This is a genomic window from Pseudomonas sp. RW407 (genome assembly GCF_003176655.1).
Classification (GTDB): domain Bacteria; phylum Pseudomonadota; class Gammaproteobacteria; order Pseudomonadales; family Pseudomonadaceae; genus Pseudomonas; species Pseudomonas delhiensis.
Map to the genome: position 1 here is coordinate 1 of NZ_QGSL01000002.1, position 48,561 is coordinate 48,561.

Consider the following 48,561-nt stretch of genomic DNA (forward strand, 5'->3'; position numbering starts at 1 on the left):
CGGATTGCAAATCCGTGAACGCCGGTTCGATTCCGACCTCAGCCTCCAACATGAAAGCCCCGTAGATCAAGGTCTACGGGGCTTTTTATTTGCGCTCCAGATAGCCACGCGAAACGGTATGTTCTGGTACGCGTTCCAGAATCTTTCCTATTTCGCCGGCTTCGCAACAGCACCCACTCGGCGATAAACCCGCTCTGTAATTCCCTCCTTCGAGTGCCCCAGCAGTACGCTCGCGTCGGCCACATCCCGGATTTCGCTCGCCGCCTTTGGTCGGATGTCGCGGAACTGGAATTGCCGGATACGCACTGCAAGATCGGGCTCACCATTCGCCTCCGCTTCACTGGCCGCTTTTGACCTGGCCTCATCCCACCGATTCCTGAGCATTGGCCAGGACACCCGCTTGCCGTTCCGGCTCAGCACCAGGAACGGCGACAGCAGTCCATCATTCCCTTGTTCTATACGCTTCAGCAGCTTCCCGAGCGAGTTCTGCTCGCCATCGACTTCGACCTGGATGCGCAGGCGCTTGCCGGTCTTTCCCTGAGTGACCAGCAGATAGCCGTCGACAATGTCATCCTTGCGCATCCCGAGCACGTCGGCAGGGCGCTGGCCAGTCAGGTAGGCCAGGTCCATGGCGTCTCGCAACTCATGGCAGGCCTGCGCATAGACCGCCTTCCAGACCGTGTCGTTGGCGTAGTAGTCCCTGGGTTTCTCCTTGTTCTTTCGCACTCCAAGGCAAGGATTGGCCTGCTGGCACAGCCCCCATTCCCTGGCGGTGTTGAAGACGTGGCTGAGCAGGGCGATTTCCCGGTTTGCCCGAGTCTTGGCCTCCCTGGCGTCTCGATACTGCGCGATCATCGACGGAGTGATGTCCTCGATGGCCATCTCATCGAATGCTCGGCGCAGGCGCTTCATCTCCGACTTGTTGTCCGCCTGGGTGCGCGCGGCCTTCTTGGGGATGATATCCCGCTCATACCGGTCGAAGATTGATCGCATCAGCGTTGCCTCTCCCGGGATAGCTGTGGATTCAAGCTCCGCCCATTTCCGCCGGGCTTCGTTCAGGTCGGCGCCAAGCGGGATGTCCTTGCCGTCAGGCGTGCGGTAGTAGTACCTGGTCCAGACCTTACCGTTCTTGCGCTTGCGGTTGCGCTGGTAGACGTTGATGGGGAGGTGTCGGTTCTCTGGTTTGCGGGGTCTCATTCGTTGATCCGTGAGAAGTCAGGGCCGCGCTTGGGCTTGGGCGGCGGAGCAGAATCTACCTGCGGCGGGACTATCCCGAGCTTCATCCGGGCATAGAGGCGCCCAACCAGCGGACGCTTTCCGCGGCTCTCGACATAAACCCAGTGGTGACTATCAAGCCAGCGTCGCTGCCAGGCTCTGACCTTGTAGCCGGTGATCTCGGCCAGTTCCTCATCGGAAAGGATTTCGCTTTCCATGGGCAATACCTCATCGCGCCGGCTGACTGATGCTGGCCGGCGATGTTGGAGTGGGGTGGTGCTGAATGGGGGGGTTAGCGCTGGAGCGGTGCTGACGGCTGCCACTCGACCAGCGGCTGGTCCCGCTTGATGTAGAGCGGGTGCTTCGGGCTGCCGTCCTGATTGGCGCCGAGGCACCACAGGCGCGCACCGGCGGCCTGCAGGAGGTTCACCACTGCGGCGACTCGCTCCGGCCTCGCGTGCGAGCCCCAGGCGCAGACGATGTCGCCGTACTCGGCGGCCAGCGCAGCCAGGTGCCGGTCGTTCTCCGGCCCGACCGGATCGGCGCACCTCCATAGTTCCCGGGGATCCGTTGCCCGGTACGCGTAGAGGTTGGCCACGGCCAGGCCGGCACAGTCCCAGGCGGTGGCGAAGCCGATGCAGCGGCGTATCGTCGGATCGTCCAGGGTGGCGTCGGCGGTGCTCGGGTTGAGCATGACGAACAGCGCACCGGGCTTCTCGGCCAGCAGCAGACCGGTCTCGCGGGTGAGCAGGTAGCGGTACAGGCCGCAGTCACTGATGATCGCGTCCATCCCGGCCTCCCTTCTTCCGGAGGTCACGCTTCAGGGCGGTGACCTCGTTCTGCAGTTCGTTCCAGTCTGGATCGTTTCGGGAGTAGCTGGGGCTGCGCTTCATCAGCCGCTCCAGCCATTCGGTGATGCGCAGCAGGATGCGGTAGATCACGCTTCACCTTCTGCCGGCTGAGGCGCGGCGGCTCGGTCCAGGCGCTCTATCTCAGCCAACGCCAGCGCGCAGGCCTTGATCAGATCGCGGCGCGCGGTGGTCGGCTTCCACCACTGCTGGTCCCACGGCCAGGCCAGCGAAACCAGCAGAGCTGCGGTTTTATCATCCGCCGCGCTGGAGCCGGCCAGGGCGTAGCAGGCGGCGGCGCGGGCCATCTGGCCGTGGTCGTGCTCGTTGTCGTGCTCCGGCGTCCAGCCCTCGGCCGCCACCTGGCGGCGCCGCTCGGCCTGCACGTCGAGCCAGGCCTGGGGCACCTGCCCAGCCTGGGCGACCGGGGCGGCGTAGAGCTTCACCACGTCACCGCCGTGATCGCTGATCTGTGAAAGGGCATCGCCTTCGGTGTTGTACAGGCGGGAGTAGTCCGGATCGTCGCAGTCGGCGAAGTAGTAGAACGGCTTCTGCTTCTCCAACTCGGCGAGCCTGGCTTGGGCGGTGTCGCGCTCTGCCTCCAGCTTGCTGATCGCCGTGGTGACGTTCATGTAGCCCTTGCCGGTGACCAACTCCCACACTTCGTCGTACAGCTCGGCCTTGTAGCGCAGGGAGCCGACGATGCGGTCATGCTGGACGCTCAGTTCATCCAGGCCATTGCGGACGATGAGCGCGGATTCGGCAATGTCCTCCATGTGCCCGAGAGCACTTCCGCCGGCTTCGTATACGCTGGCCGCCTCTTCTACTCGCTGCCGAATCTTCTCGGCATGGCGGCGATATGGATTGAAGTCCACGACTCCCGGCTGCTCCAGTTCCGGCGCCAGGGCAGCGCGGGCCTCCATCAGTTCGTGGTTCTGGCTGAGCAGGGTTGCTGCTAGGTTGCGGCGCTGCCCTTCGATAGCGTCCTTGTGCTCGCGCTCTTGCTCTGCCAGGTACTGCCAGTGCTCAGCAGGTGTCCATGGCGACGGAATCACCACGGCGCCGACGGAGATGCCTTCAGGCATTGGCAGGGCATTCAGCTCGGCGGCGTGCTTCTCGGCGTCTTCGCGGTTGAACGCTGCATACAGGTCGTCAGGCCCTTGTGCATGGATCGCCCACAACTCCCCCTGCGCGCCCTCTGCCTGCTTCCGCACAGATGCCGCAATTTCCTCGCATGCATCGGCCCAGGCATCCCCCTCCAGGTTCTGCAGCCAGTCGCAGGCGTCGCTCTTCTCTTGTTCCTTGCTCATACTTTCGTCCTCGTGTGCTTGGCGATGAACTCAGCAGCCTCTGTGCTCAGCTGCTGGCCGCCGATTCCGTTGGTGAGGTGGGATTTCATGCGCCGGATCAGGTCCAGGGCCTGCTGGTGGAACAGAGCTTCAGCAAGCTGCGCCTGGTAATGCGCGTGCGGGTTCGCGATCAGCTCGGTGATACCGCGCTGAACGGCTGATTCGTCGAGGGGCATGGAAGTTACCTCGCGCCGTAGTGGCGCAATGGCATGGAGTGGGGTAGGTTCGGATGGCCCGGCATAGGGCCGGATCAAGGAGAAATGGGTGGCAGTGAAGGAACCGACTGATCCAGAGCTTCAGACAAGCCTCTTCATCGCATATGGATTGCTCGTCATAGCATTCATCAGCCCTATGCTGGCGCTTATGTTGCCGATGCCGCCATTCAAAGGGCTTGAGCTTGGCGGTTGGTTTAGTCGGAGCGGGGCGGTCACGACTGTGTTTGCCCTCCTGGCTGAGTCTGTGCTTATTAGGGCGAAGCTCTCCATCACACCAGTTGGGTGGGGGTGGGGCGGCCTCCAAGAGCAACGAGATCGGTTTATTCCGAAATTCAATGCGCCGGAGCTAACGGTGTTCTGCCTGACGATCGTGGGGACCTTGATATGGGCCTACGGGGACCTGCCGTTCACCTGGCTAAGCCAGGACTAGTCGCCGCACATGCAGTCGATCAGGTCTTCCGTTTCGGAAAAGTCTAGGTCGAGCGGTATCTGCCGCCTTAGTTGGTCTGCCATCCAAGCCAAGGCGCGGTAGTTGGGTCGGTCCTGGCGGAAGACTTGGCCCGAGCGATCCTCGGCCTCGATCCACCACTTGGCGCATTGCGGGTTTTCCACGATAGCGCGGATGATCTTCTCGGGCTTTTTCAGGAAGCAGAGGTCGCAATTGCCAAGGTCGGAATCGATACCGAGGTCGAACAACTGGCGCGCCCAAAAGCTGTTCACGTCCGCCTTGAGCACCCCTGCGTGGTACATGGGGGTGACGTTTTCCCAGCGGTTGGAGCCTTTCTCGTTGGCCGCCATCATCCGGTGGTACCGCTTCGGCTCGTCAGCTCGGATGCCGATGATCGCGTCCCAGGAACTGTGGCCGAGGACGTCACGCATCCACCAGGTGGCCGCCTTGATCTTCATCCGATCTGTGCACATTCGATTGGCGGGGTTGGGAAGAATTGGCGGCTCTTCTTTCTCTTCGCGGCGGTAGTCGGCGTAGTAACGGAGCATGAGATCGAATGGCTCGCCATTCCGTGACGCGGACTCGTAGGTGACTTCCTTCCAGCTCAGGCCTTGACCATAAACGCCGTCGAACTCCAGCCAGGTGATCGGCACTCCCCAGTGAAGCTGGCACTCGCGGATGAAGTCGAGCGTTTCCGGCCGTTCCTTTCCAGTATTCTGGAATGTCACGTGCACGTCACTGGGTAACTGTCCGCCGTGCCCTTCCAGGATGTGGTAGAGCATGAAGCCTGACGATCTCCCGCCGCTGAAACCGATCTGTGCCGGTCCAGTAATGTGATATGGGTTCATGGCTTTCTCCAGACAAAGCTCCGCCGCGGTGCAGCGGAGGGCGTGTGGATGGTTATCGGGGAAGGCGAGGCGCGGAAAGGCCGTTGATCTCAACCTGCCGCACCCGCTTGCGCAGCCAGTCGGCATTCACGCCTAGGCCGCTTGCGATGTGCTGCCAGTCGTATCCGGAGCAGTGGAGTTCGTAGGCCAGGGCCAGCTCGGAGTTACCGAGCCGGCCGTAGGGCTCACTGCTCATGACGGGCTCGCTGGATCTGATATTCATCGATGATCCGTAGGACCGTGGTGGTGGAGGTCTCGGCCCGCGTGGCGATTTGGGCGATAGTCAGGCTTTCTGCACAGAGCTTCCGGATAACCGGTGCGAGCTTGGATCGCCTAAGCTTCCCGGCGTCCACGCATGCATTACGGGCCTTCTCGCCGATCACACGCTGCTGAGCAGTGGAGTGCCGAATCTCGATACCGTGCTCAGCCGCGATACGCTTGATGCGGCTGGAGTCCATGCGTAGGTCCATCTTCATGGCAGTGATGCCGGCTCCATTCTCAGCCAGCTCGCGAATCCTACGTACCGCCGCAGCCACTCGGTTCTCTTCCGGGCTGGAGAGACTGCTACCGGAAAGGATCAGGTCATTGCGGTTCCACTGGTACGGCTGGTCTAGACGCTGTTCGATTCCCGGGATGACGTGAATTTCGCCACCCGCCGCCAGGTACTGCTCAACCTGGCCGGCCAGTTGCTCCCGCCGATCTTCCAGAGGATGACGTGTGCGGTAGTCGATGGGGATCATGCTCATGCCGCGTCGTCCTGGGCCGCTTGCGGCTCCTGATAGGCTTCCGCATTGCCAGGCTCAACCCACTGGTATTCCACGCCTTCCAGGCGCTGCCAGAGGGCATTGCGGGCCGTGCTGACGGCTGCGAAGTCGAAGGTCTTGATGCGCTCCCAGCTACGGGTGTTGAAGGCGAACTCCAGCATGTCGCCCTTGGCCTTCTTGGCATCGTTACTGGTGCCGCCGTGGTGCTTGTTCAGCAGCTCCACAATCTCGTCCAGGGCGATTTCCTTCATGCGCCTCTCTTTCTGCCAGCGTGGTTCGCCGTCTTCTTCGAACAGTTCAGCGTTGTCCCGAGTGGTGTCGACGCCCATGTGCTGGCCGCCGAGGTTCAGGTACTCAATGTGCGGCAGGAAGTCCTTGAAGGAGGGGTTGGCGAACTGCTTGCCGTCGATCTTGGTGCTGCGGTCCTTCAGAACCGTGGCGGTGCGCCAGACCTGCGGAGGGCTGGTGGTGATGTCCATCTGCTTCTCCATCAGGATCAGGATTGACGGCTCGTAACCGGTCTCGCCCTCGGCCTTCATCTTCACGCCGGTCTTTTCGAGGTTCTTCTTGCCGTCTTCACCTTCGAAGAAATCGTACTCGTAGCCGGCACGGCCGCACAGGATGATGTGGCAGTTGCTGTTCACGTAGCGGTCGGTGAAGCGGCGCCATTCCTGTTTCAGCCACGCCCAGTCACTGAATTCCAGGCCACGCTTGCGACCGCGGCGCTTGGCATACTCATCGCAGAGGCCGGTCCAGAAATGGCTGATGGAGTCGATCAGCAAGAAGGCGCCCTCAGCCTCGGCCTCGTCGATGGCGGTCAGCAGGTCCACGAATGCGCGAGTCTTGGCTACGAACAGCGGAATGCCAGCAGCGTCGAAGCGCGGCTTTACCCAGTCAGAGCCGGTTTCGGTGTCGAGGAACATCACTGGCTTGTCGCCACCCGGCAGGCTCTTGGCTCGCATGTGCTCGACCATGCCGATGGCGATCTCGGTCGCGGTGAAGGTCTTGCCGTCACCGGCGAAACCCATGATGCCGGCCTTCAGGTAGGCCTGGGTGTTCTCAGCTTTCTTGAAGAGTTTCATGCGTACAGGTCCTTTGCCGCGCGGCGCGCAGCTGGTAGAGGGATGGTTACTGGCCGGTGGCTTTGGCGATGGCGGCTCTGGCATAGAGGATTTCCGATTCAAAGGCGATCGAATCATCCTCTCCGAGATCCAAAAGATGCTCGGCAATGCAGAGCTTCTTCTCAGCATCGATCAGCGCCTCCAGCAGATCAGGCGCAGCAGCGATCAGGCGCGCATTGGCTTCCTGCTGCTCTTGTCTTTCGGTAGGCCCGCAAGCTGCGACTTCTTGTAGAAGGCCGCCGCCAATGCGAGCCTCAACGTACTTGGTGTAGCGTTCATGCCCATTGACGAACCACGGGCCAGGCGTATGGCTCATGCTGTTCTCCAGGTAGAAGGGAGGGGAAGGCGCTTACGGCGCCACTCGGCCAAGTCGTCCGGGCGTAGAAAAGGGCGCTCCGGGCCTTGGCTGCCTGGGTTTTTCACACCTGGCACTATCCGGCTGATCCAGTCGCAGATATCCGGTTTACCGGCCCGCTGCGCTCGGGTGCGTGATTGGGTACTGAGGCGACTCGATGCTGTACCGCCCCGTGATGGAGTCAGCGAACTCGATGGCCTTGAAGAACAGGAGCATGGCGACGATGGCGAGGATCAGGCCGTTGCGGAGGGCTTTTCTGAGCATGGCTATTCCTCCTTCCGATAGAAGCCAAGGCGATTCAGGGCTGCCTCAAGGTCGTAGCCGGTGGCGTCTTTGTCGACCTCGCCAAGCAGCATCACGACGAACTTCTTGCCGCGTTCTGGCTTGAAACCGAAGGTGAATTTCTGCCCGGTTTCTTCGCCCCAGCCGATCTTCGTGAAGCTGTTGACGAAAGTAGCGTCGCCGTCGAAAAGCTGAACTCCGTTCATGGCGTCACCATCCCCACAAAAGCCCAGGCGAAGGCCAGAACGCTGCCCACGAAAAAGGCCGCGAAGATGATGGTCTTGGCGGCCTTGGTCAGGTCGATGGTGATTGTCATGCCGCCTCCTGCGCTGCTACGTACAGCCGGTAGATCTCGTCTTCCTTCGCGCTCACCAGGTCTCCAGCGATATCGCGCACCTTGTCGTTGCCGATGAAGCAGCGCATGAGCCGCTTGGCTTCGCTCAGGTTGTTGGCTTCGAGCGCGACGATGAGCTGGCCGAGGTTGCATTCGTGGTCACTCGGAATCGCGTCCTCGGCGGCCTTCTGGAGCTTGATGGCGAGCACGTCGGCCTCCAGCACCTTCTTGCCGGCCACCCTGACGAATCCCTTGTTGATCAGGTCATCGACGCAGACGAAGTGGAGGTTTTCCCATTCGCTGCTCTCAGACCAGGAAGGTGAATCGTCAGGAAGCATCGCGTCATACGCCGCCTGGGCGCGTTGGAGTTTGGCGTTCATGGCTTCCTCCTGGGAGAGAAGGTTTTCGTCAGCGCAGCATCGACTGAGAAGCCTCTGCGGAGCAGGGCTCGGGCGACTACGGCGCGGTATTTGTGGGAATGGCTGGCCTGGCGGAACAGGCCGAGGTAACTGTTGGCGAGCGTGCGTATGTCTTCATCGGGCGCCGCAGCGATTCTCCTGTGAGCCTCGGCAACCGTTCGCGAGCGAGTGGTGCGGCACCAGGGTTTGATGACGTGACCGACGAAGTCCACACCCCGATCTACCGGCTGAAGAATCGTTTTCGAAGGATTGAGCCGGGCGCCCAGGGTTGGCAGGAAGGCCTCGATCTCTGCCTTCCAGGCGTTCAGTTGTTGCGGTGATTCGTGCAGCAGCACCATATCGTCGACATACCGGATGTAGTGCTTGGCGCGAATCTGGTGCTTCACGAACTTGTCGAGATCGTTGAGGTAGATGTTCGCGAAGAACTGGCTGCTGAGGTTGCCGATGGGCAGCCCGAGATGCGCCGGCTGCGCGGTCAAGCGCTTGTGCTGCGGCACTTCGCGGAACAGGTGCTTAGGGCTCCGCGTCTCGTAGTCGGTGCGCGGGTCGTGCCAGAGGATCTGCAAGGCCAGCGACTGCCACCATGGATCGTCAATCAGACGGGCGATCTGGTCGTTCAGTACGCGCTTGTCGATCGAGACGAAAAAATTAGCCAAATCCAGCTTCATTCCGAAGCATGGACGGCTCCAGTTCTGCGTCACGCTCCGTATCTTGCTTTCGAGCCGCTCGGCGGCGTACAGGGTGCCGCGGCCGGGAATGCAGGCGCAGCTGTCGACGATGAAGGTAGCTTCGATTCGCGCACCGACGTGGTTGTACAGCAGGTGATGCACGATGCGATCGCGAAAGTCGGCAGCCCATACCTCTCTTGCCTTGGGCCGCGTCACCACGAAGCAAATCGACTTGCCAGGGGTGTAGGTTCCGGCCTGAAGGTCTTCGTACAGGCCGACCAGGTTCTCTTCCAGGCTTTCCGCGAACTTCAGCGCGCTGGTCGTATTGCTCTTGCGCCGACGGCAGTCGTAGTAGGCCTGAACCAGATCTTCGAAAGGAAACATCATCGCAACTCCTGATTCTGCGGACGGGGCGGACGCGGAAGCTGTTGTTCTTGTTGTTGATGTTCGTGTTGCCGTCGTTGAAGTTCACGTTGAAGGCGTTGTTGGAGGAGTACTGCGACCTATCTCGCTATCTACGTCGCCCAGCCGATTGCTCAGCCGAGAAACTGCGCCGGACCGTTCCAGTCGTTCCTGATGGTTTCCGTGGTGCGCATGGCGGTGCCCGAAGGCAGCGGCGAGACCAGATTCAGCGCGCAGGCGCGGAGGCCTTGACCTTCACGCAACGGGCGCGGTTGCGAACTTTCCTTTCCAGGCATTTGCCTGTTTGCCGATGGAGGCAGTGAGTTGCATAGCTGCAGCATGTTGCTTGAGGCTGATGAAGCGCTTGTTGGCGAGAGCGCGGAGCAGGTAGTTCACCATCCATACGCTTTCTAGCAATTGGTTTAGGTGAGCGACCTTGTCCTTCGCCATGTTTGCTCTGCCGATCAGCACCATGATCTGCAGTACCTCATCGCGGAGCTTGGAACCAACAACCTGCTTCAGATCACGCGGGATGTTGCGGACCAGATCAAGGGTGAGCCCAAGTAGCTCTTCGGCTGCCTTGTGAATCGCCAGTTCGGTGTGAATCGCCATCCTGGCACCCCCATGGATTGAATGACTGAATTACCGAAGAATTCTGCGGACGGGGCGGACGCGGAAGCTGTCGTCCTTGCCGTCGATGGTCGTGGTGCCGACGTTGAAGTCCACGTTGAAGGCGTAGTAGGAGGAGTACTGCGTACTGCTCCAGTGCCAGCCTTCGCTGAAGACCTCCGGGGCATTCGCCCAGGCCAGCATCAGCTCTGCCTGGGCTGGAAGGTAGAAGTCGCTGTGCCCGTCGATGGTGATGCCTGCGGCATACTCCGCAGCCGGATGATCACCTTCCTCGATCAGCACTCTGGTGTTCGCCAGGCCATCCCATTTGCTGGTCGCCTTCGAATCCTCTCCGTGGGCGCCCCACTTGAGCTTCGTATCGCTCTCGGCCTTCGCCACGATGAGATCGTAATCGGGATGACCATCGCGACCGCGCATGACGCCAAGGTAGATACCTCCTTGCTCGGGCCATTCGGTGCCGATGGCGGGCCGGGTTCCTACTGCAGAGGAAGCAGCCTCCAGGGCTTCTTCTCTCAGCATCTGGAGCATCAGCGCAGCGAACTCCACTTTATCGGTGGCGATATCTGTGTTTCCGGACTTGATGATGACAGTGGTCATGTCGACTCCTGAAGAAAAGAGCAGGCGGCCGGCGCTACTCGGCAAGCATCTGGTCTGACCGTCGAGGGGCTACGGTCCCGCGAATCGCCTGCAAGAAGGGATTGAAGGAATGGATCACTGAATGATGAGGCTGCGGACGGGGCGGACGCGGAAGCTGTAGTCCTTGTTGATGATGTCCGTGCCGCCGGCGCCGAAGTCCACGCTGAAGGCGTCGTAGGAGGAGTACTGCGAACTCGACCAGTACCAGCGATCCTGGAATCTGCCGATCTCGCCAGCATGCTTCGCCGCGAACAGAAGGTTCAGTTCCAGGGCGGAAGGGATGAATACGCCATCGCCGATCTCCACAGCCAGCTTGGCGATGGGGCTGCCGGCCTCGACCATCGCGCTAGTGTTTGCAGCACCGTCGCGGAAGCTTTTGGCGCCTTCGACGTTGACGCCGTACTCGCCCCATTTACCGGTGAATTCCCGTTCAGCTCCGATGTCGATCAGGGCTCTCTCGAAGCCGTTCAGCCAGTAGCGGGCACTGAAAATTCCGTCGGCCAGCGGTTGACCGATTTCCGGAAGTTCATCCGCAAGAATAGTGGTAATGACCTTGGTCATGGTGTGCTCCAGAAGGACTGAATGATTGAATCAGTGGAGGATGAGAATCTTGCGGACGGGGCGGACGCGGAAGCTGCCGTCCTTGAGGCCGATGTACGTGCTGCCGCCGAGGAAGTGCACGGGGAAGGCGAGGTCGGAGGAGTACTGCGAGCTGGTCCAATACCACTCGCTCTCGTCCAGGTCGCTCAGATACCCCTGCTGCTTGGCGAACATCATTTGGTGCGATTCGAGCGCCGAGGGGATGACGGCGCCGAGGGCCAGAACCTTGGCCGCCAGCTCGCTTCCCGCTTCAGCCATGGCGCGAGTGTTAGCCTCGCCGTCGCCATGGTTGGTATCGACACTCTTCCCGCGCTTACCCCATTCGCCTTTGATCTCAGCGTCGGCGCCGAGAGCAACCAGGGCGTATTCGGAATTGCCGTACCACTGGCGGGCGAAGAGGGTGCCATCAGCAAAGGGCTGGCCAAAGGCGGGGAGTTCGGATGCTTTGATCGATGCAGGGATCATGTCGGGTTTCCTTTGTGGTTTGGGCGGTGCGCGCTTTCGGCTGCCGGCGATGCGTCGGCATGCGAAAGAGGGCGGAAAGAGAAAGCCCGTGCGGTGTCACGGGCTTTCGGCGCGGTTGAGGCTTGTTGGCGGGACGCTATGCACCGGATTGCAGTGGCGCCCGGTGGTACATCGACCGAACCAATGCCGGCGCACCGGCTTTCCGGTGGATCGGGTAGGCAATTCAGGTTGCGCCGATTCCGGCGGCGCAAACGAAAGCAACACCCCGATCAGGATGATCAGAAGCATGGTGGTTCCTCGGGGAAAAGAAGCCCGGCGAACCGGGCTAAGAGGTGGCGTCCTTGCCGGGGAAGTCAGTCGACACGTTCGGAGTAAGTGCCCCATGCGGCTTCTTGCTCGAACCATTCGCCCTCGGCCATCTTCTTCGGCCAGCCGGGTGATCCCTGGTTCTGCAGCCAGTAGCGCTCGAACTGCTCCAGCTCTTCTTTGCGCTTCGCCACGTACTCGGAAACGGTGATGCTCATGCTGTTCTCCTGTCTTAGGTATGGAGCCATGGGGGAGCGGTCTGCGTGGGCGTCCCCAGCTTTCGCGATGGCTGCTTGCGTTCCACCTGGCATCGGCCTGATTACAAGTCAGGTGCCTGGCTACTCACTTGCAGACCGCTCCCCTCACGACTCCAAGGTTTGATGCGCCCTGGCTGGGCCAGGGGATCGGGTTCAGTCCAGTCCGGTTTCCGGCGGCGCCTCGCGGAAGACGGCGGCGATGCGCTCGAAGGCCTGGGCCATTTCCTCGCGCCGCTCCTGCGATTTCGGCAGCCAGAAGGTGACGGCGCTGCGGTCGTCATCCGCCGGCGGGTGGTGCAGGCGCTCGCTGCTGTGCAGGATCAGCTGGGCGGCGTGGTAGACGATGCCGGTGTTCGATTCCTTCGCCACGGTGATGACCTCGCTGGTCAGCTCCTGGCTGTAGACGTTGATGCGCATGGCGTTCCTCCTGTTGTCATCCCGCTGCACCCGGTCGCCCAGGTGCAGAAGTGATGCTCTCGGGAGCCCCTGCCGTCGGCAGGGCGGCGGATTAGGCCTGGAGCTGCGCAAGAAGGCGCGGCACCTTGCCGACCTGGCCGGCGTGCTCACGGGCGCTGACCATGGAGGCAACGCGCATGCCGAGCGCTGCGCTGGCGTGCTGTGGGTAGCCGGTCTTCAGCATGCGGATGCGAACGTGGTTCGCATCGCGCGCAGTGGCCACGCACAGCTTGACCTGCAAATCGCGGCGATCGAGTTCGCTCAGGATTGCCGCCTGGGCCTTCTTCGCGCCCCAGGTCTCGGCGGCAAACTCAAGGTCGTGCAGCTCGTAGGTGGTCCAGTTCTCAAGCGAGTACATGTCGCCGCGCTCGATGGCGTTGATCATGCGGCGCTGAAACTTCAGCTTGGTCTCGTCCATCTCGGTTCTCCCTTCTGCTGCGCCCTGCGGGCGGTTGTCTTCCCGGATGCGCCTCTGGTGGAGGCGCATCGAGGAAATCGGGTGGCGGTTGGATGGATACGCCATCCGCAGAGCCGCCGTGCGCCCTGGTCGGAGCCGACTCGTGGTGCGGCGCTACCGCACCCTCTGCTACACCCCGGTTGCGATCCGGGAATTCAGGCGGCGGCGTTCGAGGTATGCCATCCGCGGTTGAAGGCGCCACGCAGCCGGTTGTAGATACGCGCCCGCTCAGTGCGATCCAGCCCGCGCGTCTCGGCAAAAATGAATTGATCGACCGGCTGGCAGTCATACGGCGTCAGCATCAATCCGGCCTGTTGATATTTGGCCCCAAGCTCGAACATGGACTGTTCGTCGGCGGTCATCGCAGCGTTCATTGACCTCTCCTGTTCCGGTTGTCATCCCAAAGCGCCCTCGGGTGAAGGCGCTTCAGTGATGCTTCCCGCCGCGCTCAGCAATCTGGCGTCTTGCGCGGCGTCATGTCCTCACCACTGCCGATAGCAGCTCGGACTCGATGTGTTTGGCCTTGGGCTTCCCTCGCCGCGCCTTCAATCGGCTTACGGAGCAGGTCATGGGGGACTAGGGGTGATCTCGCGGGTTCGCTGCAGCCCGGCGGCCTGGTGATGTGGGCAGCTGCTCGCGAGGTGCCGATCCGAACATCGGCTGGGCTTGTTACTGCATGGGTGGGTTCCTCCTATTGGTTGTGTTCACCGCAAGCCTTTGCATGGCCTGTCCGCTTTGCCCGGGAAAGCGCCAATTCATGGCCCGAGCAGGGAGCGTTAGCAGTGCAACCCTCAGCCCGCTTTGCGCTATCTGCTCAGTGTCCTGAGCTGAGGGAGCGCGCCGCCTGGCGTCGAGCTGGCCGGGGTTACCCGGCATCAGCAGTCGTGTTTATCCACCGTCGCTCGCCACGCTGTTCTGTGGCGTCGGGACTGCGGTGGGGTCTGCGTTGTTAAAGAGCGTTCCGGCTTCGCCGAGGCATCTCTGCCTTGCCCCGAGGGGCCTGCCAGCGCGGTGGATTGCGTTGGTGTGTAGAGAAATTAGCAATCGCTAAATTACTTTGCAATAGCAATTGCTAAATATTTTCTCACGCCCACAAAAAAGCCCGCACTAGGCGGGCTCAGGATTCGGTGTCAGGCGGGGAGGGGCGGCGCTGGAGCGAGTTCAGCGCCGGGGCGGGGCGGTCGTCAGCTCAGTAGAGAGCCGGGAGGGAAGGATAGGCAGAAACGAAAAGCCCCGCGGGTGCGGGGTTAATTTTTTGCCGGGCGCGCCTGGATTACCGGTTGTGGTGCTGGATTCGATTGAGTCTTGGTATAGAGGCCGTGCTGGATTCCGCTATCGATATCGAAGTTGTCTTTGATTACCTCAAAGAACTGCCCGTCTCCATGCTCGAATTTCCTAAAGATCGCGAATGCAACCAGGTCAGCGAGCTGGATCAGGCGAGAGGCTTTGGAATCCAGAAATACGGGGACTTCAGCGTAATTCTTGGTTTGGCCTTGGCTATGCCCGGTATGCTTGAATTCGCGCGCGAGCGTCTGGATTCTGCGCTCAGTACTGCTCTTATCGAAAAGCATAATTCCGCGTTGGGGGTCGCCATGCTTGGCATAGAGCCTGCGAAGGAAAAGATCGAATCGCATCGAAAGCTTCTCAAACGCATGTTCTACGGGATCTGCCCCGGCAAATCCTTGCTTATCGATCACTGCTGCGAAGAGACGTACATGCTTGCTGGTCAGGCTGACAGCGAGCGAGTCCTTGATTGCCTGAACCCTGTCCGCAAGCGGGAATTGCTTCCAGCCATCCCTGCCTGACCGCATGGGAGATCCATGGAGCTCAATGTCGTAAGGAGCAGCAGGCTTGAAGCGTTCTGCAATCTTATTGAGCTCAGTCTCTATCCAGTGAGATTGCCGCTCAAAGACACTGACCCCGCCGAGCACGAAATAACGTTGCTGTGGATCGGCAACGCTTCCCGATTCGTCAAGGTACAGTAGATGCATCCATGCCTCCAAAGGAAAAGGCCGCGCAATGCGCGGCCTTTGGAATTAGGTAAGCCGGGCAGGGTAGAAACCCCGACGCACTGCAAGAAGGTCAGCGCTCCCGACTCATGCCGCGAAGTATAAGCGTCGTGATGATGACGTCAATGCTTTTCTGCAAAAAACGCTTGGCGTTGTCGCATTTTTTGTTGTAGGCAGCTATCGCCATGTGCAATCGATTGCACCGCTCCATCGTGGCGCCGAGGACCTAGCGCAGCGCTAGCCATGCCACGACTGTGATGGCGATCAAGATCACGATCAGCCACCCGCCGAAACCAAGGTTTGTGGTTTCGGTCTTCTGCCCGCCGCCTTTCGCGTAGAGTTTCGACGCAGAAAGGCCGGTGCCGGGAATGCCTGCGGTCATCCGTGTACCTTTTTTACTCAGGTTGGCGGTGAGCCCCTTCTTGCCAATCGACGCGCTCACGCCGCTCTTACTGACGTTCACCCGAATTCCAGGTGCGACCTTGAAGCTCTTCCTGAATCTGATCGCCATGACGGTGCTCTCCGCTCACTCCCCCATGATCTGCCTATAGCGGCGCTGGTATTCGTCGTAGCTCAGGCCAGTTTCGGCGTTCAGCTTTTCGAGTTGCTGCTGTTGCCATTGCTCGCGAGATACTAGGGCTGCCGGCTGACCTGTCGTGCTTGCAGTGGGAGCAGGGCGAACGGTTCGCTCATATGGCGAAATAGGTGCTGTCCCGCCGCGGGTAAACCTAGTCACTGTGCCATCCGGCCCAAGCTGAATTCCCACGCTCTGAATTTCGGTACCGATCCCCATGAATCCGGTATTCACGTAGGACCAGCCGAGTGTTCGATTGCCGTCAGAGTCGAGCGTCTCTGAAATTGGATTCCCGAAGAGGGCAACCAGGTCCTGCCGGTCTGTCTTCCCAGGAATGACCTGCTGCATCTGCGCATCGGTGATTCTCTTTCCAACGATGGCGCAGCTCGTCAGAAGAATTGAAGCCATGATGGCGATGGCTAGGGTGCGCATGGCGACCTCCTTGTCTTATGAGCTAGAGCTCGACATACCTGGTCGACTTCGAGATGGCCCCCATGAAGTGGATCTTCTCTATGTCGGTTTCGGCGATCGTTAGGGGCGGATGAGCATCGTTCACGCTAAGCAAGCGAACCATGCCATCTCTCGCGTACATGAAGACCTTGATCATGGACTGGCCATTCGTCGTCCTGACCAACACCTCATCCCCGGCGACGTAGGGTTTGTTTGGCTCAATGATGACGAACTCGCCGCTGCGTATCCTTGGCTCCATGCTGTCGCCGACGACCTTCAACGCATAGGCGTTTGGGTCATCACTGCTGATCCTGATATACCCGTCCCCGTGGCCAACGGGGTAATCCAAGGCCTCGAAATAGCCATCCGTTCCCAACTGCGCCATCCCTACGACTGGAACCAATCCGTCCTTAACTGCCATCGGCGCGCCTTCCACGTTCTGGAAATGCTGAAGGGCGCCTGAGATCCTGACGAACTCGCCATCAATGGCGTCTCCGTCCAGCCTGGAAAGGGATCCAGGCGGTAGACCGATCTTCTTCTCCATGTTGCGTGCAGCGCGCTCCCCGAAGTTCCTGGTGCCGTTCAGCAACTGAGAGATATAGGAGGCGTTCAGGTCATGCCTGTTCGCAAATTCTGCCTGCGTGAGGCCGCCCATCAGGCGTTTAAGGGCCTCAACTCGTAATTGGTTCATGTCCATCCGTTGATCGTCGCAGCCAGTTAGCAAACTGTAAATTACGGTTTGCTATTGCCTGTGCCATTAGCAAACGCTAATCTTGCTCCAAGAAAAGGAGGCTCAAATGAACCTACTCGAATACATGAAGCCGCTGTCGCGCGAGGAGCTGGAGGATTTCGCTGCTCGCTGCAAGACCAGCGCCGGGCAAATCAAACAGGTCGCCTACGGCCATCGCCGGGCAAGCGCTGCGTTGGCAATCGATATCGACCGGGAAACCAAGGGGGCGGTTAGCTGCGATCAGCTGCGCCCGGATATCGACTGGGCGTACCTGCGCAGTCGTCAGCCGTCCGCTGCCTAGCCGACAGCCTCACGAATTCATAGGAGCGCTCCATGAACGAACTCCAAGTCCAGATTGCCAGCCAGGCGTATGCCGATGCCGTTCGTGAAATGGCCACGGTGCCTTGCAGTGGTGAAGAGCTGAAAGAGAAGGCCGCCCACGTAGCGCAGGCACTGGTGGACGGCCTGCGGCTTATTTCTGAAGCGACCGGTAGTGCTCTGTGAGCCCCTTGTACATCGCGACCAGGAAAGCAGCGGCGTTTGCTCCAGACGCAGAGCTCACTCCCTTTGTACGGAAAAGATCGCCCCCTGCAGAGGAAATCAGAGCGACCAGCGCTTCGTGTGCAGCCTTTTCTGGATCGACAACCGGATCGGAAAGCTTGGTGATTTCGACGCTCATGTCGGGCCTCCGCGGCCTTCGTTGTGTGTGGAAGCAAAACGATAGCACGGAGCGCCTGACGCCCATTGAGACCGGTCATTTGCGGCGCGCCGCAAGCCGGGTGACCGCATGGTTGAAGGCTGTCTTTCCTGCGTCATCCAGCCGGTCTTGCACCAGTTCTGAGTAGTGATTGAACGCCGGCCAGACCTTGAACTGATAGGTCAGCGGCAGTGAGTGAAGTAGGGCGGCAAGCGCGCAACGAAGCGCGAGCACTTCGCCCTGGAGTTCGGAGAGGTCGGCCATGGGGAAATCCCTGTCGGTTGATCGAGTGATGACAGGCTACGAGCAGGAGCACAACGTGGAAACGTCCAGCCTTCGACATACCCAGACGCGCGACCAGGTTCTGGTGGCCTACGCCGCGGACCAGATCGCGCGCACCAGCCTCAGTACGGATGACTTCGCCCAGGCGTTGAGCCGTGCCTTGCATGATCGCTGCCCGACCAAGGCTGCAGAGAAGGGCGTGCCGGATTTCGAATCAGACCTCTTGTGCGCCAACCCTTCAGAGTTCCTGAAGGCCGGCGGCCGCTGGCTGAAACGTGTCCAGCGCCTTCTGGATGACCAGGAGATTCCGGCCTGGGTGGAAGAGGCCTGGGTGGAAGCCCTTGAGCCCGAATGGCGGGAGCGCTGCATCAACGAACTGGCGTCCCGCTACGGCCTGATCGGTGCCCGCTCCGAGGGTGTCAATGGCTGCCCGGTGAGCGCCTTCGGCCAACTGGTCGCCGGCCTTGGAGAGGCCGTGGAGCGCTGCAGCGCCGTTCTGGCTGACGGGAAGATCGACGAGCAGGACGTGCCGGAACTCCCGGCTGCTATCGACCGCCTGCGACTGGTCGAGTCGAAGAGCTTCGAGATGCGCCGCCGCATGGAAAACGAACTGGCCATCCACGTTGGTGGCCGGCCGTTCCGCGTGGTCGGCTGAATTACAGACACAAAAAAGCCGGGATTGCGGCCCGGCTGATTCGATAAAGCTGTGAACGGGATGAATCATGACAAACGTAGTCCAGATTGACAAGTCCAGGGGGTTTACCCGAATGGACAACAGCCTGATGGAGTCGCTGGCCAAGGTCGATTTGCCTGCCCGCGAGTTCCGGGTTCTTTTCGCAATCAGCCGGCAGACGATCGGTTACCAGGTCGAGGCGAAGCGCCTTACTGCAGACGAGATTGGCGCACTGACCAACATGCGCCGGGACGTGGTTTCCAAGGCGATCAGCCACCTCCTCGAGCGTCGCATCCTGTTCCGTATCGGTGGGAGCCGCGGTGAGCTCGGCGTATCGCCCGCCAACGAGTGGGTATTCCACGAAGAGAAGAAAAGCAGTCTCAGTGAGACCAAATCGTCTCACTCGGACAATGTGGTCTCACTGAGCGGTAATGCGAGTGAGACCAAAATTGCTCACTCCCTTCTCTATACAAAGAAAAAAGATCTACCCCCTGAAACTGTTCCTTCGGAACAGATTTCCGCCCCCCAAGGGGCTGCTCAGTCCCCCATCGAAAAACCGAACGGGGTTTCGTTCGATGGCGAGGAGTTCCACGTCGAGCCAGCCCTGATCGCCAAATGGACTAGCGCCTACGCCCCGGTTGACGTGGAGACCGAAGTTTCCCGGGCTGCCGTCTGGGCTGCCGCGAATCCTCGCAAGGCGAAGAAGAACTGGCGCATGTTCCTGGTCAAGTGGTTGGCGAAGAGCGCCGACAAGTCCGTGAGCGAGTCGGGCGTTCCTGTCGACAAGATCATCGACCTGTACCACCGCGTTTGCCCGAACCTGCCGGCGGTATCCGTCGCCAACGACAAGGTTCTCCGCGCCCTGATCGTCGAGCGCTGGAACGAGAGCGACAAGCACCAGGCCAGCCCGCTGTGGAAGACCATCTTCGAACGTGCCAATCGCCTGAGCCAGGTCTGGTATCGCGGCGCCAACGTTGTGCCGCGCCTCGAAGTGATCTGCTCGCGTGCCGTGTTCCGCCAGTTGGAGGAGCAGGCATGATCGAACTTCACAGCCTCGAAGCGGAGCACGGCGTGATTGGCGCCATGCTCAAGCAGCCGCACCTGATCAGCGTCATCGCCGACGAGCTTTCGCCGGATGCGTTCGCCTACTCCGTCAACGCCGAGCTGTATCGCCTGATCCTCGATCTGGAATCGGCCGGCACGCCGGTTGACATCATCACGCTCGGAGAAGCCAGGGAGTGCCTTTCGGACGAAACGCGCACGATGGCCTATGCCGGCGAGATCATGCTCAACACGCCGAGCGTGGCCAACGCCAAGGAATACGCCCGTATCGTTCGTGAGCGCGCCATTTCCCGCCAGATCGCAGACGCCGCCAGCGGGATCGAGCAGATCGCCCACGAGAACTGCTCCATTGAGGACAAGATCGCCCAGGCGCAAGCCCTGGTGCTCAGCCTGGATGCGGGCGGCGCTGATGGTGAGTGCCAGATGGTGGGAGACATCCTGCGCGACCATGTCGAGGTGCTTCAGGAGCGCCATGACCGCGCGCAGAAAGGCGACACGATGGATGGCTTGAGCACCGGCATTCCCGACCTTGACCAGTACATGCAAGGCCTGAAGCCGGGGCAGATGATCGTTGTCGCTGGTCGTCCTGCGATGGGAAAAACCACCCTGGCAATGAACATCGCGGCAGACGTGGCCATCAAGCAGAATAGGCCGGTTCTGGTGATCAGTCTCGAGATGACCAAGAGCCAGCTGATGGATCGCCTGATCGCTGCTGTCGGCGGGATACCCCTGCAAAACCTAAAGGACGGTTCCTGTACCCACAAGGAGTCGACCGAACTCGCTGCGGCCACCCTCAAGCTGCGCGACGCCAAGATCGCCGTGAGCGACGTACCGGTCATGACGATGCCGCGCATCCGCTCCATTGCCCGCCGGCAGAAGCACCGCATGGGCGACCTGGGCCTGATCGTCATCGATTACCTGGGCCTAGTGGAAGGCGAGGGTAAGGGGCGCGTGGATGACGTCACCACCATGTCGCGCCAGATGAAGCTGCTGGCCAGGGAGATCGGATGTCCGGTGCTCCCGCTCTGCCAGCTGAACCGCGGATGTGAGTCTCGCCCCGATAAGCGCCCGGTGCTCAGCGACCTGCGAGAGTCCGGCGCCATCGAGCAAGACGCGGACATCGTGATGTTCGTGTACCGGGACGAGGTTTATTTCCCGAACAGCGAGAAGAAGGGCATTGGCGAAATCCTGATCCGGAAGAACCGGGATGGGGAGATCGGCAGCGTCTTCACCGCCTTCCAGGGAAGCAAATCCCGATTCGTACCCCTGGCAAGTCACTACCGCGAACAGCCTGAGCAGAAGGAGGACTGGTGATGAAAGAGCGCCGGACCATCTACCAGCACCAGGGATACAAGCTCCGCTCGTACACCGAACTGATGTGGGCTCGACTCATGGATGCGCTGGATATTTTCTACCTCTACGAGCCTCACCTGCTCCAAGTCGAAGGCTGCAAGTACCTGCCCGATTTCTACTTGCCGTCGGCTGATATGTACTTGGAGGTCAAAGGCACGCGGCCGACCGACATCGAGAAGGCAAAAGCCGAACAGGTTCATACGACAACGGGGCGCCCCGTCGTGTTTCTGGTTTCCAGGCCGCAGAGCGACACCCGCGGATTCATGAATTGCTACCTGCTGGTTCCGCGCGATGACGAGTGGGCAGCCATGTCGCTGGATTGGCTTGGTCAGATTTTTCTGAAAGCAGCCGGCGAGTACGCATGGCACAGGGCGATTCTCTCGGTTCGCGAAAACATCCTGGATTGTCTGCGCCCGGCCAGCGAAGTCCTTGACGAGGTCCTGCTCGAAACGATGGGCAGGAGCGAAGCAGAGGACTGCCTCCGGCTTACCCACAAACGAACCAATGATGATCGCCGCTCGATTGACCGCGAACTGTCGATTTCAGATCGCGGCATCGCTTGGTGGCGAAACCGTTACTTCCCCACCGGGACTGGTCCCGCCGCATCGGCTTCGGCAGGAAGGAGGGCCTCCCAATGAAACGCTCCTGGAACGTCTTTATCCCTGGCCGCGCGCCATTCGTGATGATCCTGATGGAAGACTGCGATCCGCTGCAGGTCGTGAAGAGCATCTGGCCGGAGGCGAGCGTGCAATGAGCCGTAAGACAACCCTGGAATGCACAAAGCACGGCCTGCGCTTCGAGCAGTTCGACGACTGGCATGAGCAGAAGGGCGGGCCAGTGCCCGACTGCTACATCTGCGCGCACGAGAAAGCTGCTGCGCTTCGCGAGCAACTTCAGGTCGTGACACGGCAGCGTGACCTGCTGCTCGCAGCCATCGAGGTGAAGCTCAACGCCCCCGTGGAACCGGAGAGGAGCCTGAGCCATGACTGACAACCGCCACTTCGCAGATCCCTGGTTCTGGATGTGCGTCCACGAGGCAGTGGAATCCGGCTTCCTGAACGAATGGCTTCGCCTGACCGGAAATCGACTCCCTCGCAGCGAGATTGAACGCATGGTCGACGAGGCAACCGGCTACGGAGAGGACGTGGCTCGCCAGTTCCTCCAGCACGTGAAGGAGTTCATCTACGACACCATTCCGCACCCGGTGGAGGTAGCCAATGGATAAGCCCAGCCAGTTCTACCAAGCCAGCTACGGCGTCCACCTTCCCTACAACAAGCGCATGTGCTTCGGCTGCAACCAGGTGAAGCCCCGCGACAAGGCTCCGGCGTCCAAGGCTTGGCGCTGTGCCGATTGCAAGGCGAAGGCCAGGGAGGCGCGCAATGTCTGACTTCATTGATCGCCTCAATTCCCCAACAACGCAGGTATCTGACGGCCCCCTTCCCGGCAAGAAAGGCTGGGGCAAGGCTCCGTTTTGCGGGAACAAGGCCCACTTCTTCGAACTCATCTACGCCGACAGTATCGGCCCGCATGGGCGCGAGAAGTATTGGGTGGCTCTCTGTGGAGTGGATGCTGTCACCGCGGACAGAGTGCCGATGTTCGCGGCTGGCAGCTGGAAGCGCTGCAAGAACTGCGAGCGGAGGGCGAATCATGGCTGATCTCCAGCTCCGCACCGAATCCGACCGCAGGCGCCTGCTGGGCTTCATTTCCGGACTGGACCTGAGCAAGCCCCGCAAGGTGGCCATCAGCGAAGTCCGCAGCAAGCGCAGCGATGCTCAGAACCGTCTGCTCTGGATGTGGAATGGCGAGATCCAGAAGCACCTGCGCGAGTCGTTCGGCCAGATCGCCAGCTCAGAGGAATGGCACGAGATCCTGGTGGCCAAGCTCTGGCCTAGCCAGATCCACCCAGTAGAGCTACCAGATGGCACCAAGTACCGCGTCGGTCGCGCCAAGACTCGGACCTTCAACATCCAGCAGATGACGACCTACCTGGAGCTACTCGATGCGTACTGCGCCGAGCACCTGGGCCTGCTTTTGCCGCATCCGGATGAACTGATGATGGCCATCTACGGCGAGCGCAGGGGGAGAGCGGCATGAGCAAGTTCAAGGCGGGTGGTATCGATAAGCGCTCCAGAGACTTCATTGACACCATGCGAAAGCGTTACTTCCTGGATGAAGCTAGCGGCCGAGTCTGCTCGCATTTTTCGAACAGAGTTCTTGAAGGCTGGATTCTTGAGCCAAAGGAGGGCCAGGCTCGTTATCGCTGCCATAAGGTCTACTTCGATGGTAAGCAGCTGAGCATTCGCGAGCACCATTTGGTTTGGTTGATCACGCGCGGCGAATGGCCCGAGAGCGAAATTGACCATAAGGACCGCGACGGCCTCAACAATCGCCCTGAGAACCTTCGAATGGTCACTCACGCGATTAATGGCAGGAATCTCCCGCTACTGCGCAACAACAAGTCAGGAATCGCGGGCGTTCAATGGCGTCCTGATTTCTCACGCTGGGTTGCTCAGGTCAAGGTCAGGACTGGCGAAAAACAAAAGAGCATTTATCTCGGTTCGTTCGAGACGATCTTCGATGCAGCCTGCGCTAGGAAGTCCTACGAAGCAGCTAACGGATTCCGGAGCTGCGACTTCCAGCCCGAGCAGCAGAAGGCGAAGGAGGTGGAAGCGTGAGCATCTTCAAGCACGTCTGGTGGGCGGTTCGTCACGGTGCATGGAGCGCCGGCTGGGACCCGCAGTGGGGTAGTAAGCCCGATGATCCATTCATCTGGTGCAATCCGATGTACTACGACGGCCACCACTGCTACCTGCGCGTCGGCCACTTCTGGATTGGAGTGACCTACTGATGATTGAGAACACTTGCGAATGCCACCGCTGCATCCGGGAGAAGGGCCTGACCGGGGAGGGTGTTCTGAAGCTCCCTCTATCCGCTACGAAGATGATCCTTTGCCCGCTCTGTGGGAACAAGCGATGCCCGCACGCCAGTGATCACGGCCTACGGTGCACTGGGAGTAACGAGACAGGCCAGCCAGGGAGCATCTACCAATGAGCAACGTCCTGATCGAAGGCCGCTTCGTCGTCTGCGCTGCCTGCCGCTATGGCGACCTGATCGTCTGCGGCGCCCGCCACTACGACATGGTGATGCACTCCCAGCTTCGCCAGATTCGCGAGGACAAGCTGTTCGACTTCGAGGCGGTAGGTCGGGCTGAGCAGGGCTTTATCGACCAGTTCGGCGTCTTCATGAGCCGCGAAGAGGCATTCAAGGTCGCCAAGGCTGCCGGCCAGCTTAACGTGCGCCGGCTTAAGACCCCGCATCCCGACTCCACTGAGCTGTTCAGCGAGGACCTGTACTGATGGGTATCCAAGGCAAGCAGCCAAAACCTAAGCGCTGCCAGAACGCCGAGTGCGGCACCAAGTTCATCCCGCAGCGCCTGGGACAGCGCGTCTGTTCACCGGCCTGCGCCTTGGCCGCCAAGGACAAGCACCAGGCTCCGGCGAGGAAGGCGATCGCCGACCGCAACCGCCGGGAGATCAAGGCGCGGAAGGAGAAGCTGAAGAGCCACAGCGACTTCGTGAAGGATGCCGAGAAGGCGGTGCGCGACTACCGCCGCACCTACGAGTTGTCCATCGGCAGCGGCTGCATCAGTTGCGGGAAGTCGCAGGCAGAGGTCCAGGCGGCCCAGGGGTGGAAGACCGGCGGCGCCTTCGATGCCGGGCATTTCCTCGGTAAGGGAGCCCGTCCTGAGCACCGCCTGGAGCCCTCCAACATATGGCTTCAGTGCAAAGCCTGTAACGCCGGCTCCAGCAAGTACGCCAGGAAGGGGCTGACCGTTGCCCAGGGGTTCCGGGAGGGCCTGATCGAACGAATCGGCTTGGAAGCCGTAGAGGCCCTGGAAGCCGATCACCGTCCCCGCAAGTACACCAGCGACGAACTGAAGGCCATCACGGCCGAATACCGCGCCAAGCTGCGCGAACTGAAGAAGAGGACTGCCTGATGCAAACTGCCATCTCGATCATCATCAGCATGACGCTGAGTCTTTCCCTGCTGTCCGGCATCGGTCAACTGTCGCAGTTCGCCTTCTACGTCTGCGTCATCATGAACGTTCTTGCCTGGATCGGGATGCTCCTCGGCATGGTCAAGGACGAGGTCAGTGCGCGCGTTCGACGGACCTTCTGGATTCAATTCATGCCATCCATCTTCTACGTCTATGCCCTGATCTTCAGCGGACATCCGATGCTTGGCGCCTCCGTATTCATGGTGCAGTTCCTGATCGTCGCCACCGCCTTCCGCAAGGAGGCAAAACCGGCATGACACTAGCCGAATACGTGGCCCAACAATGGGCAATCCTTCGAGAGTGCGGGCTGATCAAGGGGGAAGGAGAATGATCTATACCAGCGTCCTGGCTGCAGTCGTATCGGCTCTCGCCGCCGAGACCATCGACAACACTAGCAAGCAGGCATGGCAGAAGCTCTATCGACCTGGGTATCAGGATGGTCTCGACCTAGCCACCCTGATCAGAAGCGGAGGCTCTGACGGAATCCAGCGCACCGATGCGGACTGTTGGGTATTCGCCAGGCTGCACAGCCAGTTGAAGCCCCGGCATTGGGATGCGCTGGTTGCCCGGTACAGCACCCACAAGGGCAGGAAGGTCGATTCGATCGGAAAGCTATGTCCGTTGATAGCCAGCCATGCCCCGAAGCTCTTCGTGCAGAAGGCCGTAACCGTTTGGGCCATACCTCAGCTCAAAGGGATGGACGGGAAACGATCAACCGACATGATCATTTTGCCAGCAAGGTTCTATGACATGGCGCAGTGGGACGATCAGGGGCTTAATCGGTCGACCTATTGGCGATGGAGGAAGCAGATCGAGGATCGTCTCGACGAGATGGTGAAAGAGGCCCTGAATGCGGCTGGAGAACTATTGCGCAATGAAGGGGTTATTCTCAACGAAGCCGCTTGACTTTCGTGCAACTGTGCAACAAAATTTCCTCATCCTGCGGATTTTACGCAATCGATGATCAAGAAGCCCTGGCCAATGCCGGGGCTTTTTTATGCGCCCACGAAAGTTCTGACGTTCCGGAGCTTTGAGCATGCCCACAATCAAGGTTGCGGGGCATGACGTCCTGCTCGATGAGCAAGATGTCCATCTTCTTGAGATAAGCGGATGGACGATTCGCATGAGCGGCACTACTGGATATGTTCAGCGGACCATCTACTCCGGCCATGAGTACGTCGGCTATGAAAGCCTCCACAGGCTAATAACAGACTGCGGTGAGGGCCAAATGGTTGACCACATCAACGGCAATGGGCTCGACAATAGGCGATGCAACCTTCGGGTATGCAGTCATGGCGAGAACATGCGGAACCGAACGATGAACCGGAATAACCGGTCTGGCTACAAGGGCGTCTACTTCGATCCAGACAAGAACGGCCGGCCCTGGCGGGCGCAGATTCGCGCGAACGGAAGGAAGCACAGTCTTGGTCGTTTTGATACCGCTGAGCAGGCGTATGAGGCCTACCAGAAGGCTGCTGAACGACTCCACGGAGAGTTCGCGCGGGTCGCCTAAAAAATTTTCTGGAGATTGGAAATGACTCAGAGCTACATCGGCACCAAGCAGATTTTGGCCTGGGAACAGGACAAGGACGGCCAGCCCGGCTACGCGGTTAAATACGCAGACGGCTATGTGAGCTGGAGCCCGAAGGACGTTTTCGAAGCGGCATATATCCCGATCGGCCACGTTGATCATCTGCCTGCTCATCAGCAGCGAGTGATTGGCGAGAAAGCGCAATTGGATGACAAGGTCGGCAAGCTGACCGACTTCCTCGATGGCGAATTCTTCCGTTCGCTGGATGCTGCCGAGCAAGAGCGCCTGACCGTTCAGCTCGGCGCCATGCGCGAATATCAGCAAATTCTGGCTGAGCGCATCGCAGCCTTCTGAGCCAGGAGATAGCCATGTCCACTCGCCCGAACGACATGGCCACCCTGAACATCATCGGCTGGACCGTCATCAGCGTCCTGACCTTCCTGGTCATCAGCCTGATCTAGTTTTCGCGCTCCCCAGCGCATGCCCGGTATAGCCGTAGGCCCCGGGCGTTTTCTTCGCCGCTATAGCTCAGCCGGTAGAGCAGCCGCCTTGTAAGCGGAAGGCCCAGGGTTCAAGTCCTTGTGGCGGCACCACATCGCCTCACCAACGCGCAGTGCCTGCCCGGCGAAGGGCTAGGACAACCGAGATGCCACGAATGAAAGAAGATCCCAGCTTCTGGGCTGCACTGCTGGCTTGGCTCTCCCTGCACCAGCCGCAGATCTACGCCGGCCTGACGGCTGGCCTCACCGCGCTGGTGCGCGTGATCTACGGCGGTGGCGGACGGCGCCAGATGATGCTGGAAGGAGCCCTGTGCGGCCTGATCGCCGTCTCCCTGGTCCCTGTCCTGGAATACTTGAGCCTCCCCAGCAACCTTGCCACCTTCGCCGGCTGCATGGTTGGCTTCATGGGGGTGGAGAAGATCAGGGACTATGCCGACCGCTGGCTTGGTCGGAAGGCGGATCAGGCATGACCAGCGAACAGTTCGCCTACTGGCTCCAAGGCTTCGTTGAGCTGAATGGCTCCGAGCCAACAGCAGAGCAATGGCAGTCCATCAAGGATCACCTGAAGACCGTCTTCGTGAAGGTGACGCCCGAGGTCAAGGTCGACATCAAGGCACCGACTGGCGATCTCGACAAGATCGTTGAGTCGATCCGCGAGGCCGGGGAGCGATCGCATGATGTGTGGCCATTCCGTCGGCCGCATGATCCGTACTTCCTTGGCCAGCCGGTGGTTACTTGCTGATGGCAACCTGCACCATGACCGTCTCCGTCAAGCGCTCCTGGTGGGTAATCCCCTACCTGCGCGCCTGCATGCTCTTCGCCTGGCTTACTGGCATGGAGCCTGATGAAGAAAAGATCGCTGCTACCGTAACGCGCGCTATGAAGATCCGGATGGGGAGGAAGTGATGGCGGTTCTTTCTCAGGCGATCGGCAAAGAATTCATCAAGGCCCTTGGCCTCGATGGAAAGCATGTCACCGCCATCAAGCTCGAGATGAAGACCAACGCCTTGGTTGCTGTTGATGTCAGCTACTGCCCAGAGCGAGAACAGGTTGAGGACATCTTCGAGATAGTCCAGCGCTATGAGCTGGTCGAGAAGCCCGAATGACCGACCTGAAAGTCGTCCCGATCAAGCGCGATGGTTATTCCGACGCCATTGACGCCCTGAAGAACATCATCGCCCAACTGGAATCCGGCGAGATCGAGCCCTGCGAAACCGGATGTGTTGTCCTGATGGGCAAGAACGGCACACTCGACACATTGGGCTTTGGCCCGAAATCGGACGACCTCCAGGTCATCGGTCTACTTGAAATGGGTAAGCAAGTCATCCTTGAAGCGGCGATGTATCCAGATGTCTGAACCACTTCAGGTGAAGATCATCCTGGATGGTCAGGAGCATATGGTCCCCGCCCGCGAGACGATCCTCTGCGATACCTGGGGCAACCAGATTGCGATCAAGCTGGAGCCCATCTTCGATGTCGACGTGATCGAGGTTACCGGTCTTGATTCGCCATGCAGGGAGTTCGTCACTGATGGCCTGTGCAGGTTGTGAGAAACGCCGAGCCTGGCTGAAGAAATGGTGGAAGGTAGCCCATGAACGAATGCGCAAAGCCCCTGCTAGTAATCAGTACGGACCGCCCTCTGTCGAGCGAAGCCCGGGAGAAGATGACCAAGGCGCTGGAGCCGATAGCCCAGAGCATCGGAGCCAAACCGCTGATCCTGAGTGACGGTCATCAGGTGGGAATCCATAGCGACATCTGCCCACTCTTGCGGTCGCTCCTCGATGAGCAGCGCAAGACCAATAGCCTGCTCCTCGCCTTGGTTGAGGCAATGGCCGATGAGCGCGATCCGGATGCAGAGCCTCAGACCTACCTGAATGGAGAGCCCATCCCTCAAGAGCCTCCTCATGTTGAGTTCGTGAGGAAGCGCTAATGCCAATCTACGGTCGTTCCAAATTAACCGAGATCGATGCTGTGCGTGTGCGCCGCGGCTGGTTCGGCAAGCTGATCCTGCAGGTGAGATACAAGGTCGTGCGAGCCCGGCTTAACCCGCCAGGCCAGCCTGTCACTTGGGAGGATGCCGGCGTGTCTGAATGGCGCGATGCGAACGGCAGCGACCTGGCCGAATCGCTGATGGTTGCCAAGTACTTGGGATTGAGCGATGCCTGACCTTCCGCAGAAGCATAGGAAGCCCAAAGCATCAGTAAGAAAACATCAGGCGACATCAGAGCAGCCACCTTCGGCACAGTTCCCTTCGCAATGGGGCAATAGCCGCGGCGGCAGAGCTTGGATGTTGCTCAGGGAGCGAATCCTCAAGCGCGATGGGTTCCTCTGCCAGCCTTGCTCCAAGGAAGGCCGAACCAGGATAGCCAAAGAGGTTGACCATATTCGCTCCCTCGCCCAAGGCGGGACGGATCATCCTTCCAACCTTCAGGCGATCTGCATTCCATGCCATCGTAAGAAAACGGCAGAGGAATCCAAGCAAGGCCTCCAGCGGGTGGCGACCATCCCGAGCTTCAAACTTAAGCCGCTGATTCCAGTGACCATAGTGTGCGGCCCGAGTGGAAGCGGCAAGAGCCGATACGTCAAAGAGCATGCAGGCCCAAACGACCTGGTGCTTGACTTGGACGTGATCAAGGTAAGGCTGTCAGGCCAGCCAATGCATCAGGTCGATGATTCTTGGCTGAAGCCAGCCCTGCGAGAGCGCAATGCCAAGCTCGGGGCATTGGCCAAGCAGCCAGTCAGGTACGAACGCTGCTGGCTCATCGTCTCTGCCCCCACATGGGGAGAGCGCCGCAGATGGAAAGAGATGCTCAATGCAACCAGCATTGTCCTCGCGGTCGATGCGATGGAGTGCGAGCGCAGGACCAGGGCCAGAGCTGATCCAATGAAGTGGGCCGACCTCGCTGTGCAGTGGTGGAAGCGGTATACGGCCGGGGATGATGACCTTGTCGTCTAAATGATAAATGTTCTCAATATTGCGCACCAATTTGGTGCAAAATAAAGTGATCCAAAATAGTGCATGAAAATGCACCAAGGTAGGGCGGTCTGAAACCTTGGGCAATCAAGGGGATACCGCGCCCGCCCCAAGGCTTTCTTCATTTCCACAGAATTCAGGTTCCAAGATGGCCCGTCACAAGCAGCCTGCCGAGGTGGCGAAGTTCAAGGGGGCTGACAAGAAAAACCCCCAGCGCTATCGGCAGGAATCGGCGAAGGGCGAGGGCAATGTCGGCGATGCCCCGATCCATTTGCAAGGTCCAGCTCGGCTCGCGTGGAAAGAGCTCTGTTCGCAATCGCTGAAGGGTGTTCTGACCGGCTCGGACCGGATCATCCTGGAGGTGACGGCCAACCTGCTCGCTGAATACCGCGCCAACCCGACAGAGTTCGCGGTCGGCAAGTACACCCACCTGATCGGTAACCTGGCCCGGCTGGGTTTGACCCCATCCGACCGCCAGAAGTTTGGCCTGGAGAAGCCGAAGGAGAGGGACGAATTCGAGGATTTCTGACATGGCCCCCAGCGACATTGCGCGACAGTATGCGAGCGATGTCGTGGAAGGGCATGTCATTGCATGCCGCTACGTCAAGCTGGCCTGCCAGCGTTTCCTGAATGACCTGGCGCGGCAGGCCGATGCCGATTGGCTTTATGTCTTCGACGAGGCGAAGGCCGACCGCGCCGTAAAATTCATGCAGCTCATGCCCCACACCAAGGGCAAATGGAGTGCAGCGAAGTCGAAGCTGGTCTTTGAGCCCTGGCAAGTGTTCATCGAGGTCAACCTGTTCGGCTGGGTGAAGAAGGACACCGGCAAGCGCCGGTTCCGTGAAGCCTACGAAGAGATCCCGAGGAAGAACGGAAAGTCAGCTCGCCTGGCCGCCAGGGGCATTTACCTGTTCGCCGCGGATGGCGAGTCGGGAGCCGAGGTCTATTCCGGCGCCACCACCGAGAAGCAGGCCTTCGAGGTATTCCGTCCGGCCTGGATGATGGCTCACAAGCTGGAGAATCTGCGCAACCGATTTGGGATAGAACTGTCCGGCAACCAGAAGAACCCTGGCCCCATGTTCGTCATGGAGGACATGTCGAAGTTCGAGACGGTTATCGGCAATCCGGGGGATGGTGCAAGTCCCCACGCAGCCCTGGTGGACGAGTACCACGAGCACGACACCGATGCCCTGGTGGACACCATGCAAACGGGCATGGGCGCGCGCGAGCAGCCGCTGCTGTCAATCATCACGACGGCGGGGTCGAATCTTGGCGGCCCGTGCTACGAAAAGCGCCGGGATGTGATTCGGATTCTCGAAGGACAGGAGGTCGATGAGACGATTTTCGGCATCATCTACACAATCGACGAGGATGACGCCTGGGACGACCCGGCCAGCCTGATCAAGGCCAACCCGAACTACGGCATATCGGTATTCCCTGACTTTCTCCTGGCCCAGCTCCAGCAAGCCAAGCGCTCGGCATCGAAACAGAACGCCTTCCGCACCAAGCACCTTAACCAGTGGGTGGGGGCTCGGACGGTCTGGATGAACATGCTGGCCTGGCAGCGGCAGAAGCGCGACTTCACGGTAGCCGACATGGCGGGTTGCCGGTGCTGGATGGCGCTCGATCTGGCCAGCAAGAAGGACGTGGCCGCCCTGGTGATGCTGTTCGAGAAGGCGGGGCAGTTCTACTGCATTCCCCGGTTCTACGCTCCCGAAGCAGCGGCCGAAGAAAACGAGAAGTACCAGAATTTCGCGCTCGACGGGCATCTGATCCTGACGCCCGGGAGCATGACCGATTACGCCTTCATTGAGGCGGACATCCTGGACCTGGCGAAGAAGGTAGAACTGCAGGATGTCGCCTTCGATGACTGGCAGGCCAACTACCTGATCACCCGGCTTTCCAGCACCTCAATTCCGGTTGTGGACTTCAACCAGACGGTGAAGAACATGAGTGACCCGATGAAGGAGGTGGAGGCGAGGGTAATCGCGCGGACGCTCTGGCATGACGGGAATCCGGTCATGACCTGGATGATGGGCAACGTGGCGGCGAAGATCGACGCCAAGGAAAACATCTACCCGCGCAAGGAAAACGACAACGACCCCAACTGCAAGATCGATGGTCCGGTGACCTTGATCATGACGATGGGGCGAGCTCTAGTTGCCGGCATTGATGACGGTGACGACTTCATGAATGCCATACGGAACCCGATCATCGCATGAACATCGCCACTGGCCTCTATCTCCTGCTCGGCGTGATTGGGCTGGCGCTTTTTGTCGCCGGCGCATTTGTCCTTTTCGGGCTTGGCTGGTCGCTCATGGCTGGCGCCTGCGCCTCTTTCGTTGGTGCGGCCTTCATCCGCAAGGGGCTGACCGGTGAGTAAGAGCTTGGCTCATGTTCTGAATCGTGCGGTGAAAGCCCCCCGGGCTTCCCTGCTTGGTTGGGCAGGGAAAACGATCCGGCTGACCGACGGAGATTTCTGGACGCAGATTCTTGGTCGAACCTCGTCCAGCGGGAAGCCCGTAACCGTTGATAGTGCAATGCGGCTGTCTGCGGTCTGGGCTTGCGTGCGGATCATCTCCACATCGGTTGCCGGCCTGCCAATGGGCGTATACGAGCGCAAGGCAGATGGCAGTCGAGAGGATGCCCGGAGCCTGCCGCTCTACGACATCGTTCATACCAGCCCCAATGACGACATGACCGCTTTCCAGTTCTGGCAGGCAATGGTTTCCTCCATGCTGCTCTGGGGGAATGCCTATGCCGAGATCCGGCGAGTTGGTGATCGAGTGGCGGCACTGGATTTCCTGCTCCCGTCTCGAATCGACCTGGATTGCGACGACAACGGGCGACTGGAGTACTACTACACGCCGAAGAAAGGCAGCCGCCGGCAGATTGACCGGAAGAACATGCTGCACATTCCGGCCTTCACGCTTGATGGACGTGTTGGCCTATCGGCCATCTGCTACGGCGTGGACGTGTTTGGATCAGCAATGTCGGCAGATGATGCGGCGAACGGGACGTTCAAGAACGGCCTTTTGCCTACGGTGGCCTTCAAGGTTGACCGGGTGCTGCAGCCAGCCCAGCGCGATGAGTTCCGCGAGTACGTCAAGACTATCTCCGGCGCTCTGAACTCTGGGAAATCACCAGTCCTGGAGCAAGGGATTACCCCGGAGACCATTGGCATTAACCCAGCCGATGCCCAACTCCTGGAATCCCGATCTTTCAGCATCGAGGAAATCTGTCGGTGGTTCGGGGTTCCGCCCTGGATGATCGGGCAGACTGACAAGGGCAGTAACTGGGGGACAGGGCTTGAGCAGCAAATGCTGGCCTTCCTTACCTTCTGCATCAGCTCATTCACCAACCAGATTCAGCAATGCGTGAACAAACGCCTGCTGACTTCGGTTGAACGCCAGCGGTACTACTCCGAATTCTCGCTTGAGGCCTTCCTTCGGGCCGACAGTGCGGGCCGCGCTGATCTCTACAGCAAGATGACTCAGAACGGCATCTACACGCGCGATGATTGCAGGGTTAAGGAAAACCTTCCTCGCAAGGGTGGAAATGCCGACGTGCTCACTGTCCAATCCAACCTGGTCCCTCTGGATCAATTGGGGGGGGCGAGCGGAAGCTCTCAGCTGTAGAGGCAGTACAGAAGGCATATCTAGGCGTCGGCAAGATGATCACCGCCGACGAAGCAAGGCAACTCGTCAATCAGCATGGCGCGGGACTGAAGGTTCCGGGGCCTGACTTCGAAGAACCACAGGAGTAACCCATGACTCTGCGAAATCTTCCGGCGGCGCCGGAGGCTCGCCCGCGCTCGGGCGTCCAGTGCGACCTCGCCCCGAAAGCGCTGGATGCATGGCGTCCTGAGCTTCGTGCGGCCGCCGGCGACAGTCCCGACACCACCATCACCATCTACGAGCCCATTGGCTATGACTGGTGGACTGGGGAGGGAGTGACGGCAAAGCGCATTGCCGGAGTGCTTCGCTCCATCGGCAACGATGTCGACGTGATCGTGAACATCAACAGCCCCGGCGGCGATGTGTTCGAAGGCCTGGCCATCTACAACCTGCTGCGCGAGCACAAGGGCAAGGTCACGGTGAACATCATCGGCCTTGCCGCCTCCGCAGCCTCCTTCATCGCCATGGCTGGCGATGAAATCCGCATCGGTCGCGCCGCCTTCCTGATGATCCATAACGCCTGGCTGATCGCCATGGGCAATCGGAACGACCTCCGCGAGATCGCCGATTGGCTGGAGCCGTTCGATATGACGCTGGCGGACATCTACGCCCAGCGCACTGGCATCGATCTCGACGACATCGTGAAACAGATGGATGCCGAGACCTGGATCGGTGGACGCGAGGCTGTCGACAAGGGATGGGCAGATGCCTTCCTGGAGTCCGACGAAATCTCCAGCGCCCCGAGCAACCGCAGCGAAACCATTCTGGCCAAGCGCCGGATTGACGCCGCCCTGGCTCGTAGCGGGATGCCGCGCAGTCAGCGCAACGAACTCATCAATGATTTCAAGACCAGCATGCTTGGCGCTGCTGGCGGGGGTGGCGACACCCCGACCGATATGCCTGGCGCTGTCGCTCCTGACCTTTCTGCCGCCCTTCGTGCGGCGCGAGAACTTACCCAGATACTCCAGGGAGAATCGCAATGAGCGACTTCGAGAAACAAATCGTCGAACTGAATGCCAGCCTGAAGCAGGTCGGCGACCAGATCAAAGCCCAGGCCGAACAGGTCAACACCCAGATCTCCAATTTCGGCGAGATGAACAAGGAAACCCGCGCCAAGGTCGATGACCTGCTGACTGCCCAGGGCGAACTGCAGGCGCGCCTGAGTGCTGCCGAGCAGGCCATGCTGGCCAACGAGAAGCGTGAAGGCGGTGAAGACGCGCCGAAGACCGCCGGCGAACTGGTGGCCGAGAGCCTGAAAGAGAAGGGCGTGAACAGTTCCCTGCGCGGCTCGCACCGCGTCTCCATGCCGCGCTCGGCCATCACCTCCATCGACGGCTCCGGCGGCGCCCTGGTTGCCCCTGACCGTCGCCCCGGCATCGTGGCTGCCCCGCAGCGCCGCCTGACCATCCGCGACCTGGTGGCGCCTGGCACCACCTCCAGCAATTCGGTCGAGTACGTCCGCGAGACCGGCTTCACCAACAACGCCGCTCCTGTCTCGGAAGGCACCCAGAAGCCCTACTCCGACCTGACCTTCGAGCTGGAAAACGCGCCGGTTCGCACCATCGCGCACCTGTTCAAGGCGAGCCGCCAGATCCTGGACGATGCCGCGGCCCTGCAGAGCTACATCGACGCCCGCGCTCGCTACGGCCTGATGCTGGTGGAAGAGGGTCAACTGCTGTACGGCAACGGCACTGGCGCCAACCTGCACGGCATCATCCCGCAGGCTCAGGCCTACGCCGCGCCGAGTGGTGTATCGGTGGTGGCCGAGCAGCGCATCGACCGCATCCGCCTGGCAATCCTGCAGGCGCAACTGGCCGAGTTTCCGGCCAGTGGCATCGTACTCAACCCCATCGACTGGGCGCTGATCGAACTGACCAAGGACGCCGAGAACCGCTACATCATCGGCAGCCCGCAGAATGGCACCACTCCGACGCTCTGGCGTCTGCCGGTGGTGGAAACCCAGGCCATCGCCCAGGACGAGTTCCTGACCGGAGCCTTCACCCTCGGCGCCCAGATCTTCGACCGCATGGACATCGAGGTTCTGGTATCCACCGAGAACGACAAGGACTTCGAGAACAATATGGTCACCATCCGCGCCGAAGAGCGACTGGCCTTCGCGGTCTATCGCCCCGAAGCGTTCGTCACTGGTTCGCTGACCGCCAGCTAACCGATAGGGGCCGGGCAACCGGCCCCGCTTTCGAGGTGTTCATGTCCGAAGTCATGGTCAGGCCGCTGCGCTCCTACATGGACCGCGGCATCATCAGGAAGGCGGGAGGGGCGGATTACCCTGTCTCCGCGCACCTGGCAAAACAACTGGAGGCACGCGGCCTCTGCTGCATTGTGGAGGCCGAGCGCCCAAAGACACCGGCTGGCGAGTCGCCGTCTGCATCGCCAGCGGCCCAAGTCTCACTACAGAAGACTGCGAGCGAGTCCGTCAATGGAGAGCAGCCGCGCCGCAGAGGGCGGCCGTCTGCACAAACACGACATTCCGACTGACGCCTTGGGCTGATGCCCTTTGGGCAATGGATAAGGTCTGGTGGGAGCGATACGCATCGGAAGCCAAATCCCTTTTCCAGGGCGAACTGCTCACCCTCAACGCCAACCGTTTCGGCATCAAGACGGCACGCATCGAGCACTACAGGAACTCAGGTGGCGGCGCAGTTTCCTTGGCCATCGCCAGGGGCGCTAAGCGCATCATCCTGCTGGGCTATGACATGCAGAAAACCAATGGCCAATCACACTGGCACGGCGACCACCCGAAGGGGCTTGGGAGCGCCGGCAAGATCGCGGAATGGCCATCCGAGTTCGAGCGCCTGAAGCGCAACAACCCGGCAATCGAGATCATCAATTGCACTCGCGAAACAGCGCTGGCCTGCTTCGCTCGGCGCCCCCTGGAGGAAATGCTGAATGAGCCTGATCCCGCTTGAAACGGCCAAGGCATTTCTGGATGTGATCCACGATTCGGATGACGCGAAGCTTCAACTGCTGCTGGATGGTGCTGAAGACGAAGCCTGCCAGTTCATGTGGCGGCAATCCCTGGACGGCTTGTGCAATTGCGAAGAGAGCAGCGAGGCGGCCAGCAGCGAGCCAGGACTTCCGCCGAGTGTGACTGTAGGAGTTCTGCTGCTGCTCCAGGCGAATTACCAGGCCGCTCCCGATGAAATCGAGACGCTGCGCAAGGCGGCCGAGGTAAAACTGATGCCGTACCGCTGCGGCCTGGGGGTTTGAATGCTCGCCTACCGCATGCGCCACCGCATCGAGTTCCAGCGTCAGGTGCATACCCAAGATCCGGTGACTGGTGAGGTGATAACGACCTGGGAGACCGTTCTGTTTTCCGGTCGTTCCGAGGTGCCCGCAGAGGTGCTGACAGGCCCCGGCCGTGAACTGATCGCCGCCGATGCGCAGCAGGCCGAAACCACTGCTCGCATCAACTGCCGGTGGTTTCCGATTGACCGGCTAGAACTCTACACCTGGCGGGTCATCTGGGATGGCCGAGTCTACAACATCACCAGCGCAGAGACCGATGTCACCGCTCGGCGCGAATGGAGACTGCGCTGTTCTGATGGATTGACGGACGGTCGGTAACTATTTGGCCCACAAGGGCACCTAACACGCAGCTAGGCCCGTACAGCCGAACGGCGGATGTCGCTCATCCGTCCGCCCCGCTGCGTTTCTATTCGCCTGATGAGCGAGGTAACGACAGATGCGCGACAGTAATGTTTTCGAGATTAAGAGATTGGCTGATGGGCTGGACGCTGCTTTGAAGGCGACCGATGCCTATGAGTACCTAATAGATCGGATAGCCGCTGTCTTCCTGAAATGCAGCCTCGTCCGAACTGTCGGCCTATTCGATGAGATGGCAGTCCTCGAAGCGATCAACGAGATCGATCTTTGCATCAAAGCCTCTGGCGAAGACTCGCGCGTCGCGGGCTTGTGTCGCTACGCTTTGGAGCTATCTGGCGTAGGGGAAAACGAATTGATGATCGACGGTGACGGGAAGGTGAAGCGCCGCATGGTTTACTTCATTCGGAACAGTCGTGGATCGATCAAGATCGGTTCGAGTATGAATGTCGAGGATCGCCTACATCAGCTTGAAACTGGAGCTGGCGAACGCCTCGAACTTATAGCCTCTGTACCAGGATCCTTCGGTGCGGAGCGAGAGCTACACGCGCGGCTTACTGGTTTGCGCGAGCATGGCGAATGGTTCAGCCCTGGGGAGGAATTGCTGGAGTACATCAACCAGCTTCAATTGACCTTCGGCCTCGACGCCGCCTAACCCAATCGCGACGAACGAAAGCCCGCCTTGAGCGGGCTTCGTCGTTTCTGGAGATCATGAAATGACCGACCAAGCAATCGAGCAAGAAATCCAGGCCAAGGGCCTGACCGCTCCCCGCATCACGCCTGCTGACGTTGAGGCGAACATCGTGGGTGAATACTTCTTCACTGCCGAGGATGGGGTGAAGACCGCTTTCAACCAGCAGGATGAGCTGACGCGTTTGACGGGATACCACGCCGAGCTGGGATTGCTGACCTTCTGCGTACTGGTACTGAAGAACGGCTTCACCGTCACCGGCGAGTCGGCCTGTGCGAGCCCGGCGAACTTCGACGCGGAGATCGGCCGGAAAATCTCCCGGCAGAATGCCGTCTCCAAAATCTGGCCACTGATGGGCTACGAACTGCGTAGCAGACTGGCTGACTGATCCATGCTGATCCGTGGAATGCTCGGCCTCGGCGACTCGATCTATTCCAGGGCATTCCTGAGGAAGTACCCAGGCGCATTCCTCGAAACACCCTGGCCAGAGCTTTACCTCGACCTCGACGTGAAGTGCGTTCGCCCGGCGACGCAGTTGAGAACCCAGGCCAAGAACATCCAGCGCGAGCACGACTGGCACCGCCCTGTCGGCGGCGGCCAAATGCGCATCGCCTACGGCCGAGACCCGATCATTCAGGGGCTGCGCAAGGCGTTCCGTTGCGAACCCGGCGAGTTCGACCTGCCGGACTTTGGTCCTCCGCCAGTCGATGGGCGCTATGTGCTGGTTCGCCCAGCCACGGTTCGCGCTGAGTGGCGCGCAGACACGCGCAACCCACTGCCTGAGTACATCGCCAGCGCTGCCGAAGAGATGCGCCGCAGGGGCTGGAAAGTGGTTTCCGTGGCGGACCTGGAGCCGGGAAAGGAGTGGGCGCTCGATCCACTTCCGCCGGCTGACATCCAGTTCCACAAGGGCGAGCTGCCAGTTGAACAACTGCTGGCGCTGCTCCAGCACGCTGACGCGGTAATCGGTGGGATTGGCTGGATCGTTCCGGCCGCCATCGCCGCCAAGGTGCCGGCCTGGATCATCTGCGGCGGTCAGGGCGGATACAACTCGCCAGAACACATCACTGACAAATGTATGGACCTTTCCCGCATCACCTTCGCGGTCCCCGACAGGTTCTGCCGCTGCACCCTGAAACAGCACACTTGTGACAAAAGGATCGCCGATCATGACGCACGCTTTGCCGCCTGGGCTGACCGACTGCCTGCTCTGGTCTGAAGAGCTTGGCATGGGCTTCCATCCTCGCCAGCCGATGGACTATAGCGGGGAGTATTTCGCGAAGTACCAGAAGCTCGATGCTACGCCGATGGGTGAGGCGCTGACTCGCGCTCGCATTGAACTGGTCCGTCGCCACTTCGACGGCCAGGTGCTGGATATCGGTATCGGCGGCGGTCGCTTCGTCGAGGAAGCCGATGCTTTCGGTTTCGACGTGAACCCCGAAGCCCTGGCGTGGCTGCATGCCAATGGCCGCTACAAGAACCCGAACTTCGGCTGGCCGGCCATGACCTTCTGGGACAGCCTGGAGCATATCCCCGAGCCTGAGGTTGTGCTGAAGGGCATCGGTGAATGGGCCTTCGTCTCCATGCCGATCTACAAGGACGCCAAGGACTGCTTGGCGAGCAAGCACTACAAGCCGGCAGAACACCTATGGTACTGGTCCCTGGAGGGCTTCATCGCCTGGATGGACCGCCAAGGCTTCGAGGTCATGGAGATCAACCACGCCGAGTCCGAGCTTGGCCGGGAAGGCATCACCTCCTTTGCGTTCCGCCGTCATGGCTGACTTCATCGAGTTCAAGCTGCGCGGCGCCGACGATATCGTGGCGAAGTTCCGCAACCTGTCCGAGAACGTCAGGCGCAAGGTAGTGGTTCCTGCGGCGAAGGACGCGATGGAGATCGTTCGCGCCGATGCGGAAGAGCGAGCATCGCGCGTCGACGATCCCAAGACCTGGCCGGATATCTCCAAGAACATCGCCTTGGTCGAGCGCAAGAAGCTCGGCGAGGAAATGGGCGCAGCCTACGTATCGGTGGGCGTTCGCAAGCGTAAGAAAGGGCAGGGCGGCGGGAACACCTTCTACTGGTGGTGGGTTGAGCTGGGCACTGAGCATTCGGCTCCGCACCCCTTCGTTCGCCCGGCCCTGGAGCAAAACAGGGAGGCGGTCTTCCGCGAGTTCATCAGTTCCGCACGGTATCAACTGATCAAGCTGGGTGAGTACTGATGTATCCGCCAATCTTCGCCAAGGTGGCCGCCGATCCTGGAGTGACTGCACTTCTTGGATCATCGCCGGTTCGGTTCTTCCCTTTTGGGCAAGCGACACAAGGCGTTCAGAAGCCCTATGCGGTGTGGCAACTGGTCTCCGGCGGGGTTCCCTATAACCACCTCAACTGCAGGCCTGGCGGCGCCCGGTATCGCATTCAGATCGATGTCTATGCGAGTACGGCATCGGCGGCTCGTTCAGCGGCGGATGCCATCGAGCATGCCATCGAGCTCGATTGCCATGTGGTCAGCTACAACGGCGAATTCCGCGATCCAGAAACCCAGAATTACCGGTCCAGCTTCGATGTGAACTGGATCGAACCACGTTCTTAGGCCTCGTCGAGAGACGCGCCTCCAAAGCCGCCCCTAGCCACGTCGGGAGACGTTGCGACAGGGCGCACCAAATTCCAAGCCCTGGCACATGCCGGGGCTTTTCTTTTCCTGCGCAAGGAAAACGACTGCCGGGAGGCAGCCAACCGACCGCTGTGAAGCGGCCAAGTCCAGTACTGGAGATTCACCCATGGCAAAAAACAACGTGGTCAAGGCCCAAGGCACTGACCTGTTCTGCATCGATCCTGATTCCCATCAGGTTCTGAACGCTGGCTGCATCACGTCGCTCTCCGGCATCGACACCTCGATTGATCAGATCGAGACCACCTGCCTGAACGAGACCGCTCGCAGCTACGTCGCCGGCCTGGCCACCCCGGGCACCGCCACGTTCAGCATCAACACCAACCCGCAGGATGCGGTCCACATCCGCCTGCTCGAACTGAAGAACGCTGGCGCGAGCCTGGACTGGGCTGTGGGCTGGTCCGATGGCACCAGCACCCCGACTGCCGTTGCGAACAGCGATGGCGACTACGAATTCGACCTGCCGGAAGACCGTTCCTGGCTGCTCTTTGAGGGCTACATGAACAGCTTCAGCTTCGACTTCGCGCAGAACGCTGTCGTGACGTCGAGCATCGGCATCCAGGTGTCGGGTGAGCCGGTACTGATCCCGAAATCCAGCAGCTAAGGAAACCTCATGACTGACTTCAGCCTCGACCTGATCCAATCGACCGGCGCCGCAATCGGCGCCCCCGTGGAGAAGGAAATCACCTGGGTAGTGGGCGGAAAGGAGCACAAGGCTACCGTCTTCGTGCGCCTCTCTTCCTACGACCGCGCCATGCGCGAATTCGAGCTCCAGAAAGAGAGCAACGACGTCCTGGTGGCGCGCATCGTGTCGTCCATCGTCGACCGTTCCGGAAAGCCGGTGTTCACCTCGCAGGAGCAGATCACTGGTGATCCCGAGACTGGCGAAGGGAAGATGATCGACACCCTGTTCTTCGCGCTGCTGGGCGCGATCAACTCAGCCAACGGTTATCAGGCTGAACCGGCAAAAAACTAGATCCCTCCGACGCCTTCTGGCATGAGCTCGTGCTGGCCGGTGTCGGAGGGGTGACGGTTGCCGAGGCTAAGTCCCGAATGAGTTACCGAGAGGCCCAGCAATGGGCCTCATTCATCAAGCAAAACGGCCCCATCAACTCGACCCGACGAGTCGAGGCGATGCTTGCCAAGGTCTGCTGGGTGATCCAGCGGGTTAATGGCGGCAAAGCAGCAGTGGAGGACTTCCTACCTGAATATGGAGATCCAGAGCCGCAAGAGGCTTCCATTGAACAGTTCGCGGCGATCCTGAGCATGGCCAGGGTTCGGTAGACACAAGCCCATACCTTTGAGCCAAAAGCAAAACCCCCGGTACGCGCCAACGTCCGGGGGTTTTTCATTCATACCCCATGAAGCAGCATGAGGAGAACGTGATTGGATTTTAGCAAGATCATTCGCGAGGTGCGAATCATGACTGACAAGCTATCACCGCCGCGCTTTTGGGCGTTATGGCTGATCGGAATCGTGCTTGCAGTTGGATACCTGTCTGGAAATCTTCCGTGGGACAGACTGCTCGGATGAGCATCGGATTGACGAGGGAGACGAAAGCAATGCGCGCACGCAAGAACGCCGAGCTAGAGGAAAGCGTCATTCGAATGGCAGCGATGCTGAAGAGTGGCGCCTGGGGTCCCATGAACCTCACCGGCCCCGCGGCTGATCTGCACGAGGAAATCACCCGGCTGCACATGGACCTGGAAGAGGTTGCGGCCGAGCGGGATGGGCAGAAGGGCTTGCTAGGTGGAGATGCGGCGTGAAAATCGAACAGCGTGACCTGATCTGCATCTTCGCCGCCGGCCGGCTGTCTGCTGACTCGACCGAGGCATTCCTGGCGATTCATGGCCATTCTGAACCCAAGCTCTTCATCGAACTGCACAGCCGAAGCCATGGCGTCATCGGCTACGCAGAATTGCTACTGGCCGGTAGCGAAGAGTTCACTGGGAGAGGTGATGGAGGGCTTTACGAATTAGCCCGACTGCTGCCGGCAGATTGTCCATGCCCAGGTCCAGTAATTTCGTTGTCAGGTGTGTCATGGCCTCGCCGGGAAGTTCTCGCACGGCTTTCAGAAGGCCGGTCTTCTCCTGCTCTGGCAGGCCAGAGGACTGAATCTTGCTCTCGATGATCTGTTTGATGGAGTCCTGATGGAGCTTGACGGTGACGGTGCCCAGGATTGCTCCGAGGCCTCCGTCATCAGCGAGGAAATCGAGACCCCTAGCTGTGATGGTGGCAATCGCCGGAGTGGGATAGGTCGGCCCGATCTCCCTGGTGCGGTTCACCTGGATTAGCCCATGCTCGGCCAGGTAGTAGAAGTTCTGCGCGCCGACCTTCGCATCCAGCTCCATCTCCTCGGATGGATTTGAGATTCCAGTTGGATAGGCATCAGCAAGCATGGTCAGGATGCGGTATTGGATGTCGCGGTCGAGCATGGCCGTCTCCTTGGCTTTTGATTATTTCTTCTTGCGCTTCTCCAGCGCGTTTCGCACAAAGCTGTTCAGTTGAAGTAAGGCGGCTTCAACCTCCTTCACGGAGAGGCTATGGAGGTCGCCATCCTTGTCTGGAAGCTCAATACGAGGATCTTGCTCACGGAGAAGGCTTTCTTCCAGGCGAGCGACTAGCTCGGCATTGACCGAGCGGCGATTGGCATCTGCGGAAGCCTTGAGCTGCTCATACAGCGGGTATGGCAGCCTGAATTGTGAGCGGTAGATTTCATCCATGTCACTAGGTTGACACTACGGAAAGTGGTTCGTATAGTGACTGAGTGTCACTAATCGGAGGCTGAAATGAAGCAGATGACCAGAACCCAGGTCAGGATTCCGAGCGACCTGATGGACTGGGTAAAGCAGCAGGCGAAAGAGCAGAACCGCTCCATGAACAGCCAGTTGGTGGATCTCCTGTCGCAACTGAAGCGGCAGGCGGCCTGATGGCCAGAAACGAAGAAGCCCCAGGTGCTGGAACACCTAGGGCTTCGGGTGTGAAAACTTTGGAAGGAGTTCACGAGATGAATGCTACCGCAATTTCAGTAGAAAACAATGTCCAGGCTGCGACAGCGCAGATCATTCCATTCCGGTTTGAGACTCGCGAGGTACGCACCCTGGTAATAGATAGCGATCCGTGGTTCGTCGCGAGCGACATCTGCAAGGCTCTTGGTATCGCAAACACCACCCAGGCGCTGCAGGCACTGGACGATGACGAACGGTCTATGTTCAACATAGGCCGTCAGGGGAAGGCCAATATCATCAACGAATCCGGCCTTTTCACCCTGATCCTGCGCAGCCGTGAAGCGACCACTCCGGGAACCCCTCAGCATCGGTTCCGTAAATGGGTAACCGCCGAAGTCCTCCCGGCAATCCGCAAGCACGGCCGGTACGAGGACACGGAAAATCGCATGGCAACGCTCGTCGGCCAGACCATCGGCACCGATGGCTTCCACTGCCTGGCTGCCGTAGTCGACGGCAAGGTCCGTCATCTGCCGGCCCCGTATCGCCGCGGCGCCAAGAACCACATCTGGTCGCAGGTTCACAAGGCGTTCAGCGTGGTAAGCGTCGAGGATATCCCGGCCAGCCAGATGGACAGCGTGCGCAACTTCATCGGGGCGTATGCCCTGGAGGGAGAATGGCTTCCGCGGGAGAGAAAGGCAGAGCGGCTGCCTATTGATTGGCCGGCAGAGCGTCTGGCGGAACTGAACCCGCATGTCTATGGGCGGTTTTCCAGTTCGGATCCAAGCATTGGAATCCCGCTGAAAGGGCTGTGCGGGATGGATTCGAAGTCTCCCACGTTGCGGCTACTCGGAACGCTTTCCAGAAATGGCTATGAGGTGGATGCTTGCCGGATTGAGGTTCTGGCCATGCGTCACCACCTGGAGAGCTACAGGGATATCTCCATGCAGATGCACGGGGTGTGGGAGCATCGTGATGAACGGTCGATCACCTTCAAGACCGACGAGACAGCCAAGAGTTTGAGAACTGACGGCGTCCGGGGTTTCTAACCTGGCACTACGTCCCGAGGACTGCGCGGCGCGCGGCATGGTCGCGTAGCACGACTCCAAGCATGATCCAGAACCCAGCCCAAGCTGGGTTTTGGTGCTGGCGTTCCGCTGTTACAAATCTCTTTGCCGGTGTTCCGCATGACTACAGGTCCGGCGCAGAGCGGGCTACAGCGGATTGGGACGGAGTGACACGGACTGGTACGGTTTGACACAGCTCTTGACTTGTGGAGAATTCGCCTCATTTTTTGATTATGCATATGCGTAATCAAGACGATGACGTAGCGGTTTCGAGAGGAGGGCAGGGAATGGCAAACGTCTTTGACGTGGCGGAGTACATACTTCAACGTCTTGGTGACATGTCCGCCATGAAGCTGCAGAAGCTCGTTTATTACAGCCAGGCATGGCACCTCACCTGGCACGAGCATCCTCTGTTCTCGGAGCAGATTGAGGCTTGGGCTAACGGCCCCGTAGTCAAGGAGCTGTATACGGCTCATCGCGGTAATTTCCGCGTAACCCCCGGGCAATTTGCTGGCTCCAGAACCGGAGAATTGCAACCGCACGAGGCCGAAAGTATAGACAAGGTGCTTGCCTTCTACGGGGATAAAGACCCTCAGTGGCTCAGCAATCTGACTCACATGGAAGAACCTTGGCGGCTTGCGCGCCATGATGTTCCTGATGGGGAACGGTCGAGCAACCCGATCACGCTTGAGTCCATGATCGAATACTACAGTTCGCTCTGATGGCGTCCCCTAAGGCAAGGAGCCAGCCTAAGGCTGGAAAGCCAAAGCAGGGCGCTGCTGTTGCCGCTGGCTCTCCCAGGGCAGGGGTGAATCCTGCATCACAGGATACGCAGAAGGTCTCATGGCAATTCTCGCGTATCGACAAAGATCATGAGCGTTGGGGATGGTCGAAGCTGGAAGCTCAGTCCTGCTGGGATTTGTTCACTTCCGGCCATCTTGCCAACATCGAGACAATGACTTGGCAGGAAATCAAGAGCGCTTCTGGAGGAAGGACCAACGGAACCAACAGTCATAGCATTCCCGTCGATCAGATATCGAAGGAGGCGCAGGCTCGTCTGACTGAACTGAAACTTGACGATCAGGATTCCATCTTCTCGATGCGTCTGACGGGAACGCTGAGGATTTTCGGGTTCCAGGCCGGATCGGCTTTCAAGGTACTGTGGCACGATCCGAATCATGAAGTGTGTCCCTCGCAGAAGAAGAATACCTAGAAGAAGCCCCGCCCCGTGCGGGGCTTCTCGCATCTAGGCCCAGGCGCTGCTCCATGCTAGATTCCGACCGGTCTATGACTGGGAGGGATGCCATGAGGAAAGTAGCGCTTATTTGTATTGTTTCCGCTCTGCTTGTCGGATGCGGTGATAATGAGCAGCTGGCAATTAGCCAAGCCAAGAAATCAATAGCAAGGATGCTGAAGGACCCGGATTCAGCAAAATTTGAAGATGTCGCATTAAAAAGATCGGAAGAGTCAGTAGACAATCAGCCGATAGGTTATGTTTGCGGATACGTAAACGGAAAGAATGCATTTGGAGCTTATGCCGGATCAGTTAGATTCGTGGCAAAAACAATTCTGTCTAAATCTGGCGCGATTGTAGTAGATGCACAGATGGATACTGGAGAAGATAAATTCGTTCCCGGTAGGCTGGAAACTCCTTTCGAAATGACATTTTGGAATCCCAGGTGCGTGATCGGGTATGATCCGGAAAAGTATAAAATAGAGCCAGCAAATACAGAGGCCAGTAATGTTAAATGGTCTGTCATGCTGGCATCTCTTTCTTCAAGGGATAGAGCGGAAAAAATCAAGGGGAATGTCGAATCTATTGATATCCCGTCATATATCAAGGAGCGGGATGGGGTTAATTTAGTTTACGCCGGGCCTTTCGACAGCAGGAGCATTGCTGATTCGAAGGCAGAAGAAATTGACAAAAAAATTAAACTGCACGGATTCGTTATCAGATTCTATTGATTGTGTTTTTAACACAACCCGCCTAGGCGGGTTTTTTATTGTCCGGAGATTGATATGGCAACAGATTCCCTTGGCACCCTGACGGTCGATCTGATCGCCAATACCGGTGGCTTTGAGCGCGGTATGAATCAGGCAGAGCGGACCATCAAGGGGCAGCAGAAGGCCCTGGAGAATCTCCGGAAAGAATTCGACCCGACGCTTGCTGCCTATGATCGTCTGGAAAAGAGACAAGAACAACTGAATCGCATTTTCAAAAGCGGTTCCGGGGTTATTGATAAGACGGAATATGAGAACCTCAGCAAAGCTATTAATGAAGCGCGAAATTCCTTGGATGCTGGTGGCTCTTCGCTAAATAAGTATGGCCAAACTGCCAAACAAGCAGCTTGGGCCATGCGCGGCCTTCCGGCCCAGTTCACAGATATCGCCGTATCGCTTCAGGCCGGACAAAATCCGCTGACGGTATTTCTGCAACAAGGCGGCCAAATCAAGGATCAGTTTGGCGGTGTTGGCTCTGCCTTGAAAGGTACTGCCGGGTATATTGCTGGGTTGGTTGGGCCTGCGACTTTGGCTGGAGCGACTGTCGCTGCACTTGCGCTTACCTATTACGATGCAGAGAAGACGCAGAGCGAGTTCGATCAAGCTCTCCTCGCTGGAAACAAGACCATCGGCGCTACCACTGGGCAACTAATTGCGCTCTCCAGTCAGATTGGCGCTACGGTCGGAGACTTTAGTGATGCTGAAGATGCGGTGAAAGCCCTGGCCACTGCCGGTGACCTCAGCTATAGCCAAGTCGCTAATCTCGGCGAAGCTGCTGCTGCCGTGGCTCAGTACACAGGCAAGAGCGCTGCCGACATCGCCACTGCCTTTGCCGGGCTTGGTAAAAACGCCACTGAAGCGGCACAGAAGGCAAGTGAGCAATATCACCTTGTCACCGCCGAGCAATACGATCTTATCAAGGCCCTTGATGATCAAGGCGACCACCAGAAGGCTCTGGATGTTCTCGGGGAAAGCCTGAACAAGAACGCAATGGCGCGCTTGAAGGATTACAAGGAATCCCTTACTGGCGTACAGCAGATTTGGAACAGCATCGCTGAGGCTGCGGCCAGTGCCTACAACTTCGGTCGCTCAAAGTTCATGCCACAGACTAACTCCGAGCTTCTGACTCAGACCAAGAGCCAATTGGATTTCCTGCAGAAGTTTCCGGGACAAGAGGTTTCCGTCCCTGGTGAGCGTCGCACCGTCACCGGCCAGGAAGGTATCCAATACCTTCAGCAGCGCCTCAAGCTGCTGGATACACAGGTCAAATCCGAAGGGGACTTGGCGCAAGCCCAGGCCGACGTTAACCAGGCGCAGCAGGACTATATCCGCCTGTCCGGCACCATTGATGCTGCGCTCTCCAATGGATCGCCAGAGAAGCGCAAGGCGAAGGCCTTGAATGATCTGAAAGACGAATACCTTGGGTTGATGAAGGCCTCCGCGATTACCGGTCAATCAAGCCCGCTGCTGGCCGGCGTCGAGTACAACGGCCAGGAGTTTTCTGGTGGTTCCTATGCCGAGCGGGTTAAGCAAATCAACGATCAGTTCGACAAGAAGTCCACCGCCAAGCCCAAGGCTTACCAAGAAGACGCCGGCACCAAGATGCTGGACAACCTCCGCCAGCAATACGCCTCCATGCAGTTACAACTGGATACCGGCGAAAAGCTGGGCGCCCAGGCTCAGGCGCTGGCTAAGTGGGAAGAAGAGCTCGCACAGATCAAGTCGAAGAAGACGCTCACCGCAGACCAGCAGCAGCTACTGGCCAGCTCCGACCTGATCACGGCTCAGCTGAAGCGAAATGCTGGCCTGGAGCAGGAGCTGAAACTGCGCCAGGAAAACCTGAAGGTTCTGGCCTATCAGGATAGCCTGAACAGCAAGCTCCAGTC

The 48,561-nt window shown here is 59.4% G+C and carries 86 protein-coding genes and 1 tRNA gene (1 of these 87 only partly in view); 55 read left to right on the forward strand and 32 right to left on the reverse strand.

Features of this window, described 5'->3' with window-relative positions; genetic code table 11:
* Positions 1-147 precede the first annotated feature (147 nt).
* The 6 genes from DK254_RS00020 to DK254_RS00040 all read right to left on the reverse strand — a co-directional run bounded on the left by DK254_RS00020 (position 148) and on the right by DK254_RS00040 (position 3,588).
* Positions 148-1,197, reverse strand: coding sequence for a tyrosine-type recombinase/integrase (locus DK254_RS00020; RefSeq protein WP_109931386.1), 1,050 nt, complete (start codon positions 1,195-1,197; stop codon positions 148-150).
* Positions 1,194-1,433 carry a DUF4224 domain-containing protein gene (locus DK254_RS00025; protein WP_109931388.1) on the reverse strand — a complete coding sequence of 80 codons (240 nt, stop codon included), beginning with the start codon at positions 1,431-1,433 and terminating at the stop codon, positions 1,194-1,196. The genes DK254_RS00020 and DK254_RS00025 overlap by 4 nt, the downstream gene beginning before the upstream one ends.
* A 74-nt stretch (positions 1,434-1,507) precedes the next feature.
* A complete protein-coding gene (locus tag DK254_RS00030) occupies positions 1,508-2,005 on the reverse strand; it encodes a DUF1643 domain-containing protein (protein WP_109931390.1) in 498 nt (165 codons plus the stop codon).
* Positions 1,986-2,156, reverse strand: coding sequence for a hypothetical protein (locus DK254_RS34015; protein ID WP_158546376.1), 171 nt, complete (start codon positions 2,154-2,156; stop codon positions 1,986-1,988). The genes DK254_RS00030 and DK254_RS34015 overlap by 20 nt, the downstream gene beginning before the upstream one ends.
* Entirely contained in the window at positions 2,153-3,373 is a 1,221-nt protein-coding gene (locus tag DK254_RS34650; protein WP_256595761.1) for a hypothetical protein, read from the reverse strand. The genes DK254_RS34015 and DK254_RS34650 overlap by 4 nt, the downstream gene beginning before the upstream one ends.
* Entirely contained in the window at positions 3,370-3,588 is a 219-nt protein-coding gene (locus DK254_RS00040; RefSeq protein ID WP_089394781.1) for a hypothetical protein, read from the reverse strand. Before DK254_RS00040 ends, DK254_RS34650 begins: the two co-directional genes overlap by 4 nt.
* Before the next feature lie 88 nt (positions 3,589-3,676).
* Here DK254_RS00040 and DK254_RS00045 point away from each other — a divergent pair, with 88 nt between their 5' ends.
* A complete protein-coding gene (locus DK254_RS00045) occupies positions 3,677-4,057 on the forward strand; it encodes a hypothetical protein (protein WP_109931392.1) in 381 nt (126 codons plus the stop codon).
* Here the strand turns inward: DK254_RS00045 and DK254_RS00050 are convergent.
* The 22 genes from DK254_RS00050 to DK254_RS00140 all read right to left on the reverse strand — a co-directional run bounded on the left by DK254_RS00050 (position 4,054) and on the right by DK254_RS00140 (position 16,844).
* Positions 4,054-4,923, reverse strand: coding sequence for a hypothetical protein (locus tag DK254_RS00050; protein ID WP_109931394.1), 870 nt, complete (start codon positions 4,921-4,923; stop codon positions 4,054-4,056). The two genes, DK254_RS00045 and DK254_RS00050, sit on opposite strands and share 4 nt — an antisense overlap.
* A gap of 52 nt (positions 4,924-4,975) precedes the next feature.
* A complete protein-coding gene (locus tag DK254_RS00055; RefSeq protein ID WP_109931396.1) occupies positions 4,976-5,158 on the reverse strand; it encodes a hypothetical protein in 183 nt (60 codons plus the stop codon).
* On the reverse strand, positions 5,148-5,708 hold the full coding sequence (locus DK254_RS00060) for a hypothetical protein (RefSeq protein ID WP_146219530.1): 561 nt from the start codon (positions 5,706-5,708) through the stop codon (positions 5,148-5,150). The genes DK254_RS00055 and DK254_RS00060 overlap by 11 nt, the downstream gene beginning before the upstream one ends.
* Positions 5,705-6,808 (reverse strand): AAA family ATPase, encoded by a 1,104-nt coding sequence (locus DK254_RS00065; RefSeq protein ID WP_109931400.1) that lies wholly within the window; start codon positions 6,806-6,808, stop codon positions 5,705-5,707. The genes DK254_RS00060 and DK254_RS00065 overlap by 4 nt, the downstream gene beginning before the upstream one ends.
* Before the next feature lie 46 nt (positions 6,809-6,854).
* The gene (locus tag DK254_RS00070) at positions 6,855-7,163 is read right to left on the reverse strand and encodes a hypothetical protein (RefSeq protein WP_109931402.1); all 309 of its coding nucleotides are present in this window, start codon (positions 7,161-7,163) and stop codon (positions 6,855-6,857) included.
* Positions 7,164-7,310: 147 nt separating this feature from the next.
* Positions 7,311-7,466 (reverse strand): hypothetical protein, encoded by a 156-nt coding sequence (locus DK254_RS34245; protein WP_177411994.1) that lies wholly within the window; start codon positions 7,464-7,466, stop codon positions 7,311-7,313.
* A gap of 2 nt (positions 7,467-7,468) precedes the next feature.
* Positions 7,469-7,690 carry a hypothetical protein gene (locus tag DK254_RS00075; RefSeq protein WP_109931404.1) on the reverse strand — a complete coding sequence of 74 codons (222 nt, stop codon included), beginning with the start codon at positions 7,688-7,690 and terminating at the stop codon, positions 7,469-7,471.
* 106 nt (positions 7,691-7,796) lie between these two features.
* Complete coding sequence (locus DK254_RS00080; RefSeq protein ID WP_109931406.1) at positions 7,797-8,198, reverse strand: hypothetical protein; 402 nt, start codon at positions 8,196-8,198, stop codon at positions 7,797-7,799.
* On the reverse strand, positions 8,195-9,292 hold the full coding sequence (locus DK254_RS00085) for an RNA-directed DNA polymerase (RefSeq protein ID WP_109931408.1): 1,098 nt from the start codon (positions 9,290-9,292) through the stop codon (positions 8,195-8,197). Before DK254_RS00085 ends, DK254_RS00080 begins: the two co-directional genes overlap by 4 nt.
* A gap of 270 nt (positions 9,293-9,562) precedes the next feature.
* Complete coding sequence (locus DK254_RS00090; RefSeq protein WP_109931410.1) at positions 9,563-9,919, reverse strand: four helix bundle protein; 357 nt, start codon at positions 9,917-9,919, stop codon at positions 9,563-9,565.
* A gap of 30 nt (positions 9,920-9,949) precedes the next feature.
* Positions 9,950-10,534, reverse strand: coding sequence for a DUF1566 domain-containing protein (locus DK254_RS00095; RefSeq protein ID WP_109931412.1), 585 nt, complete (start codon positions 10,532-10,534; stop codon positions 9,950-9,952).
* Positions 10,535-10,648: 114 nt separating this feature from the next.
* Positions 10,649-11,134, reverse strand: a complete 486-nt coding sequence (locus DK254_RS00100; protein ID WP_109931414.1) for a hypothetical protein — start codon at positions 11,132-11,134, stop codon at positions 10,649-10,651.
* A gap of 30 nt (positions 11,135-11,164) precedes the next feature.
* Complete coding sequence (locus tag DK254_RS00105; RefSeq protein WP_109931416.1) at positions 11,165-11,638, reverse strand: DUF1566 domain-containing protein; 474 nt, start codon at positions 11,636-11,638, stop codon at positions 11,165-11,167.
* A 96-nt stretch (positions 11,639-11,734) separates the two neighbouring features.
* Positions 11,735-11,926 (reverse strand): hypothetical protein, encoded by a 192-nt coding sequence (locus DK254_RS33640; RefSeq protein ID WP_146219531.1) that lies wholly within the window; start codon positions 11,924-11,926, stop codon positions 11,735-11,737.
* Positions 11,927-11,991: 65 nt separating this feature from the next.
* Positions 11,992-12,162, reverse strand: a complete 171-nt coding sequence (locus tag DK254_RS34020) for a hypothetical protein (protein WP_158546377.1) — start codon at positions 12,160-12,162, stop codon at positions 11,992-11,994.
* 192 nt (positions 12,163-12,354) lie between these two features.
* Positions 12,355-12,618, reverse strand: a complete 264-nt coding sequence (locus DK254_RS00110; RefSeq protein WP_109931418.1) for a hypothetical protein — start codon at positions 12,616-12,618, stop codon at positions 12,355-12,357.
* A gap of 91 nt (positions 12,619-12,709) precedes the next feature.
* Positions 12,710-13,075, reverse strand: a complete 366-nt coding sequence (locus DK254_RS00115) for a hypothetical protein (RefSeq protein ID WP_109931420.1) — start codon at positions 13,073-13,075, stop codon at positions 12,710-12,712.
* Positions 13,076-13,269: 194 nt separating this feature from the next.
* Positions 13,270-13,488, reverse strand: a complete 219-nt coding sequence (locus DK254_RS00120; RefSeq protein ID WP_109931422.1) for a hypothetical protein — start codon at positions 13,486-13,488, stop codon at positions 13,270-13,272.
* An 873-nt stretch (positions 13,489-14,361) separates the two neighbouring features.
* Complete coding sequence (locus tag DK254_RS00125; protein ID WP_109931424.1) at positions 14,362-15,105, reverse strand: DUF3800 domain-containing protein; 744 nt, start codon at positions 15,103-15,105, stop codon at positions 14,362-14,364.
* Positions 15,106-15,349: 244 nt separating this feature from the next.
* Positions 15,350-15,634, reverse strand: coding sequence for a DUF4236 domain-containing protein (locus DK254_RS00130; RefSeq protein WP_109931426.1), 285 nt, complete (start codon positions 15,632-15,634; stop codon positions 15,350-15,352).
* 15 nt (positions 15,635-15,649) lie between these two features.
* Positions 15,650-16,129, reverse strand: coding sequence for a hypothetical protein (locus DK254_RS00135; protein WP_109931428.1), 480 nt, complete (start codon positions 16,127-16,129; stop codon positions 15,650-15,652).
* Positions 16,130-16,151: 22 nt separating this feature from the next.
* A complete protein-coding gene (locus DK254_RS00140; protein ID WP_256595764.1) occupies positions 16,152-16,844 on the reverse strand; it encodes a helix-turn-helix transcriptional regulator in 693 nt (230 codons plus the stop codon).
* A 100-nt stretch (positions 16,845-16,944) separates the two neighbouring features.
* Between DK254_RS00140 and DK254_RS00145 the strand changes: the two genes are divergently transcribed.
* Together DK254_RS00145 and DK254_RS34025 are read left to right on the forward strand one after the other, a co-directional pair.
* Positions 16,945-17,178: a YdaS family helix-turn-helix protein gene (locus DK254_RS00145; RefSeq protein ID WP_109931430.1), complete on the forward strand. Its 234-nt coding sequence runs from the start codon at positions 16,945-16,947 to the stop codon at positions 17,176-17,178.
* A 32-nt stretch (positions 17,179-17,210) separates the two neighbouring features.
* Positions 17,211-17,381 carry a hypothetical protein gene (locus tag DK254_RS34025; RefSeq protein ID WP_158546378.1) on the forward strand — a complete coding sequence of 57 codons (171 nt, stop codon included), beginning with the start codon at positions 17,211-17,213 and terminating at the stop codon, positions 17,379-17,381.
* Here DK254_RS34025 and DK254_RS33645 read toward each other — a convergent pair.
* Both DK254_RS33645 and DK254_RS00150 read right to left on the reverse strand, forming a co-directional pair.
* On the reverse strand, positions 17,350-17,556 hold the full coding sequence (locus tag DK254_RS33645; protein ID WP_146219532.1) for a hypothetical protein: 207 nt from the start codon (positions 17,554-17,556) through the stop codon (positions 17,350-17,352). The genes DK254_RS34025 and DK254_RS33645 overlap by 32 nt on opposite strands.
* A 75-nt stretch (positions 17,557-17,631) precedes the next feature.
* Complete coding sequence (locus DK254_RS00150) at positions 17,632-17,838, reverse strand: hypothetical protein (protein ID WP_109931432.1); 207 nt, start codon at positions 17,836-17,838, stop codon at positions 17,632-17,634.
* Here DK254_RS00150 and DK254_RS00155 point away from each other — a divergent pair.
* The 46 genes from DK254_RS00155 to DK254_RS00370 all read left to right on the forward strand — a co-directional run bounded on the left by DK254_RS00155 (position 17,837) and on the right by DK254_RS00370 (position 42,428).
* On the forward strand, positions 17,837-18,511 hold the full coding sequence (locus DK254_RS00155; RefSeq protein ID WP_371921079.1) for a hypothetical protein: 675 nt from the start codon (positions 17,837-17,839) through the stop codon (positions 18,509-18,511). The two genes, DK254_RS00150 and DK254_RS00155, sit on opposite strands and share 2 nt — an antisense overlap.
* Positions 18,512-18,578: 67 nt before the next feature.
* A complete protein-coding gene (locus tag DK254_RS00160; RefSeq protein ID WP_109931434.1) occupies positions 18,579-19,568 on the forward strand; it encodes a replication protein in 990 nt (329 codons plus the stop codon).
* Positions 19,565-20,905, forward strand: coding sequence for a replicative DNA helicase (gene dnaB, locus DK254_RS00165; RefSeq protein ID WP_109931436.1), 1,341 nt, complete (start codon positions 19,565-19,567; stop codon positions 20,903-20,905). The genes DK254_RS00160 and dnaB overlap by 4 nt, the downstream gene beginning before the upstream one ends.
* Positions 20,905-21,582 carry a hypothetical protein gene (locus tag DK254_RS00170; protein WP_109931438.1) on the forward strand — a complete coding sequence of 226 codons (678 nt, stop codon included), beginning with the start codon at positions 20,905-20,907 and terminating at the stop codon, positions 21,580-21,582. The genes dnaB and DK254_RS00170 overlap by 1 nt, the downstream gene beginning before the upstream one ends.
* Positions 21,583-21,694: 112 nt before the next feature.
* Positions 21,695-21,934, forward strand: a complete 240-nt coding sequence (locus DK254_RS00175) for a hypothetical protein (protein WP_109931440.1) — start codon at positions 21,695-21,697, stop codon at positions 21,932-21,934.
* Positions 21,927-22,169 (forward strand): hypothetical protein, encoded by a 243-nt coding sequence (locus DK254_RS00180; RefSeq protein WP_109931442.1) that lies wholly within the window; start codon positions 21,927-21,929, stop codon positions 22,167-22,169. Before DK254_RS00175 ends, DK254_RS00180 begins: the two co-directional genes overlap by 8 nt.
* The gene (locus DK254_RS34030) at positions 22,162-22,332 is read left to right on the forward strand and encodes a hypothetical protein (protein ID WP_158546379.1); all 171 of its coding nucleotides are present in this window, start codon (positions 22,162-22,164) and stop codon (positions 22,330-22,332) included. The genes DK254_RS00180 and DK254_RS34030 overlap by 8 nt, the downstream gene beginning before the upstream one ends.
* Positions 22,325-22,600, forward strand: coding sequence for a hypothetical protein (locus DK254_RS00185; RefSeq protein WP_109931444.1), 276 nt, complete (start codon positions 22,325-22,327; stop codon positions 22,598-22,600). The genes DK254_RS34030 and DK254_RS00185 overlap by 8 nt, the downstream gene beginning before the upstream one ends.
* Positions 22,593-23,039, forward strand: a complete 447-nt coding sequence (locus DK254_RS00190) for a recombination protein NinB (RefSeq protein WP_109931446.1) — start codon at positions 22,593-22,595, stop codon at positions 23,037-23,039. The genes DK254_RS00185 and DK254_RS00190 overlap by 8 nt, the downstream gene beginning before the upstream one ends.
* Positions 23,036-23,620: an HNH endonuclease gene (locus tag DK254_RS00195; RefSeq protein WP_109931448.1), complete on the forward strand. Its 585-nt coding sequence runs from the start codon at positions 23,036-23,038 to the stop codon at positions 23,618-23,620. Before DK254_RS00190 ends, DK254_RS00195 begins: the two co-directional genes overlap by 4 nt.
* Entirely contained in the window at positions 23,617-23,793 is a 177-nt protein-coding gene (locus DK254_RS34035; protein WP_158546380.1) for a hypothetical protein, read from the forward strand. The genes DK254_RS00195 and DK254_RS34035 overlap by 4 nt, the downstream gene beginning before the upstream one ends.
* Before the next feature lie 199 nt (positions 23,794-23,992).
* Positions 23,993-24,301 carry a hypothetical protein gene (locus tag DK254_RS00205; RefSeq protein WP_109931452.1) on the forward strand — a complete coding sequence of 103 codons (309 nt, stop codon included), beginning with the start codon at positions 23,993-23,995 and terminating at the stop codon, positions 24,299-24,301.
* Complete coding sequence (locus DK254_RS00210; protein WP_109931454.1) at positions 24,301-24,942, forward strand: recombination protein NinG; 642 nt, start codon at positions 24,301-24,303, stop codon at positions 24,940-24,942. Before DK254_RS00205 ends, DK254_RS00210 begins: the two co-directional genes overlap by 1 nt.
* Positions 24,942-25,259, forward strand: coding sequence for a hypothetical protein (locus DK254_RS00215; protein ID WP_109931456.1), 318 nt, complete (start codon positions 24,942-24,944; stop codon positions 25,257-25,259). Before DK254_RS00210 ends, DK254_RS00215 begins: the two co-directional genes overlap by 1 nt.
* Before the next feature lie 70 nt (positions 25,260-25,329).
* The gene (locus DK254_RS00220; RefSeq protein WP_109931458.1) at positions 25,330-25,908 is read left to right on the forward strand and encodes a hypothetical protein; all 579 of its coding nucleotides are present in this window, start codon (positions 25,330-25,332) and stop codon (positions 25,906-25,908) included.
* Between the two features lie 130 nt (positions 25,909-26,038).
* Positions 26,039-26,515: an AP2 domain-containing protein gene (locus tag DK254_RS00225; RefSeq protein WP_218281377.1), complete on the forward strand. Its 477-nt coding sequence runs from the start codon at positions 26,039-26,041 to the stop codon at positions 26,513-26,515.
* A 21-nt stretch (positions 26,516-26,536) separates the two neighbouring features.
* Positions 26,537-26,887, forward strand: coding sequence for a hypothetical protein (locus tag DK254_RS00230; RefSeq protein ID WP_109931460.1), 351 nt, complete (start codon positions 26,537-26,539; stop codon positions 26,885-26,887).
* 163 nt (positions 26,888-27,050) lie between these two features.
* Positions 27,051-27,126: transfer RNA gene (locus DK254_RS00235), tRNA-Thr, on the forward strand.
* A 62-nt stretch (positions 27,127-27,188) separates the two neighbouring features.
* Positions 27,189-27,503, forward strand: coding sequence for a phage holin, lambda family (locus DK254_RS00240; RefSeq protein WP_158546381.1), 315 nt, complete (start codon positions 27,189-27,191; stop codon positions 27,501-27,503).
* Positions 27,500-27,775, forward strand: a complete 276-nt coding sequence (locus tag DK254_RS00245) for a hypothetical protein (RefSeq protein WP_109931461.1) — start codon at positions 27,500-27,502, stop codon at positions 27,773-27,775. The genes DK254_RS00240 and DK254_RS00245 overlap by 4 nt, the downstream gene beginning before the upstream one ends.
* Complete coding sequence (locus tag DK254_RS34040; protein ID WP_158546382.1) at positions 27,775-27,939, forward strand: hypothetical protein; 165 nt, start codon at positions 27,775-27,777, stop codon at positions 27,937-27,939. Before DK254_RS00245 ends, DK254_RS34040 begins: the two co-directional genes overlap by 1 nt.
* A complete protein-coding gene (locus tag DK254_RS00250; protein WP_109931463.1) occupies positions 27,939-28,139 on the forward strand; it encodes a hypothetical protein in 201 nt (66 codons plus the stop codon). The genes DK254_RS34040 and DK254_RS00250 overlap by 1 nt, the downstream gene beginning before the upstream one ends.
* The gene (locus tag DK254_RS00255) at positions 28,136-28,390 is read left to right on the forward strand and encodes a hypothetical protein (protein WP_109931465.1); all 255 of its coding nucleotides are present in this window, start codon (positions 28,136-28,138) and stop codon (positions 28,388-28,390) included. Before DK254_RS00250 ends, DK254_RS00255 begins: the two co-directional genes overlap by 4 nt.
* Positions 28,383-28,583: a hypothetical protein gene (locus DK254_RS00260; RefSeq protein WP_109931467.1), complete on the forward strand. Its 201-nt coding sequence runs from the start codon at positions 28,383-28,385 to the stop codon at positions 28,581-28,583. Before DK254_RS00255 ends, DK254_RS00260 begins: the two co-directional genes overlap by 8 nt.
* A gap of 113 nt (positions 28,584-28,696) precedes the next feature.
* Complete coding sequence (locus DK254_RS00265) at positions 28,697-28,963, forward strand: hypothetical protein (protein ID WP_256595766.1); 267 nt, start codon at positions 28,697-28,699, stop codon at positions 28,961-28,963.
* Positions 28,963-29,199 (forward strand): hypothetical protein, encoded by a 237-nt coding sequence (locus DK254_RS00270; protein WP_109931469.1) that lies wholly within the window; start codon positions 28,963-28,965, stop codon positions 29,197-29,199. Before DK254_RS00265 ends, DK254_RS00270 begins: the two co-directional genes overlap by 1 nt.
* Positions 29,192-29,989, forward strand: coding sequence for an HNH endonuclease (locus DK254_RS34045; protein WP_158546383.1), 798 nt, complete (start codon positions 29,192-29,194; stop codon positions 29,987-29,989). Before DK254_RS00270 ends, DK254_RS34045 begins: the two co-directional genes overlap by 8 nt.
* Before the next feature lie 166 nt (positions 29,990-30,155).
* Positions 30,156-30,536 (forward strand): hypothetical protein, encoded by a 381-nt coding sequence (locus tag DK254_RS00280; RefSeq protein WP_109931470.1) that lies wholly within the window; start codon positions 30,156-30,158, stop codon positions 30,534-30,536.
* Position 30,537: 1 nt separating this feature from the next.
* Positions 30,538-32,229: a terminase large subunit gene (locus tag DK254_RS00285; RefSeq protein ID WP_109931472.1), complete on the forward strand. Its 1,692-nt coding sequence runs from the start codon at positions 30,538-30,540 to the stop codon at positions 32,227-32,229.
* Positions 32,226-32,390: a hypothetical protein gene (locus tag DK254_RS34250; protein WP_177411995.1), complete on the forward strand. Its 165-nt coding sequence runs from the start codon at positions 32,226-32,228 to the stop codon at positions 32,388-32,390. The genes DK254_RS00285 and DK254_RS34250 overlap by 4 nt, the downstream gene beginning before the upstream one ends.
* Positions 32,383-33,645 (forward strand): phage portal protein, encoded by a 1,263-nt coding sequence (locus DK254_RS00290; protein ID WP_109931474.1) that lies wholly within the window; start codon positions 32,383-32,385, stop codon positions 33,643-33,645. Before DK254_RS34250 ends, DK254_RS00290 begins: the two co-directional genes overlap by 8 nt.
* A 131-nt stretch (positions 33,646-33,776) precedes the next feature.
* The gene (locus tag DK254_RS00300; protein WP_109931476.1) at positions 33,777-34,667 is read left to right on the forward strand and encodes a head maturation protease, ClpP-related; all 891 of its coding nucleotides are present in this window, start codon (positions 33,777-33,779) and stop codon (positions 34,665-34,667) included.
* Positions 34,664-35,851: a phage major capsid protein gene (locus DK254_RS00305; RefSeq protein WP_109931478.1), complete on the forward strand. Its 1,188-nt coding sequence runs from the start codon at positions 34,664-34,666 to the stop codon at positions 35,849-35,851. Before DK254_RS00300 ends, DK254_RS00305 begins: the two co-directional genes overlap by 4 nt.
* A gap of 355 nt (positions 35,852-36,206) precedes the next feature.
* Positions 36,207-36,611, forward strand: a complete 405-nt coding sequence (locus DK254_RS00310; protein ID WP_177411996.1) for a hypothetical protein — start codon at positions 36,207-36,209, stop codon at positions 36,609-36,611.
* Positions 36,592-36,912 (forward strand): head-tail connector protein, encoded by a 321-nt coding sequence (locus DK254_RS00315; RefSeq protein ID WP_109931482.1) that lies wholly within the window; start codon positions 36,592-36,594, stop codon positions 36,910-36,912. The genes DK254_RS00310 and DK254_RS00315 overlap by 20 nt, the downstream gene beginning before the upstream one ends.
* Positions 36,913-37,269, forward strand: a complete 357-nt coding sequence (locus tag DK254_RS00320; RefSeq protein WP_109931484.1) for a phage head closure protein — start codon at positions 36,913-36,915, stop codon at positions 37,267-37,269.
* Between the two features lie 118 nt (positions 37,270-37,387).
* Positions 37,388-37,960, forward strand: coding sequence for a GIY-YIG nuclease family protein (locus tag DK254_RS00325; RefSeq protein ID WP_109931486.1), 573 nt, complete (start codon positions 37,388-37,390; stop codon positions 37,958-37,960).
* Positions 37,961-38,021: 61 nt separating this feature from the next.
* The gene (locus tag DK254_RS00330) at positions 38,022-38,384 is read left to right on the forward strand and encodes a Gp49 family protein (protein ID WP_015648612.1); all 363 of its coding nucleotides are present in this window, start codon (positions 38,022-38,024) and stop codon (positions 38,382-38,384) included.
* A 3-nt stretch (positions 38,385-38,387) separates the two neighbouring features.
* Positions 38,388-39,215, forward strand: a complete 828-nt coding sequence (locus DK254_RS00335; RefSeq protein ID WP_109931488.1) for a hypothetical protein — start codon at positions 38,388-38,390, stop codon at positions 39,213-39,215.
* Positions 39,166-39,777 carry a bifunctional 2-polyprenyl-6-hydroxyphenol methylase/3-demethylubiquinol 3-O-methyltransferase UbiG gene (locus DK254_RS00340; RefSeq protein WP_109931490.1) on the forward strand — a complete coding sequence of 204 codons (612 nt, stop codon included), beginning with the start codon at positions 39,166-39,168 and terminating at the stop codon, positions 39,775-39,777. Before DK254_RS00335 ends, DK254_RS00340 begins: the two co-directional genes overlap by 50 nt.
* On the forward strand, positions 39,770-40,213 hold the full coding sequence (locus tag DK254_RS00345) for an HK97-gp10 family putative phage morphogenesis protein (protein ID WP_109931492.1): 444 nt from the start codon (positions 39,770-39,772) through the stop codon (positions 40,211-40,213). Before DK254_RS00340 ends, DK254_RS00345 begins: the two co-directional genes overlap by 8 nt.
* Entirely contained in the window at positions 40,213-40,584 is a 372-nt protein-coding gene (locus tag DK254_RS00350) for a DUF3168 domain-containing protein (protein ID WP_109931494.1), read from the forward strand. The genes DK254_RS00345 and DK254_RS00350 overlap by 1 nt, the downstream gene beginning before the upstream one ends.
* A 187-nt stretch (positions 40,585-40,771) precedes the next feature.
* Positions 40,772-41,266 (forward strand): phage tail tube protein, encoded by a 495-nt coding sequence (locus DK254_RS00355; protein ID WP_109931496.1) that lies wholly within the window; start codon positions 40,772-40,774, stop codon positions 41,264-41,266.
* A 9-nt stretch (positions 41,267-41,275) separates the two neighbouring features.
* Positions 41,276-41,638: a phage tail assembly chaperone family protein, TAC gene (locus tag DK254_RS00360; protein ID WP_109931498.1), complete on the forward strand. Its 363-nt coding sequence runs from the start codon at positions 41,276-41,278 to the stop codon at positions 41,636-41,638.
* A gap of 77 nt (positions 41,639-41,715) precedes the next feature.
* Positions 41,716-41,946 (forward strand): hypothetical protein, encoded by a 231-nt coding sequence (locus DK254_RS00365; RefSeq protein ID WP_109931540.1) that lies wholly within the window; start codon positions 41,716-41,718, stop codon positions 41,944-41,946.
* A 278-nt stretch (positions 41,947-42,224) separates the two neighbouring features.
* Complete coding sequence (locus DK254_RS00370; protein ID WP_146219534.1) at positions 42,225-42,428, forward strand: hypothetical protein; 204 nt, start codon at positions 42,225-42,227, stop codon at positions 42,426-42,428.
* Between the two features lie 177 nt (positions 42,429-42,605).
* Here the strand turns inward: DK254_RS00370 and DK254_RS00375 are convergent, their stop codons facing one another.
* Both DK254_RS00375 and DK254_RS00380 read right to left on the reverse strand, forming a co-directional pair.
* Complete coding sequence (locus tag DK254_RS00375) at positions 42,606-43,097, reverse strand: hypothetical protein (RefSeq protein WP_109931502.1); 492 nt, start codon at positions 43,095-43,097, stop codon at positions 42,606-42,608.
* A gap of 21 nt (positions 43,098-43,118) precedes the next feature.
* Positions 43,119-43,385, reverse strand: a complete 267-nt coding sequence (locus DK254_RS00380) for an Arc family DNA-binding protein (protein ID WP_109931504.1) — start codon at positions 43,383-43,385, stop codon at positions 43,119-43,121.
* 66 nt (positions 43,386-43,451) lie between these two features.
* Here DK254_RS00380 and DK254_RS00385 point away from each other — a divergent pair, with 66 nt between their 5' ends.
* From DK254_RS00385 to DK254_RS00410, 6 genes are all read left to right on the forward strand, one after another.
* On the forward strand, positions 43,452-43,592 hold the full coding sequence (locus DK254_RS00385; RefSeq protein ID WP_109931505.1) for an Arc family DNA-binding protein: 141 nt from the start codon (positions 43,452-43,454) through the stop codon (positions 43,590-43,592).
* A 77-nt stretch (positions 43,593-43,669) separates the two neighbouring features.
* On the forward strand, positions 43,670-44,656 hold the full coding sequence (locus DK254_RS00390) for a BRO family protein (RefSeq protein WP_218281378.1): 987 nt from the start codon (positions 43,670-43,672) through the stop codon (positions 44,654-44,656).
* Positions 44,657-44,961: 305 nt separating this feature from the next.
* Positions 44,962-45,396: a Panacea domain-containing protein gene (locus DK254_RS00395; RefSeq protein WP_109931509.1), complete on the forward strand. Its 435-nt coding sequence runs from the start codon at positions 44,962-44,964 to the stop codon at positions 45,394-45,396.
* The gene (locus tag DK254_RS33650) at positions 45,396-45,887 is read left to right on the forward strand and encodes a hypothetical protein (protein ID WP_146219535.1); all 492 of its coding nucleotides are present in this window, start codon (positions 45,396-45,398) and stop codon (positions 45,885-45,887) included. The genes DK254_RS00395 and DK254_RS33650 overlap by 1 nt, the downstream gene beginning before the upstream one ends.
* 53 nt (positions 45,888-45,940) lie before the next feature.
* Positions 45,941-46,639, forward strand: a complete 699-nt coding sequence (locus DK254_RS00405) for an SPOR domain-containing protein (protein ID WP_109931513.1) — start codon at positions 45,941-45,943, stop codon at positions 46,637-46,639.
* Between the two features lie 54 nt (positions 46,640-46,693).
* A protein-coding gene (locus tag DK254_RS00410; RefSeq protein ID WP_109931515.1) for a phage tail length tape measure family protein crosses the window boundary here: on the forward strand, positions 46,694-48,561 show its 5' portion. 1,027 nt of this gene lie beyond the right edge of the window; the window shows 1,868 of its 2,895 coding nt (coding positions 1-1,868); it begins with the start codon at positions 46,694-46,696; the stop codon falls past the right edge of the window.

Excerpts from the sequence above, each read along its gene's own strand:
- DK254_RS00190 (WP_109931446.1), top strand. The coding sequence starts at position 22,593 with ATGGCTGATCTCCAGCTCCGCACCGAATCCGACCGCAGGCGCCTGCTG.
- DK254_RS00350 (WP_109931494.1), top strand. The coding sequence starts at position 40,213 with ATGTATCCGCCAATCTTCGCCAAGGTGGCCGCCGATCCTGGAGTGACT.
- DK254_RS00025 (WP_109931388.1), bottom strand. The coding sequence starts at position 1,433 with ATGGAAAGCGAAATCCTTTCCGATGAGGAACTGGCCGAGATCACCGGC.
- DK254_RS00255 (WP_109931465.1), top strand. The coding sequence starts at position 28,136 with ATGACCGACCTGAAAGTCGTCCCGATCAAGCGCGATGGTTATTCCGAC.
- DK254_RS00175 (WP_109931440.1), top strand. The coding sequence starts at position 21,695 with ATGAGCCGTAAGACAACCCTGGAATGCACAAAGCACGGCCTGCGCTTC.
- DK254_RS00375 (WP_109931502.1), bottom strand. The coding sequence starts at position 43,097 with ATGCTCGACCGCGACATCCAATACCGCATCCTGACCATGCTTGCTGAT.
- DK254_RS33645 (WP_146219532.1), bottom strand. The coding sequence starts at position 17,556 with ATGAGCGTCGAAATCACCAAGCTTTCCGATCCGGTTGTCGATCCAGAA.
- DK254_RS00380 (WP_109931504.1), bottom strand. The coding sequence starts at position 43,385 with ATGGATGAAATCTACCGCTCACAATTCAGGCTGCCATACCCGCTGTAT.
- DK254_RS00195 (WP_109931448.1), top strand. The coding sequence starts at position 23,036 with ATGAGCAAGTTCAAGGCGGGTGGTATCGATAAGCGCTCCAGAGACTTC.
- DK254_RS00305 (WP_109931478.1), top strand. The coding sequence starts at position 34,664 with ATGAGCGACTTCGAGAAACAAATCGTCGAACTGAATGCCAGCCTGAAG.
- DK254_RS00020 (WP_109931386.1), bottom strand. The coding sequence starts at position 1,197 with ATGAGACCCCGCAAACCAGAGAACCGACACCTCCCCATCAACGTCTAC.
- DK254_RS00080 (WP_109931406.1), bottom strand. The coding sequence starts at position 8,198 with ATGAACGCCAAACTCCAACGCGCCCAGGCGGCGTATGACGCGATGCTT.
- DK254_RS00150 (WP_109931432.1), bottom strand. The coding sequence starts at position 17,838 with ATGGCCGACCTCTCCGAACTCCAGGGCGAAGTGCTCGCGCTTCGTTGC.
- DK254_RS00340 (WP_109931490.1), top strand. The coding sequence starts at position 39,166 with ATGACGCACGCTTTGCCGCCTGGGCTGACCGACTGCCTGCTCTGGTCT.
- DK254_RS34020 (WP_158546377.1), bottom strand. The coding sequence starts at position 12,162 with ATGAGCATCACCGTTTCCGAGTACGTGGCGAAGCGCAAAGAAGAGCTG.
- DK254_RS00125 (WP_109931424.1), bottom strand. The coding sequence starts at position 15,105 with ATGCATCTACTGTACCTTGACGAATCGGGAAGCGTTGCCGATCCACAG.
- DK254_RS00100 (WP_109931414.1), bottom strand. The coding sequence starts at position 11,134 with ATGACCAAGGTCATTACCACTATTCTTGCGGATGAACTTCCGGAAATC.
- DK254_RS00220 (WP_109931458.1), top strand. The coding sequence starts at position 25,330 with ATGATCTATACCAGCGTCCTGGCTGCAGTCGTATCGGCTCTCGCCGCC.
- DK254_RS00065 (WP_109931400.1), bottom strand. The coding sequence starts at position 6,808 with ATGAAACTCTTCAAGAAAGCTGAGAACACCCAGGCCTACCTGAAGGCC.
- DK254_RS34250 (WP_177411995.1), top strand. The coding sequence starts at position 32,226 with ATGAACATCGCCACTGGCCTCTATCTCCTGCTCGGCGTGATTGGGCTG.
- DK254_RS00370 (WP_146219534.1), top strand. The coding sequence starts at position 42,225 with ATGCGCGCACGCAAGAACGCCGAGCTAGAGGAAAGCGTCATTCGAATG.
- DK254_RS00205 (WP_109931452.1), top strand. The coding sequence starts at position 23,993 with ATGAGCAACGTCCTGATCGAAGGCCGCTTCGTCGTCTGCGCTGCCTGC.
- DK254_RS00365 (WP_109931540.1), top strand. The coding sequence starts at position 41,716 with ATGAGTTACCGAGAGGCCCAGCAATGGGCCTCATTCATCAAGCAAAAC.
- DK254_RS34025 (WP_158546378.1), top strand. The coding sequence starts at position 17,211 with ATGAACGAACTCCAAGTCCAGATTGCCAGCCAGGCGTATGCCGATGCC.
- DK254_RS00090 (WP_109931410.1), bottom strand. The coding sequence starts at position 9,919 with ATGGCGATTCACACCGAACTGGCGATTCACAAGGCAGCCGAAGAGCTA.
- dnaB (WP_109931436.1), top strand. The coding sequence starts at position 19,565 with ATGATCGAACTTCACAGCCTCGAAGCGGAGCACGGCGTGATTGGCGCC.
- DK254_RS34245 (WP_177411994.1), bottom strand. The coding sequence starts at position 7,466 with ATGCTCAGAAAAGCCCTCCGCAACGGCCTGATCCTCGCCATCGTCGCC.
- DK254_RS00180 (WP_109931442.1), top strand. The coding sequence starts at position 21,927 with ATGACTGACAACCGCCACTTCGCAGATCCCTGGTTCTGGATGTGCGTC.
- DK254_RS00095 (WP_109931412.1), bottom strand. The coding sequence starts at position 10,534 with ATGACCACTGTCATCATCAAGTCCGGAAACACAGATATCGCCACCGAT.
- DK254_RS00120 (WP_109931422.1), bottom strand. The coding sequence starts at position 13,488 with ATGAACGCTGCGATGACCGCCGACGAACAGTCCATGTTCGAGCTTGGG.
- DK254_RS33650 (WP_146219535.1), top strand. The coding sequence starts at position 45,396 with ATGGCGTCCCCTAAGGCAAGGAGCCAGCCTAAGGCTGGAAAGCCAAAG.
- DK254_RS00155 (WP_371921079.1), top strand. The coding sequence starts at position 17,837 with ATGGGGAAATCCCTGTCGGTTGATCGAGTGATGACAGGCTACGAGCAG.
- DK254_RS00225 (WP_218281377.1), top strand. The coding sequence starts at position 26,039 with ATGCCCACAATCAAGGTTGCGGGGCATGACGTCCTGCTCGATGAGCAA.
- DK254_RS00140 (WP_256595764.1), bottom strand. The coding sequence starts at position 16,844 with ATGGACATGAACCAATTACGAGTTGAGGCCCTTAAACGCCTGATGGGC.
- DK254_RS00055 (WP_109931396.1), bottom strand. The coding sequence starts at position 5,158 with ATGAGCAGTGAGCCCTACGGCCGGCTCGGTAACTCCGAGCTGGCCCTG.
- DK254_RS00345 (WP_109931492.1), top strand. The coding sequence starts at position 39,770 with ATGGCTGACTTCATCGAGTTCAAGCTGCGCGGCGCCGACGATATCGTG.
- DK254_RS33640 (WP_146219531.1), bottom strand. The coding sequence starts at position 11,926 with ATGCTTCTGATCATCCTGATCGGGGTGTTGCTTTCGTTTGCGCCGCCG.
- DK254_RS34650 (WP_256595761.1), bottom strand. The coding sequence starts at position 3,373 with ATGAGCAAGGAACAAGAGAAGAGCGACGCCTGCGACTGGCTGCAGAAC.
- DK254_RS00040 (WP_089394781.1), bottom strand. The coding sequence starts at position 3,588 with ATGCCCCTCGACGAATCAGCCGTTCAGCGCGGTATCACCGAGCTGATC.
- DK254_RS00270 (WP_109931469.1), top strand. The coding sequence starts at position 28,963 with ATGCCAATCTACGGTCGTTCCAAATTAACCGAGATCGATGCTGTGCGT.
- DK254_RS00030 (WP_109931390.1), bottom strand. The coding sequence starts at position 2,005 with ATGGACGCGATCATCAGTGACTGCGGCCTGTACCGCTACCTGCTCACC.
- DK254_RS00250 (WP_109931463.1), top strand. The coding sequence starts at position 27,939 with ATGGCGGTTCTTTCTCAGGCGATCGGCAAAGAATTCATCAAGGCCCTT.
- DK254_RS00185 (WP_109931444.1), top strand. The coding sequence starts at position 22,325 with ATGTCTGACTTCATTGATCGCCTCAATTCCCCAACAACGCAGGTATCT.
- DK254_RS00320 (WP_109931484.1), top strand. The coding sequence starts at position 36,913 with ATGCTCGCCTACCGCATGCGCCACCGCATCGAGTTCCAGCGTCAGGTG.
- DK254_RS00230 (WP_109931460.1), top strand. The coding sequence starts at position 26,537 with ATGACTCAGAGCTACATCGGCACCAAGCAGATTTTGGCCTGGGAACAG.
- DK254_RS00315 (WP_109931482.1), top strand. The coding sequence starts at position 36,592 with ATGAGCCTGATCCCGCTTGAAACGGCCAAGGCATTTCTGGATGTGATC.
- DK254_RS00085 (WP_109931408.1), bottom strand. The coding sequence starts at position 9,292 with ATGATGTTTCCTTTCGAAGATCTGGTTCAGGCCTACTACGACTGCCGT.
- DK254_RS00280 (WP_109931470.1), top strand. The coding sequence starts at position 30,156 with ATGGCCCGTCACAAGCAGCCTGCCGAGGTGGCGAAGTTCAAGGGGGCT.
- DK254_RS34045 (WP_158546383.1), top strand. The coding sequence starts at position 29,192 with ATGCCTGACCTTCCGCAGAAGCATAGGAAGCCCAAAGCATCAGTAAGA.
- DK254_RS00260 (WP_109931467.1), top strand. The coding sequence starts at position 28,383 with ATGTCTGAACCACTTCAGGTGAAGATCATCCTGGATGGTCAGGAGCAT.
- DK254_RS00145 (WP_109931430.1), top strand. The coding sequence starts at position 16,945 with ATGAACCTACTCGAATACATGAAGCCGCTGTCGCGCGAGGAGCTGGAG.
- DK254_RS00265 (WP_256595766.1), top strand. The coding sequence starts at position 28,697 with ATGACCAAGGCGCTGGAGCCGATAGCCCAGAGCATCGGAGCCAAACCG.
- DK254_RS00060 (WP_146219530.1), bottom strand. The coding sequence starts at position 5,708 with ATGAGCATGATCCCCATCGACTACCGCACACGTCATCCTCTGGAAGAT.
- DK254_RS00310 (WP_177411996.1), top strand. The coding sequence starts at position 36,207 with ATGGATAAGGTCTGGTGGGAGCGATACGCATCGGAAGCCAAATCCCTT.
- DK254_RS00300 (WP_109931476.1), top strand. The coding sequence starts at position 33,777 with ATGACTCTGCGAAATCTTCCGGCGGCGCCGGAGGCTCGCCCGCGCTCG.
- DK254_RS00110 (WP_109931418.1), bottom strand. The coding sequence starts at position 12,618 with ATGCGCATCAACGTCTACAGCCAGGAGCTGACCAGCGAGGTCATCACC.
- DK254_RS00130 (WP_109931426.1), bottom strand. The coding sequence starts at position 15,634 with ATGGCGATCAGATTCAGGAAGAGCTTCAAGGTCGCACCTGGAATTCGG.
- DK254_RS00390 (WP_218281378.1), top strand. The coding sequence starts at position 43,670 with ATGAATGCTACCGCAATTTCAGTAGAAAACAATGTCCAGGCTGCGACA.
- DK254_RS00355 (WP_109931496.1), top strand. The coding sequence starts at position 40,772 with ATGGCAAAAAACAACGTGGTCAAGGCCCAAGGCACTGACCTGTTCTGC.
- DK254_RS00070 (WP_109931402.1), bottom strand. The coding sequence starts at position 7,163 with ATGAGCCATACGCCTGGCCCGTGGTTCGTCAATGGGCATGAACGCTAC.
- DK254_RS00360 (WP_109931498.1), top strand. The coding sequence starts at position 41,276 with ATGACTGACTTCAGCCTCGACCTGATCCAATCGACCGGCGCCGCAATC.
- DK254_RS00240 (WP_158546381.1), top strand. The coding sequence starts at position 27,189 with ATGAAAGAAGATCCCAGCTTCTGGGCTGCACTGCTGGCTTGGCTCTCC.
- DK254_RS00395 (WP_109931509.1), top strand. The coding sequence starts at position 44,962 with ATGGCAAACGTCTTTGACGTGGCGGAGTACATACTTCAACGTCTTGGT.
- DK254_RS00135 (WP_109931428.1), bottom strand. The coding sequence starts at position 16,129 with ATGCGCACCCTAGCCATCGCCATCATGGCTTCAATTCTTCTGACGAGC.
- DK254_RS34040 (WP_158546382.1), top strand. The coding sequence starts at position 27,775 with ATGGCAACCTGCACCATGACCGTCTCCGTCAAGCGCTCCTGGTGGGTA.
- DK254_RS00170 (WP_109931438.1), top strand. The coding sequence starts at position 20,905 with ATGAAAGAGCGCCGGACCATCTACCAGCACCAGGGATACAAGCTCCGC.
- DK254_RS00160 (WP_109931434.1), top strand. The coding sequence starts at position 18,579 with ATGACAAACGTAGTCCAGATTGACAAGTCCAGGGGGTTTACCCGAATG.
- DK254_RS00210 (WP_109931454.1), top strand. The coding sequence starts at position 24,301 with ATGGGTATCCAAGGCAAGCAGCCAAAACCTAAGCGCTGCCAGAACGCC.
- DK254_RS00325 (WP_109931486.1), top strand. The coding sequence starts at position 37,388 with ATGCGCGACAGTAATGTTTTCGAGATTAAGAGATTGGCTGATGGGCTG.
- DK254_RS00245 (WP_109931461.1), top strand. The coding sequence starts at position 27,500 with ATGACCAGCGAACAGTTCGCCTACTGGCTCCAAGGCTTCGTTGAGCTG.
- DK254_RS00405 (WP_109931513.1), top strand. The coding sequence starts at position 45,941 with ATGCTAGATTCCGACCGGTCTATGACTGGGAGGGATGCCATGAGGAAA.
- DK254_RS34030 (WP_158546379.1), top strand. The coding sequence starts at position 22,162 with ATGGATAAGCCCAGCCAGTTCTACCAAGCCAGCTACGGCGTCCACCTT.
- DK254_RS00050 (WP_109931394.1), bottom strand. The coding sequence starts at position 4,923 with ATGAACCCATATCACATTACTGGACCGGCACAGATCGGTTTCAGCGGC.
- DK254_RS00105 (WP_109931416.1), bottom strand. The coding sequence starts at position 11,638 with ATGATCCCTGCATCGATCAAAGCATCCGAACTCCCCGCCTTTGGCCAG.
- DK254_RS00385 (WP_109931505.1), top strand. The coding sequence starts at position 43,452 with ATGAAGCAGATGACCAGAACCCAGGTCAGGATTCCGAGCGACCTGATG.
- DK254_RS00215 (WP_109931456.1), top strand. The coding sequence starts at position 24,942 with ATGCAAACTGCCATCTCGATCATCATCAGCATGACGCTGAGTCTTTCC.
- DK254_RS00335 (WP_109931488.1), top strand. The coding sequence starts at position 38,388 with ATGCTGATCCGTGGAATGCTCGGCCTCGGCGACTCGATCTATTCCAGG.
- DK254_RS00285 (WP_109931472.1), top strand. The coding sequence starts at position 30,538 with ATGGCCCCCAGCGACATTGCGCGACAGTATGCGAGCGATGTCGTGGAA.
- DK254_RS00115 (WP_109931420.1), bottom strand. The coding sequence starts at position 13,075 with ATGGACGAGACCAAGCTGAAGTTTCAGCGCCGCATGATCAACGCCATC.
- DK254_RS00330 (WP_015648612.1), top strand. The coding sequence starts at position 38,022 with ATGACCGACCAAGCAATCGAGCAAGAAATCCAGGCCAAGGGCCTGACC.
- DK254_RS00075 (WP_109931404.1), bottom strand. The coding sequence starts at position 7,690 with ATGAACGGAGTTCAGCTTTTCGACGGCGACGCTACTTTCGTCAACAGC.